Here is a 56,964-nt window from a genome sequence, read left to right on the forward strand (position 1 = left end):
CGTTTTTCCGACACCAGGGCGGCCATGTAGCATCCAGGATGCCGTCATTTTCCCCGTCTGTTGCGCCTCCCAGGCGGCGCGCAAAACGTCCAATGCAGCGCCTGCCGACACCCGGGTTGCGTTGATCGCCATGCCTTATGCCTCCACCTTTTGCGCGTCCATCCAGGCCGCGAGGCGCGCATGGGCAGACACGCCCTCGGCGTCGAGGCGCACATCCCGTAGCACGTCATCGATGCGAAGGTTAGCACGGTGCAGGTCACGCTCGGACAGGGTATCATCGAAAAGGTCTTGCAAGATCTCACGATCTTCACGCGCCAGCGGCACGACATGGGGCGAAGGCTCTGCCGACTGCACCGAAACGAAGGTTAACGGCGCCACCCGCGCGAGTTCAGATTGCTCAGCCACAAGGCGCAGCTCGCCAGCCTCAATGCCCCGCCGCGCCGCGATCCGACGCAACAACGCCTTGGCCCGAAACGAAAAAGCGTCGTGGATGCGTTCGGCCTCTGCCTGAGACATCAGCCGTTCCCGGGCTGGTTTTGACAGGCGCAGTACCTTCAATTCGACGATTCCGATTACCAGGATCATCGCCAAGGGTGCTTGCGTCACGGGCAGTGCCAAGTCCCTCGAAAACAAGATCAACGCGAGAAACGGCAATAGGGCGGAGAGGTAGCGCAGCAGCTGCATTTCAAAGATCAAACGGACCCAAGTGGAAAGGCTGGCGCGTTTCGGCAAGATCTGCACGCGTCCGATGATCTTTTTGGGGAGAGATCGCGTTTCAAGCGCTGACGGATTCAGGACGCTGTCTGGGCTGAGTAGGATCATCAAGGCTTTCCACGCGGCGATGCCAGAGAGCATAGCGCTCTTTCAAACGTTTCCAAACTCCGTACGGCGCCCTTGGGACGCTGTGCAATTAGTGCATTGACGGTCGTTTCTGGCTGGACTTGTTCATTCGACGCACATTTAGCGGCGGCTTCGGAGCCTACACATGGGTGAAGTGGTACCGCATGAAGAGTTTCGTCTCATTCGGTGAGGAAGAGTACGAAAAGTGACATTCTGCACCAAAAATTTGGAAGCAGGTATGAAATTTCATTGCAATAACGATACTGCGTGCATGTCGCTGAATGCGGTCGGCGAATAGATACTCACAGACTTATCCACAGACATTGAGTTCGATGCCCTGCGCAAGCCCTTGCCACCACTTTGCCAGACCGACAGTCTTGTCCCGAACGGGAACACAACATGCCAAACACCTTCGTCATTCGGAATGCGATGCTACTGCGGGAGGGCCAACTGGCCCGCTCGGACCTGGCGATTAATGATGGGAAGCTGGTCGCAATCGGCCCGAACCTCCTGGGCCAAGGCAAGAGCATCGACGCGGAAGGCTTGATCGCAACGCCCGGCGGCGTTGATCCCCACGCTCACATTGAGCAGCGGTCCGGCATGGGGTTGATGAACGCGGACACTTTCGAAACCGCAACCCGCTCGGCGGCTTTAGGTGGAACGACCAGCGTCGTTTCCTTTGCGGCACAGTCGAAAGGTCAACGATTACAGGAAGTTGTTGATGACTACGCCACCCGCGCGCAGCGCGGGGCGATGATCGATTATGCCTTCCACATAAGCCTGTCGGACCCCAGCGTTGCGCATTTTGAGGACGATCTGCGCGCCTTGATTCAGGCGGGGCATCGGTCTGTGAAGGTCTTTACCACGTATGACATTGCGCTGTCAGATGAGCAGATTGAGCGGATCCTGCAAATTGCCGGACCCGCGGGCGCATTGACCTGTGTTCATGCCGAAGACGATGCAACTTTAAGATCCGCTCGTAATTCATTGCTTTCACATGGTAAAACTCAACCACGGTATCATGCCTTGGCCCGTCCGGAGGCCGCTGAACAGCGCGCTGTGGCGCGCATTTGCGCAACGTCCGAGCGTTTGACTGCGCCGGTCATGATCTTCCACGTCTCTTGCTTGGCTGCTGCACAAGAGGTTGCTGCCGCTCGCCGCCGAGGGGCGCCTGTTTTTGCAGAGACCTGCCCTCACTATCTGTTCATGACTGCTGAGATTCTGGACAAACCGGGCGTCGAAGGTGCCAAATGGATGTGCTCGCCGCCCCAACGCACAGAGCGGGATCAGGACGCGCTGTGGGCCGCGTCTCAGGACGGGACGCTGGATCTCGTCTCGTCGGATCACGCCCCCTATCGATTTGATAGTACGGGAAAATTAAGGGCTGGCCCAAACCCGCCGTTCCCCGATATCGCCAACGGCTTGCCGGGCTTGGAGACACGTATGCCACTGATGTTCGACGCGATCATAAGCCGCAACACCCTTCCAACCAACACCTTCGAAACACTCACCGCGACGGCGGCCGCCGACATCTACGGGTTACCAAACAAGGGCCGCCTCACTCCCGGAGCGGACGCCGATATCGTGTTGTGGGATCCTGACCGGACCCATACCTACGCGGCCAATGACTTGCACGATAACGTCGGCTACAATCCGTATGAAGGTCATCGTGTAACCGGTTGGCCTGTTGACGTTTTCTTGCGCGGTGAGCGGATCGTGACGGACGGAAAACTCACCACTGAACCCGGCAAAGGCTGCTGGATTGATCGGAGCCCCTGAATGCCTCAACGTCCCGAAACGCCCAATGAACTGGCGATCACGTTCCTCTACTACAAGGATTTGGCCCGGGCAGAGGCCTTTTACCGCGATGTGATGGGGTTTCCGTTGGTCATTGATCAACAAGGCCTCGCCAAGATCATGCGGGTCTGTCCCGGCGCACATATTGGCCTCGTGGATGAAGCCCATGGTATGCACAAATGGGCGGAAACCCGACCCGTGCAATTCTGCGTTCGCGTCCCGGATGTGGACGCGTGGTATCAGTATATCCAAGCGCAAGGCGTTGAAAATCTGAGCGACATGTTTGTGAACGACGCGATCGGCATCCGCGCTTTCGTGTTTGATGATCCTGAGGGCTATCAGGTCGAAATTCAGACCGCCACCCGGCCCGGCGCGTGAGCTAAGATGGACGACAAGCCCTGCCTCTATGTGATTAATCCAAACGCGTCTGAGGCCGTAACCCTCGGAATACAAAGCGCAATTGCGCCTTTGGACGGGATGGGTTGCCGGATCAATTGCATCACAAATTCGGATGGGCCATCGGGCATCGAGAGCCAGATACAAGCCGATATGACGATCCCACAGACCTTGGCTTTGGCCGCGAAAGATGAGGGTCAAGCCGATGGCTTCGTGATCGCCTGTTTCGGCGATCCAGGCCTGCATGCGTTGCGGGATCAGACTGCCAAGCCGGTCCTTGGCATCCAGGAAAGCGCCGTGATGACGGCGCTGACTTTGGGGCAACGCTTTGGGATCATTGCGATTCTTCCAGGTTCGATCCCACGGCACATGCGCAGTATCGCCGCTATGGGCGTGCAAAGCCGCCTTGCCGGCGACCGTGCGTTGAACCTTGGCGTGGCCGATCTTGAGGACACGGACACGACGCTTGAGCGGATGACTCAGATCGGACGTCAATTGATCGAGCAAGATGGCGCAGATGTCTTGATTATGGGATGCGCTGGCATGGCGCAGTTTCGCGGCCCACTTGAGGAAGCGCTCGGCGTGCCCGTGGTGGAGCCGTGCCAGGCGGCTGTTGCCTTGGCCATTCCCCGTATCCTTCTGAAACAATACCATAAAGTCGGAGGCTGACATGATTGATGAGACCACCGCTGGTGTTTTCACCATCGCAGCAACGCCGTTCTTACCCGACGGCGCGCTGGACCTCCACAGCATCGACACGATGGTCGAGTTCTACGCCAGAACCGGCGCCACGGGCCTGACGATCCTCGGCATCATGGGAGAGGCCGGAAAGCTTTCCGCCGCCGAGGCCGAGACCGTCATTCGCCGCGTCGCGGCGCAGACCAGCCTGCCCGTGATCGTCGGCGTCTCGGCGCCCGGTCTCTCCACGATCCAGGCCCTGAGCGCGACCGCGATGGAGAACGGCGCCGCTGGTGTGATGGTGGCGCCCCCCAGCAAGCTGCGGACCGACGACCAGATTGTGTCGTATTTCCAGCTGGTTACAGAGACGCTTGGCGCCACGCCCTGGGTTCTGCAAGACTTCCCCCTCGATACCGGCGTGCAGATCACGCCAAAGGTTCTTCGGACGATCTTCGACACCTGTCCGACCTGCAAAATGCTCAAGCATGAGGATTGGCCGGGATTGGAGAAGATCAGCGCCCTGCGCGGCCAAGAGGCCGAGGGTGCCCGCAAGATGTCGATCCTCTGCGGCAACGGCGGGCAGTTCCTGCTGGAGGAAATGCAACGCGGGGCGGATGGCGCGATGACGGGGTTTGCCTACCCCGAGATGATGCGCGACATCATTGCCCTCACACATACCGACATCGACCTTGCCCGAGACATCTTTGACGCCTACCTGCCGCTGATCCGGTATGAATGCCAGCCCGGCATGGGCCTTGCAGTGCGCAAGTACATCCTCGCCAAGCGTGGCGCGATCTCGCACGCGACCGTCCGGAAGCCGGGCCTGATCCTGAGCCAGACGACGATCAACGAGATCGAGGCGCTAATCGCCCGCCAGGAAGCGCGTCTTTCCGCCCTGTGACGCCGCGACAGGCCGAACGCCCCTTCCGGCCCGCCCCAATTCGGCCTAAACCGATTCGAAATCGCCCGTGAGGAGCGCAAAGATGTCCACGCCCCGGTTCGCGATCGCGATCCCCATGCTGAATGAGGCCGAAACGGTGCCGCATTTGCTTGGCGGCTGCGTGGCGGCCGCCGAGCCGTTTGGCACGTTTGAGATCTGCGTGACAGACGATGGCTCGACCGACGGGACAGGCGACGCGTTGCGCGCCTTTGGCGCCGCGCACCCCCAGGCGAATTTGACGATTTTGACCCATCCGCGCCCCGCTGGCCAATCTGCGGCGGTTCATGCTGCCGTGCGCGCCGCCCGCGCGCCGATTATCGCGACCTTGGATGGCGACGGGCAGAACCCGCCGGAAGAGCTTCCCAAATTGCTCAATGCTCTACTTGAGGGGTCAGAGACACTGGGCCTTGTGGCGGGACAACGGGTGAAGCGCGACGATCCACTACACAAGCGCCTTGCGTCGCGGGCCGCCAATACGATCCGGGGTGTTCTGCTGAAAGACGGCACCCGCGATACCGGATGCGGGCTGAAGGCCTACCGCCGTGACGCCTACCTCGCCCTGCCCTATTTTGATCACATGCATCGCTATTTACCTGCGCTTTTTCAACGGGATGGCTGGGAGATCGCCCATGTCGACGTGGCCCATAGGCCGCGTGTCGCGGGGGCGTCCAAATACACCAACCTGGGGCGTGCGATTGTCGGGCTGTCGGATCTTATTGGTGTCGCCTGGCTGATCAGGCGCCGGCGCAAAGTGTTGCCCACAGACACCGACATCTCCCGCCCGGAGGCGCGTTAACCATGGAAAGCTGGCTCTTCGATTTCCTCAACATCGACCATTGGTTCGAATTCTGGTGGGTCGCCCTTGGCTTCATTGCACAGGGCATTTTCGCCTCACGCTTCATCGTTCAATGGATCGCGTCGGAAAGGGCCGGGCGATCCTATGTGCCGGTTGCCTTCTGGTATCTGTCGATCAGCGGCGGCCTCTTGATGCTGGCCTATGCGATCTACCGCCAAGACCCGGTTTTCATTCTCGGCCAATCAACGGGTGTCATCGTCTATGCCCGCAATCTCATGCTGATCCATCGCTCTAAACGCGCGGATGCTGACGCGGTCCACGATCAGACATGAGCGTCCTGACGGCCCGCGCTGCGCCCTTTCTGGTGCTGCTTCTGGCGTTGGTGAGCTTCGGTGTAGGCCTTGCGGAACTGCCGGTTCAGGACCGGGATGAAGCGCGATTTGCCCAGGCTGCCCGGCAAATGGCCGCGACAGGCGATCTGATCGATATTCGCCTTCAAGAAGCACCCCGCCACAACAAGCCCGCGTTGATTTACTGGGCGCAAACGGCCGCGATCTGGATCACGGGCGTCTCGGGTGAAACGCCAATCTGGGTCCACCGTCTGCCGTCGTATCTGGCGGGCGCGCTATCGGCCCTCGCGTTGATTTGGGCTGGCACCCCCTTTGTTGGGCGCCGTGCGGCGGTGATTGCGGGCATAATCTGCGCCACGATCTATATGCTCCACGCCGAGGCGCGCACGGCGAAGACGGACGCCGCCCTGCTCTTATCCGTGATCCTTGCCATGGGTGCCCTTGGCCGAGCTTGGTTGGGCGAGATCAGGCCTTGGTTAACACCGTTAACCTTCTGGACGGCGCTGGCGGCGGGGTTCCTTCTGAAGGGGCCCATGGTCATGCTCCCCGTGCTGGGTGTCATCGCCTGGATCAGCGTCCAGTTTCGCGATGTCAAATGGCTGTCACGGCTGCGTCCTATGCCCGGCGGGTTGTTGTTCGTGGCGCTCACGGCGCCCTGGTTTATCGCCATCACCCTCGTGACAGACGGTGCATTCTGGAGCGCGTCCCTCGGCAACGATCTGAGTGACAAGATCACCGCCGAGGGGGAGCATTCCGCCACCCCGCCCGGCTTTTACCTGATCGCGATCTGGTTCACGTTCTTCCCATGGAGTCTATTGATCCCAATGGCTTGCGTGACCGCGTGGCGTTGCCGAAAGGACCCCAAGACGGCTTTCCTTCTCGGCTGGTTGATCCCCGGATGGATCGTGTTCGAGGCGGTGCCCGTGAAGCTGATCCACTACACACTCCCGCTTTACCCCCCGCTGATGCTTCTCTGCGGAGTGGCTTTAGTCCGGATGTCGGCAACTGAAATAGCGTTCCGGCGTTGGCTCGGCGCGCTTGGCAGCCTTGGCTGGGGCATGGCCCTCGCGTTCTTCGCCGTGATCGCCGTTGTCGCCCCCGTGGCCTATGGCCCGGCGGAGAACATCCACCTCCCCTCGCTTCTCGGCGCGCTCACCTTCACTTTGGCCGGGATCGCGGGCGTGATCTTCCTTTGGCGAAATTCCGTCGTCCCCGCGGTCACCGCGCTGGCAATCTGCGGCGTTGTCTTGGGGTGGACGTTAACGGCGTTAAGCCTTCCCGCAGCGCGTGACTTCTGGATCGCAGATCAACTGGCCACAGCTACCGCGCAGTACACCTGCCTCTCCGGGCCCGTGGCGCTTGCCGGATATGCCGAACCGTCCGCCGTGTTCCGCCTGGGGACCGGCACGATTCTTACCGATGCCGAGGGTGCGCTGGCCTATCTGGCGGAGAGGCAAGACCGCGCCGCGTGGATCGATCCTTCACTACTCGCGGAAACTGAACCCGAGGCCACGCAGGCACCACAGATCGACGGCATTTCCATCGGCAATTTCCGTCCTGTGAACCTTCGCCTCTACATCTCTCCAGGCGTACCGGCGCCAAGCGTCCCCTGCCCGCAGTGAAGGCTTATCACAGCTGCTCGCGTCGCGGACCGACCCATCCCGTGTCGCAAACGCTCTGGACAGGGCTGTCCAATCCCCCCTAGGCTGGCTCTAAACCCACGAAAGGCCGGAGGATACCGCCCCCATGAAAACACATTACAGAGCCGTCGTGATCGGCGGCGGCGTCGTTGGATCCTCCGTCCTTTACCACCTGGCAAAATTTGGCTGGAAAGACGTCTGCATGCTGGAACGCAGCGTGTTGACGGCTGGCTCCAGCTGGCACGCGGCGGGCGGCATTCACGCGCTCAACGCCGATCCAAACATGGCGGCGTTGCAGGCCTATACCATTGATCTTCTGTCAGAAATCGAGGCGGAGTCCGGCCAGAACATCGGGTTGCACATGACCGGCGGTCTGACCCTCGCCGGCACGCCCGAGCGGTGGGAATGGCTTCAGTCGGCTTACCGCACGTTCCAGGCTATCGGCATCACCGATTGCCATTTGATGACTCCCAAGGAGGCGCAAGAGGCCTGCCCGATCATGTCGACCGACGGCGTCATCGGCGCCCTTTGGGCGGACCGCGAAGGCTACGTCGACACCACCGGCACCGTCCACGCGTACGCCACTGCCGCCAAGATGCGCGGCGCGGAATACTATGAGCACACCAAGGTCGAAGAACTGATCCAGACGAAAGACGGCTGGCAAGTCGTGACCGACAAGGGCACGATCACCTGCGAACACGTGGTTAACGCGGGCGGCCTTTGGGCGAAGCAATTGGGCCGGATGGCAGGGATCGAGCTGCCTGTCTCGCCGCTCAAACATCACTACTTGATCTCCGACACGATCCCAGAACTCGAAGCACTGGACTTCGAGGTGCCGATGACCGTGGACCTCGAAGGTTTCACCTATATGCGGCAGGATCAGAAAGGTCTGCTCCTGGGCATTTATGAGATTAACCATGAGCATTGGGCCATGGACGGCGCGCCCTGGGATTACGGGATGGAGCTGTTCCAAGAGCAGACCGACCGGATCGAGAATGAGCTGATCCTAGGGTTTGAGCGCTATCCCGCTTTGCAAACGACGGGCGTGAAAACCTGGGTGAACGGCGCGTTCACCTTCTCTCCCGACGGCAACCCGTTGGTCGGGCCAGTTAACGGCGTTAACGGGTATTGGTGCGCCTGTGCGGTGATGGCCGGTTTCTTGCAGGGTGGCGGCGTTGGCAAGTCGCTTGCCGAGTGGATGATCTATGGCGAGACGGAGGCCGACACCTACTCCATGGACGTCGCACGCTACGGCAAATTCGCGGAAAACCGCGAATACATCCGCCAGACAACAGGGCAGTTTTACTCCCGCCGTTTCGTCATGTCTTACCCCAACGAGCAACTCCCCGCAGGCCGTCCGCTCAAACGCGCGCCCGCCTATGAAGGCATGACAGCCGCGGGCTGCCGTTGGGGGCAATCCTGGGATCTGGAGGTGCCCCTCTACTTCGCGCCGTCGGAGGATTTCGTTGAAAATCTCTCGCTTAAGCGTTCTAACGCCCACGACATCGTCGCCGAGGAATGCCGCATGGTGCGCAACGGCGTGGCACTTCTCGACATTTCGGGCTTTTCGCGGTTTGAGGTTTCGGGCCCAGAAGCCGAGGCTTGGCTCAACAAAATGATGGCGTCGAAACTCCCGAAACCGGGCCGCGCGAGGCTAGCGCCTATGCTGGCCGAAAGCGGCCGTCTGATGGGTGACCTGACTGTGTTCAATTGGGGCGATGGCACCTGGTGGATCATGGGCAGCTACTACCTGCGCGCCTGGCACATGAGATGGTTCACCGACCATATGATTAACGGCGTTAACGTCCGCGATCTTGGCGAGGAGATCTGCGGATTTGCTTTGGCGGGACCGAACTCAAAAGCCGTTATCGACAAGCTGGTCGAAGGGGGTGTGGACCTGCCCTTCATGGGGTGTGACCGAATGGATGTGGGTCTTCTGCAGGCAAATGTCGCGCGGATGAGCGTCACGGGCGAGCGCGGCTATGAGATCAACTGCCGCTATGGCGACCACATCACGCTGCGCGACATGCTGCTAGAGGCCGGGGCGTCGGAAGGCATCAGGGAAGTCGGGTTTAACGCGCTTTTGTCCACCAGATTGGAGAAATCCTTTGGCATCTGGTCCGCCGAATTCACCCAAGGCTACACGCCTGCGCAAACCGGCATGGACCGGTGGATCGATTGGGAAAAGGACTTCATCGGCAAGGCGGGTGCGATCGCAGAACGCGATGGCAACGGGCCGGATCAGATGGTCGTGACGCTGGAAATCGATGGCGATGGCGCGGACCCCATCGGGTACGAGCCTGTCTGGTTGAACGGCGAGATGGTAGGCTTCGTGACCTCGGGCGGATACGGTCACACGGTCCAAAAAAGCCTTGCTATGGCGATGGTTAACTCCGACGCCGCCCATGAAGGCACCGCGCTCAGCGTCCATGTCGTGGGTGTTGAACGGAGCGCGAAAGTGATCCCCGCGTCGCCCTATGATCCCTCCGGCCAAGCGATGCGCGGATGAGCAAACCCACCCGCACCCGAGGCCGCAACCGCGCGGGTCCCCGCCCTTCAGCGCGCGTCACGAACTATAGCCAGTTGCGCAATCCCTTTCCGCCGATGGATGTATTTTCAGCGGACCGGATCGAGGCGATGCATGAAGCGGCGTTGGACATTCTGGAACGCCTCGGGATGAAAGTGCTTTTGCCTGAAGCCCGGGCGATTTTTGCCCAAGCCGGCGCGGTTGTGAAAGACGAGATGGTCCATATCGGGCGCGATTTGGTGGCTGCGGCCATCGCCTCCGCGCCCAAACGGATTGAGGGGCGGGCGGGCGCTGCGCATTGCGATATCGTGCTGGAGCTTGGGTCGCTCGTGTTTCAACCGGGCGCGGGTGCCCCCCATGCCACCGACGAGGTCCGAGGCCGCCGCCCCGGCTGTGCACGGGACTTCAAAGAGTTAATCCAGTTAACCCAGCACTTTGACGTCTTCCAGATGCTCCCCCCACTGGTGGAGCCGCAGGATGTGGCAACCAATGTCCGCCACTATTTCACCCTGGAGACCCAGCTGACCGACAGCGACAAGTTCCCTTTCATCTTCTCACGCGGCACCCCGCAAGTGATGGAAAGTTTCGAGATGCTGCGCGATTTCCGCGGCCTTTCCGACGATGAATTTGCAGACAAACCAAGGTGTTACACGATCATCAACACAAACTCTCCGCGCACCTTGGACATTCCGATGGCCCAAGGCCTGATCGATTTCGCGCGGGCCCGTCAGATCTCTATCATCACGCCGTTTACGCTCATGGGGGCGATGGCTCCGATCACGGTGGCGGGCGCGATCACCCTGTCCCATGCGGAGGCGATGGCGGCGTTAGTATTAACGCAATTAACTAAACCGGGCGCCCCCGTTTGCTACGGAACCTTCACTTCCAACGTCGATATGAAATCCGGGGCGCCCGCGTTCGGCACGCCGTCGCATTTCCAGGCATCCCTGGCCGCAGGACAACTGGCGCGGTTCATTGCCCTGCCCTGGCGGTCGGCGGCAGGCTCCGCCGCCAACCTGAATGACGTGCAGGCTGCCAACGAAAATCAGTTCGGCCTGTGGGGGTGCCTGATGGCGGGCGCGACTGTTATCATCCACTCCGCCGGGTGGTTGGAAGGCGGGCTCAGCGTCAGCTACGAAAAACTGGTTACCGACGCCGAGGTGCTGAACATGGTGGCCGAGCTTTGCGCCGGTGCTCAGGCAGGTGACGCAGAGATCGGCCTGGACGCTATTGCCCAAACCGCGCCAAGCGGCCATTTTTTCGCGAGCGCCCAAACCATGGATCGCTACCAGACCGAGTTTTACGAGCCGATCGTCCACGACTACGCCAACTTTGGCACTTGGACAGAGCGCGGCGCAAAAGACACCTCTACCCGTGCCCGCGACGTCTGGCAGGGGATTATCGCCAATCCAAGCGCCCCCACTATCAACCCCGACCGGCTTCACGCCCTTCAAGCCGATATCGCCCGCCGCACCCAACGCGGCGGCGCTTTCCCCGAAAGCTGACCCGATGCGCACGAGCCCCGTCCTTCACCGTGATGACCCCAACAGAGACCCCCTCGTTGGCCACGTCAAAGTCACGCGAGAGGATTGGCTGAATGCCGCCCGGGACGTGTTGGTCGGTGAAGGTGTGGCCCAGGTGAAAATCGCTGCGCTGGCGACGCGGCTAGGCGTCTCAAGATCCTCATTTTATTGGTATTTCTCCAACCGTGACGAGCTGATGAGTGCGCTTCTGGAGGACTGGCAAACGCGTAACACGCGCTCGATCATCGACCATTGCGCAAGGCCCTCGCAATCCATCGCGCAGGCCCTTTTTAACTTCTTCCGGTGCTTCGTGGACGACCGCCAATTCGACCCCGGCCTCGACTTCGCCATTCGCGAATGGGCCCGCCGCGACGAAAGCGTGCGCGATGCCATTGATGCGGCCGACGCCGCCCGTCTTGACGCGATCCGAGCCATGTATGACCGCCATGGCTACCCCGCAGACGAGGCCGATGCCCGCGCCCGCATCCTCTATTTCATGCAGTTGGGATATCACGCTTTGGACCTGCGTGAAGACATCGACACCCGCATGTCCCGCGTCGCCGCCTACATCCACGGCTTCACCGGAGAGGTCGCACATCCCGCTGATGTCAAAGAGTTTATCGCATACGTTAACGGCCTTAACCCATGAAACGGCACTCGGCCCTCGCCCTCGCGCAGCAAGCGCTGCGCAACCACAAAGGATGGCCCCGAACCTGGGCCAAGGGCAGGTTGAAGCCTGAATATGATGCAGTGGTCATCGGCGGCGGCGGCCACGGTCTTGCCACGGCCTACTACCTTGCCAAGACCCACGGTATCACCCGCGTGGCGGTGCTGGAGAAGGGCTGGATCGGTGGCGGCAACACCGGTCGCAACACGACTGTGATCCGTTCCAATTACTTCTATCCCGAAAGTGTCGCGCTCTATGATCTTGCCCTTCGCCTCTATGAGGGGCTGTCGAAAGAGCTAAATTACAACGTCATGCTGAGCCAACGCGGCATGCTGATCGCGGCGCACACGCCGGCCCAGATGGAGATCTGTGCTCGCATCGCCAACGCGATGCAAATCAATGGCGTCGATGGACGCTTGATGGACGCGGACGAGGCCGCCCGGCGCGTGCCCCTCGCGAACCAATCGCCGGAAGCCCGGTACAAACTGATGGGTGGCATCTGGCAGGGCCGCGCAGGCGTTGCGCGCCACGACGCGGTCGCCTGGGGCTACGCGCGGGCTGCCAGCGCGTTGGGTATTGATATCATCGAAGGATGCGAAGTTACTGATATCATTGTGGAAGCGGGTCAAGTCACTGGCCTTGAGACATCCCATGGACGCGTCAAGGCCGGCGCGTTGGGACTTGCCACCGCGGGCGCGACAACCGGGCTAACGGCGCCCCTCGGCATCACGCTGCCAATCCAGACCTACGCGTTGCAGGCCTTCGTGTCCGAGCCTGTCAAACCCGTGCTCGACACCGTGCTTCTTTACCTTGGCACCGGGACCTATCTGAGCCAATCCGACAAGGGCGAGTTGGTCATCGGCGGTGGCCTCGACCGCGTGCCGACCCATGGGCAAACCGGCAATCTGCCGGTGCAGGAGAGCATCCTCTCGGGCCTTCTGGAGATGTTTCCCGCTTTCGGTCAGTTGAAGCTGCTGCGCCAATGGGCGGGTGTGGTGGATGTGGTGCCCGACAGCTCTCCGATCCTCGGGCCTACGGGACCTAAGGGTTTGTTTTTAAACTGCGGTTGGGGTACGGGCGGCTTCAAGGCGATCCCTGCGGGAGGAACTTTGCTGGCCCATATGCTGGCGACAGGTGGGCATCACGAGATTTCCCGGCCGTTCGACCTCAGCCGCTTTTCCACTGGTCGTTTGATTGACGAGGCCGCAGGCAGCGGCATCGCCCATTAGGAGGCAGCATGCAAATCTTCCCCTGCCCCTTCTGCGGACCCCGCGCCGAGACCGAGTTCCACTTCGCCACTGTGGCTGGCAGGGTGCGTCCCGAATGGGCGCCGGACACGGGTGAATGGGCCCGTTACCTCTACGGCGAAGAGGCACCGAAAGGCGTCACGCAAGAGGTTTGGCTGCACACAACCTGTGGGGAATACGTCTTGCTTACCCGCGATTCGGTAACGCGGGAAATCTCCGGATCGGAGGCATTGCGATGACCGGTTGGCGGCATCCCTCCCTCGGCTCTGAAATCGACCGAACGAAGCCCCTGCGCGCCAAGGTGGATTGGCAAACCATAAAGGGATTTCAAGGAGATACCCTCGCCTCCGCTCTCCTTGCGTCCGGCCCCCGGACCATTGCGCGCAGCTTCAAATACCACCGCCCCCGTGGGCTGGTGGGTTTCGGTGCGGAAGAGCCAAACGCACTTTTCGATGTCATCGAAAACGGCATCACAATGCCCAATTCCCGGGCCACTCTTGTGCCGCTCAGCGATGGCCTGCGCGCCCATGCCGTCAACGCGCACCCTACAGCGCTAAAGGACCGGGCCAGATGGCTGGATCTTCTGCACCGCGCGATCCCTGCCGGGTTTTATTACAAGACATTCATTGCAGGCGGCTGGCCCCTTTACGAGACGCAAATTCGCAAGATGGCGGGCCTTGGGCGCCTTGATCCGGGCACCACTCCTGCTGCTGAGACGCCCTCGCGCCACGCGCGGTGTGATACCTTGGTGATCGGCGGCGGCGTGGCAGGTATGCTTGCGGCGAGGAAGGCGCTCAAGGCCGGAGGCGCGGTTTGGCTGATTGAGCAATCGCCCCATTTGGGCGGCGCATTACGTTGGCGCGGCGGTGACATCGATGGCCAACCCTGGCGCGAGTTCGTAGCCGACACCTGGAAATCGATCCTTGCTTCTGGTGGGAAGATCCTCACAAAAACAAACGCTTGGGGTGCTTTTGATCACGGCCTCATCGCGGCCTTTCAAGAAGGCGCGCCCGGCGTTCGTTGGCAAATCCGCCCCCGCCACACGGTCCTTGCTACGGGCGCCATCGAGCGCCCCCTTTGGCCCGCGGGCAATGACATCCCCGGCGTCATGTCCGCAGAGGCCGCGCACCATTACCTCTCCCTTTATGGTGCCGTCGCGGGGCGCCGCATTCTGCTTGCGACGGGCTCGGATGCCAGCTATGCAACAGCGGCGGCCTTGGCCGAGGCCGGCGCGTCCGTCACGCTCGCAGATTGCCGAAAGGACACGCCCCTCGCACCCGAAGGCGTTCGGCTCCTGACAAACCAGCAACTACAATCGGTTCAAGGTCGAACCGAAGTCTTTGGTGCCACGTTCAATGATACCTTTCTGACCGCCGACACCGTGCTGATGTCCGGAGGCTGGACCCCCTCTGTCCAACTCCACTGCCAGTCTGGCGGCAAGTTGGACTGGGACGCTGCAAAAGATGCCCTCGTGCCGCGTCCGGGCAGCGGGCACATGCAGGTTGTGGGTGCCGCGAACGGCACGTTCGGTCTTGCAGCGACTTTGAGGGAGGCTGGCCTTCCCGCTGCCGACAGCACAGATTGGCACTGGAAACCGGCGCGTCCAAACTCGCAAACCAAGGGGCGTGTTTGGATAGATTTCCAGAACGACGTAACTCTTAAGGACGTTAACCTTGCCGCGCGGGAGGGCTTTACCTCGGTCGAACATCTCAAACGCTACACCACCCTTGGAATGGCGACGGATCAAGGACGCACTTCGAATTTCGCGGGCCTGGCCGCCATGGCCGAGGCCACGGGGCGCAGCATACCCGAGACTGGCACGACCACCTTCCGTCCCCCGGTCCAACCCCTGCCGTTCACCGCGATTGCCGGGCGCAGGCGTGGGGATTTGTTCAACCCCCTCAAGCGCTTGGGGCTGGAAGATCTGCACCGTACCCAAGGCGCAGAGTTCCGCGAGTATGGCGGCTGGCTACGCCCGTCCGCCTACGGGGCCGATGAAGAAGCGGCCACACAGCGGGAGGCTAAGGCCGCGCGGGACACCGTCGGGATCTACGACGCCTCCCCCCTCGGCAAGCTCGACGTCATCGGCCCCCGCGCTGCTGACCTCCTCGATTTCGCCTTCTACACTCGGCTCTCAACACTCAAGCCTGGCCGCGCGCGCTACGCGCTGATGTTACGCGAAAATGGGATCGTCTTTGACGATGGCGTCGTGTTGCGCGTGGCAGAAGACCACTTCGTCGTCTCCGCGTCCTCGTCCCACGCCGAAGCCGTGCGCCACGTGTTGGAAGATCCACGCCAGGATCGTTTCGAGCCGGCGCAAGTTGCGATCCACGATATCACCCAAGCCTGGACGACGCTTACCGTCACGGGCCCGCGCGCCAAGGCACTGATGGATATGGCAGGTCTTCCGTCCGACTGTGCCGCCATGGGCCTGACGCGTTCTACCTGGCGTCAAAGGCCGGTGCGGGTCGCACGGATCAGCTTCACCGGCGACACCTCGTACGAGGTTTCAGTCCCGACGTCAGACGGCCCGGCCCTTCACGCCGCGATGGAGGCCGCGCGTGCCCAAGTTGGCGGGGCCTGGATAGGCCTCGAGGCGGTGATGATCCTTCGGGCCGAAAAGGGCTACATCGTGATCGGCAAGGATACGGACGGCGCCACCATGCCGCACGATCTGGGCTGGGGCGGACCACGGGACAGGCGTGAGGACGAATACCTTGGTAAACACGCGCTCTTTTCCGAGGCCGCTAAGGCCCCGGATCGGCGCGTGTTGGTCGGGCTGGAAAGCGCTGAGCTACTGCCCGTGGGCGCGCATTTGGTGCCCATTGACGCCCCCCGCCGCTCGCTTGGGTTCGTCACGTCAAGCTACAAGAGCCCCACGTTGGACCGCCCCATTGCCTTGGCCCTGCTAGAAGCGGGACATGGACCCGATGCGGGCGTGTTCCACAACGGCGACGTGACCCGCGCCCGTATCGCGCCGCCCTGTGCCTTCGATCCCAAAGGGAAAAGATTATGATGCGGGAACGCCAATGGAACGACCGCCCCCTCGCGGAGGGGGCCACCGTGGAGGTCGCAGGTCTTGTCATCCAAAGGGCAAGCACAGAGCCCCTTTGCCTGATTTCTGGGAACCTTATCAAAGCGATGGCAGACCTGGCACCGGGTGCGAAGACGGTCGGCCTCCATGCACTTCGCGGTGCAAATGATGGGGTACGCATTGCCCGTGATCGGGCAATGCTGGTGGGTGTCGAGGGCGAAGAAGGCTGGCACGAAGGCTACGCGTGCAGCCCTGCGACAGGGCTATACGCACGATTTGACCTCTCCGGACCCGCCCTGCAGGACGCTTTGGCCGAGGGGACCAGCGCCGATTTGGATGCGGGATCACCTTCTGCTGCGGTACTTTTTGCCGGGCAGACCTGCTTGTTGACGCGCAGCACCATTGGTGCCGAGCTGTGGGTCGAGGCCGCCTTTGCCACCTTCATGACAAGCTGGTTAACGCGTCGTCAGTAAGGCGTCTCCACCGGCTCGAACCGGTCCAACGGCTGTGCCGCGATCTTGTGGAGCACGTCGATCACGCCGTCCACGTAGTGCGCGGCGGTAGCGCGGCCCTTCTCGGCGGTGGCAAGGTGCGCCTCTCCGGCGACGCCCGCCGGGTTCACGTCAGACGCGATCCATCCGTGAGCGATCGGCCCGACGGGCGGGATCTCCCCCTGTTGATGGGTCCAACGGAAATCCTGCGCCTTGGTCATATCGACGGTGTCAGGCCGAAAATGCAGCATAAGGGACGTCTCATTATCGCCGCCGTGGATGCCTTGGGCGGCTTCCTGGGTCGAGAAAACGCCCTCCGGCGTGCCGCCAGCACCCCAGCCCATGCGCACGCAATACATGCCGGCGCGCACGCGCAACTCACGCGAGACGATTGAAATCAAATCCATATTTCCGCCGTGGGAGTTCACGATCAACATCTTGCGCACCCCGGCGCGGGCCACTGACAGACCGATCTCGACCCAGGCTTTCATCGCTGTCTCGGCCGAAAGCGTCAGGGTGCCGGGCGCCCAGAGATGTTCATTGGATTTTCCTACGGCTTGCAGCGGCAACACGCGGATATCGAGCGCGTCCGGACAGCGCGCGACCAACTCATCACAAAGGCCCTGGTTGATCATCGCGTCGACACCGACGGGCAAATGCGGCCCATGTTGTTCCACGGCCGCGACGGGCAGGATTGCGATCGTGCGGTCGGGGTCGATCTGAAAGTCAGGGGCCGGATAGTCGATCCAATAGCGGCTCATTCTGCGGGCGCTCCTTCCGGGTTTGGCAACGGACCGATGAGTTTGTCGGTCTTTGCCGCGACCGTGGAAAGGTGCTTGGCAAGCGCCTCTGGCGTCGCGCTGTCCATCAAGTATGTCGCCGCGAAGACCTTCTTGGCACGCGGCTTCAACAGGAAGCCGACGCCTCGCAAAAGCGTGCGACGACCCGGGGCACCCACCATCCGGGTCAACCACCAAGAGGCACCACAGGTTGTGAAAACGCCCATCTTTTCAATATGATGAAGGCCCGGACGGATGGTTTCGCCTTCCGCCTTCGGCATCATGAACGCCACATCGGGCAACAACACACGGTCCAGCCAGCCCTTCAACATCGCAGGCAAGCCGTACCACCACGTGGGGTAGATGAAGATCAGCGTGTTGCACCATTCGAGGTCTGCGACATGACCTTCGACCGGCGCGCGGTTGGCCGGAGCATCGAGGTAGTCAGTCCACTCAGGCGAGGTTAAAACGGGCTGGAAACCTTCGGCGTAGAGGTCACGCAAACGGATCTCTGCGCCAGACGCGGAAAGACGCTCCAGCACCGTATCGCGCACGGCTGAGGCGAAAGAGCCCTCTTTCGGATGACAATAAACAACCAGCGCGCGCATTCAAAACGACTCCATTTCTGATGCCACGCGCGCAAGAAACGCGTCACACGCGGCGGGGGTAACGTTGTTCATATCGTATTGGGCAATGTAGCGGATTTTTTCGGGTCTCAGGGTCCCGAAAGCAACCCGTTTGATCAGTTTTTTCGGAGGGTCCCCAGCCAGAAACGCCCGCCACGGCGTGCTGCCATAGGTGGTGACAGCCGCAAGTTTGCGGATGTTCGTAAGGCAGGGCGTCAGCTTGCCTTCCCGGAGGTCGAATGAGACGCCGGGCAACATGACCCGGTCAAACCATCCCTTCAGGATCGCCGGGTAGCCGAAATTCCAAACCGGGAAGCAAAGGACCAACGCGTCGGCGGCACGAAGGCGATCAACGTAGCCTTGTACAGGCGCAGTATTGGACGCGGTATCGTGGTAGCCGCGCCGTTCCTCGGCGCTGAGCACCGGGTTGAATTGCTCGGCGTAGAGGTCGCAATCGTCAACCTCCCACCCTTTTTGGTTAAGGGCGTTAACCACTTCGCTATGGGCCGCCCCACCAAGGCTTTCGGCGACCGGGTGCGCATAAAGGACCAGCGCCTTGGCCATTTACTCTGCCGCCGGTTTGGCTTGCAGACCGGGCCAAGCGTACATCTGATCAAAGCTGTAATCAGGCTCTTCCCACGAGATCATTTTGCCGGGGTTGAGCAGCCCTTTCGGGTCTGCCTCACGCTTGAAATCAAGCTGGCGAGTATCGACCGCCTGGCGCCCACCCTCTTCCAGCGTATAGCGGTGCGGGTTGAAATTCATCGCACCGTTGGCCTCGTGAAGGGCGATAATCTCGTCGAGCCGTTCCTCAGACTCGAACTTCACCAATGTCAGCCCCGCCATCGAGACGCGGCCGTTTTGGCGCATGACTTCAATGTGTTGCAGGCATTCAGGGCTCAGCTCATCGCGCATGGTTTTGGCCAGGGAGACGGGGTCATCGGTGCCGTAGGCGATCTGGAGATAGGTGATCTTCGGGTCCACTTTCAGGGCGCGCAAGGTGGTGTGGTTCCAGCCATACTCAAACACGTGGCCCGGATCTTTCGACCAGGTGCTAGCGTCACTGCGGTAGATGGGCCGCGCAGGATAGGCGGCGGTAAATGTCTCCCACGCCGGCATGGAATGGGGTGCAACCATCAGGGCGACAAGGGCGTCGCCCTGTTCAACGTGGGGGGCAACGCGCTGGAAGTATTCCTTGGCGATAGGGGCCTCAAACACGGTGGCGAGTTTGATGAGAAGGCCGTCGCATGACGCAAGGTCGTAGGAATACTGCAGTGCTTCATCAAAGCTGTCGAAGGCCACGAAAATGCCGGTCCAATCGTAGGCGGGGGCCAGCGGAATCTCGATTTCGGTGATGATACCGTTGGTGCCGTAGGCATGGGACACGCGGTGCAGATCGTCGCCGGTAATCTCGAGGACGCGGGGCGTTTCCTCCATCGTGACGACGCGCAGACGGATGATATTGCCCGGGTCCCGCAAAGCGCCCCACCGGACCGAGCCGACACCACCCGAGCCCCCGGCGATGAAGCCGCCGATGGTGGCCGTCGCCCAAGTGCTTGAGAACATGCGGATTTCCTGGTTCGAATCCGCAATGCACGCGGCATCAAGATCTTTCAGTAGGCACCCGGGCTCAACCACCACACGGCCTGGGGCGATTTTCTTAACGGCGTTCATCTTTTGAAGATGAAGCACGCATCCACCCGCAAGCGGCATCGCCTGACCGTAATTGCCCGTGCCCGTGCCGCGCGTGGTGACGGGCACGTCGTGGGCATAGCAAACGCGCAGGATCTCGATGACCTCAGCCTCATTCACCGGCGTCGCGACGAAGTCGGCAACAACATGGTCCAAGCGGTCTTTGAGGACGGGAGAATACCAAAAGAAATCGCGGGACTTGGATTTGACGGACGCGGGGTTGAGATCGACGTCGATTCCGCTCGATTGCAAAGCCGCGATGGCTGCTTGGATATTCATATTGCAGGTCCTCCTTGCCCAACCGCGCCGCCTGTTGCGGGTGCCATCAGGTCGTCGAGTTCGGAATAGTCGGGCAGCGTGCGGTCGATTTGGACGCCACCTCGGATGACAATGCGGTCCGCCTGCGGGCGGGCAAAAAGCTCTGTCCATTCGCGGGCACGGCAAATCACTAGATCGGCTGGCGCGCCGGATGCGAGTGACGGCGCGGTGAAGTCGCAGGCGAGGGCTGGATTGCGCAGGAACGCATGGGTCCAATCGTCGTCAGAGTGATCCAGATGACCGATGCGCGTCGCCTCGCGCATCACCTCGATCATGTCCATATCGCCGTAAGCATAGAACGGATCGCGCGTGTTATCGGAGGCAAAGCTGACGTTGATGCCGCGCGCCTTCATCTCGTGCACCAGCGTGATGCCCCGGCCGCGCGGAGTCCGCGCGCTGTGACGGTCCTGCAGGTAAAGGTTGCACATCGGCAAGCTGACGACGTCGATCCCCGCTTTGGCAACGAGGTCAAGGGTTTCCAAAGCGCTGGCCTCCGCCATCACCGACAACGAACACAGGTGCCCGACGGTGATTTTTCCTTTGAAGCCAGTCTCTAACGCGATTTCTGCGATATCCTTAAGCGTATTAACACTTGGGTCCATCGTCTCATCGACGTGGAAGTCGAGGTCCATGTCGCGGGCGGCGGCGGCCTCAAAATAGGTCATCAGCCAGCTGCGGAGGTCTGCTTCTGGATAGGTCACCGCGCCGAGGGTCCCGCCGTGGGACGCCACAAGGTCACCACAGGCGGCCACCGCCGCCGGGTCCGCTGCCATGTCGATGCCCGTTAGAACGGCGGCCTGAAGCTCGACCCGATCCGCCCATTCGTCGCGGATCTCGGCGAAAACATCCCAGCTGACGCGGGCCTCATCGGTATCCCCGAAGTAATCCAGATGCGTCCGGATCGCGCGGGTGCCGTGGGCGTAGGCGCATTTAAGGCTGAAATTCATCCGAGGCGGCAGATCAACGGTGTCCCAGCGCCCGAACTTGTCGGCGCGCACGGTTTCTAGCGCGCCCATGAAGGTGCCGTCGGGGTTGGGGGACCGGGGCCAGATGTGGCCCTTGTCCAGATGGGTATGCATGTCGATGAAACACGGGAACACCATGGCGCCGCCCATATCGACTGGTGTGCCACCCCCCGCCGCAATCTTCCCATCGGCGATGCTGATCGCCGTGCGCACGAGCCCAGTTTGCCCGATTAGACAGCCCGGAACGGTCATATTTTCAAGGCGGATCGCACCTTCGGGAAGCGTCTTGAAGTCCATGCTCATTCCCGTTTCAACGCCGACTCGTGCCACTTGCGCAGCGCCAGATGGGCGGTCAGCGAGGTCGCCGCATAGATCACCACGCCGGTGACCGCGATCAGGATGAGAGCGGCGAACATACGGGGGATGTTGAGGCGATATCCCGCCTCCAGGATGCGGAAGGCGAGGCCCGAGGCGAGGCCGCCGGAACCCGCGACATACTCGGCGACAACGGCGCCGATCAGCGCCAGACCTCCCGCGATCTTCAAACCACCCAGGAAGTACGGAAGGGCCGAGGGCAGTTGCAAATGGATCAGGCGCTGCCACCGGCTGGCGCGGTAAATACTGAACAAATCCCTCAGGTTATGGTCAGCGGACTTGAGGCCAAGGGTTGTATTGGCGAGGACCGGGAAGAAGGCGACGATCCACGCGCAGAGCAGAAGGCCGACCAGACGGCTTTCGATATAGATGAAGATCAGCGGCGCAATCGAGACGATGGGCGTGACCTGCAAGATCACCGCGAAGGGCGAAAACGACATCTCTGCGAACTTCGATTGGGCGAACAGGATCGCCAGGCCCACCCCGCCGATGATGGCGATGATCAGCGCCAGAAGCGTGATGCGCAGGGTCACCAGAAGCGCGGGGAACAGGATGGCGCGATCGGTCCAAAGGGTCTCTAGCACCAAGCCGGGTCCGGGCAGCACGTAGTGAGGTATTTCATTAACCACGACGACGCGGTGCCACGCATAGATCGCAATGGCCATCACGACGACGGGGATCACCCAGCGGGCAATCGCCTCTGTCTTCTTGCGGCGCACGATCCGTTCTTCTTCCGCATCGAAAAGCGGGCCCCGATCCTGGCTGTGGTCTTGCTCGGCAATGGCCATCAGTGCGCCTCCTCCGGGGACATGGTGGATTGCAGGGTGTCGGACGTGTCGCGTGCGATGCGGGCGTAGTCAGACGAAGTGCGCCAATCAATGCCGCGCGGATACCCTTCGGGCACTGCAATTTCCGAGATCACGCGCCCGGGGCGCGCGGCCATGACCAGGATGCGGTCAGACAGGAAGACGCTTTCAAACACCGAATGGGTGACGAAAATCACCGTGGCGTTGGTCTTGGCCTTCAGGGCCAAAAGGTCATCGTTCAACTTCTGGCGGGTAATCTCATCGAGCGCCGCGAAGGGCTCATCCATCAAGATGAGGCGCGGGTTGGTGACCAGCGCGCGGGCGATGGAGACACGCATTTTCATGCCGCCCGAAAGCTCGCGCGGGTAGCGGTCCTCAAACCCGGACAGGCCGACAAGCGCCAGCGCTTCGTGGATCTGATCGCGACACGCGGCCAGTGATTTGCCGCGCAGCCGGAACGGGAGCCAGACGTTTTTCTCGACCGTGGCCCAGGGCATCAGGGTCGGTTCCTGGAACACGACACCCAGATCATCGACGCTCGCGTCACCTTCCCACGAGATCCGCCCCAGGGTAGGCCGCATCAGGCCCGCGATCAAACGCAATGCCGTGGATTTTCCACAGCCCGACGGCCCGAGAAGCGAGATGAAATCGCCCTGCCGGACGTCCATCGACATGCGGCGTAGCGCGACGACGTTGCCAGTGAACGTCTTGTCGACCTCTTGCATGCGCAGAATCGTAGGGCGGGTTGTGGTCGTTGTCGGAAGGTCTTCGGGCACGGATCAGGTCAAGCTATGCTAAGCGAAAAAGCCCCGCGCGATGAATGCCGCGCGGGGAAATAGGTGGCGGTGCCTTAGGGGCGCAGATCCAGACCCAAACCCTGGTTCACGAACTCGGTCGTGTAAGCGGTAGAGATATCAAGCCCGTCCGGCACGACGCCTGCCTCAACCATGGCGGCGTAGAACTCTTCCATCCGCGCGTCCGTCATGGCGCCGATGCCCAGTTCCAGCGTGTCGCCACTGTCCACAATGCCGTTTTCCGTCATCGCGGCGACGGCGTAGTCGATGGCCTCTTGGGTCATGTCGGGGTTGTCGGCCATGATCAGCTCATTGGCCGCCGTTCGGTCGCCGTACATGTAGTTGTACCACCCCAGGATGGAGCCGTTGACGAAGCATTCCACCACCTCGGGGCGTTCCTCGATGGTGGAGGCGACCGTTTGGATCGTTGTCGAGTAAGCCCCGAAACCGGCGTCGGCAATCAGGTAGACATCCGGCGCCCATCCCGTCTCGCGCTCGACCGCGAAGGGCTCGGAGGACAGGTATCCCTGCTGAGCGGCGTCTTCGTTCACCAGGAACGGGGCCGAGTTGAAGGTATAGGTCTGGCGTTGGTCATCGGTGAAGCCATAGGCCGAGCGCATCCATTCATAGTAGGGCGCACCGTCCTGGACGATCATCGTCAGCTCGGTCATCTCTTCAAAGGACGACACGCGGCCCGGGTGGGTCAGCAAGACCTGCGGATCCTTTTGGAACGAAGCCATGACATTCACCAGTGGCAGGTCCTCGGCCACCCCGAATAACGCGTCGAGCGTGCCGCCCATGTAGAAATCGATCCGGCCCGCCAACAAAAGTGCGGTGTTGTTCACCTGCGGACCGCCCGGCACGATGGTGACGTCCAGGCCGCATTCAGCGTAGGTGCCGTCGGCCACCGCCTGATAAAAACCGCCGTGCTCCGCCTGCGCGACCCAGTTGGTGCCGAACGAAACGGCGGTCAGGTGCCCATCGGCCAAAGCCGGCGTCGTGGCAAGAACGGTGGCCGCCAAAAGACTGGCGGTTTTAGTGAAATGAATGGTCATGGAATCCCCCTGTTTCGGCTCCGCCTCAGTTGGACAATCGAGGCGGATCAGCGGCAAGGTATGGGCCTGTCAGAGCCCCTATTCCGGGGTATCTGCACATTTCTTGGGCGCTGATCGAGCACTATGCTGAAAATGATAGCATGCCCCAGCGTCAATCCAAGCGGGAATTGCCTCTTTCGGGTTTGGCGTCTTTTACTACGGCCAACACTGCGAAGGATCGCCCGATGCGCATGCTCTCCCCGCCCACAATTGCCGCCCCATTTGCGCGCTATGCCCATGGGGTGGAAGTGCCCGCGGGCCATCGCCTTGTGGCAACCTCCGGGCAATTGCCGCTGGCCGCAGACGGCAGCGTGCCCGAGGGGGCCGAGGCGCAGGGGCATCTGTGTTTCGCCAATTGCGCGGCGATCCTGGCAGAGGCCGGCATGGGGCCAGAGGACGTGATCCGCATCAACGCCTTTGTCACAGACCGCGCGCATATGGCGGGCTACATGGCCGCGCGCGATGCCTGGCTGGCCGGGATGGAAAGACTGCCCGCATCCACCTTGGTGATCGTCTCGGGCTTCACCCGACCGGAGTTCTTCGTGGAAGTCGAAGTGACCGCGGCTAAAGCGTGACGCGCTGACCCGTCCGAATGCTCTCGTCCGCTGCAAGGCAGATCGCGAGCGAGCGCACGGCGCCTTCCAGATGGCGGCTTAGGTCCAGATCCTCGGCAATGGCGCGGCGCACGAAGGCCTGTTCCGCATCGCAGAGCGCCTGGTGGCCCGGTTCCGCGTCCAGCGCGATCATCCGGTCGCCCTCGGGTCGGTGCACCAAAAGCCCACCCACCTTGGTATGCCCGTCGATATCCGCGCTATCGGCCTTGTCGGCATCTGTAATCGAGACGGAACCATTAGGGCTGATCACGTCCTTCACGAAAAACGCCGCCTCGGACATCATCGGGCCCCACCCCGCCTCGTACCACCCGACGGAGCCGTCGTCAAAAAACACCTGGAATTGCCCGTAGTTATACATGTCCGGCGCGATCTCATCGCTCAGGCGCAGGCCCATGCCGTGGACCGCCGTGGGCTTGGCGTCGGTGATCTGGCACCAGACATCCACGTAATGCACCCCGCAATCGACGATGGGGGAGGTCGTCTCCATCAGCGCCTTGTGGGTCTGCCACTCCGCCCCCGTGGATTGCTGGTTCAGGTTCATGCGGAACACGTAGGGGCCACCCAATGCGCGGGCCTCTTCGATCAGGCGCATCCAGCTTGGGTGATGGCGCAGAATGTAGCCGACGACGACTTTATTCCCCGTCTCCTCCGCCACCGCCTGCACCCGTTTTGCGTCCGCGACCGTCGTGGCCAACGGCTTTTCGACAAACACATGGGCACCCGCCCGCATCGCACGGATCGCCAGATCTGCGTGGCTGTCAGAATACGTCGCGATCACGACAAGGTCCGGGCCAAGCGCCAGGCCTTCCGAGATACTTTCGATCATCGGATAGGCCCGCAAGGCATCCGGCAGATCGCGCGGCGAGCGGTTGACCAGCCCGATGACCTCCACCCCCGGCACCGCGTGGTGGGCCAGCGCGTGGCTTTGGCCCATATTGCCGAGCCCAATAATCAGTACGCGCATCAGGCCCCCCTAGCTTTCCAACCGGCGGGCCTCGCCGATATCAACCTCGCGCCCCGTCATCCGGGACCGCACGGCGGCAAAGGCCATGGCGAGGCTGCGCAGGTTTTCCGCCGCGCCGTTCGATGGCTCGCGGTCTTCTTCGATGGCACAGAGCAGCTCTCCCATCGTGCCCTTGAAGCCGTCGTTGAACCATTGGCCTTTCAGCTGCGGCCTCGCGATACCCTCGGGCGTGGTGAGCGTGACCTTCTGCTGGCTCAGATCCGGGCCGTCCGACACCATGGACCCCGCCGTGCCGCCCACGAAGGTGGTGTCGCGCGGGCCGTGGGGCACGCCGCCGTCAAACACGAGCGAGGCCTGCCCACCGTCCATCCGCACCATCGCCTGGGCCAGAAGCGGCACCTTGTTGGCTTGGCCCGTGGCGCGGGCCGCACTGGCGAAAACGGACGTCGCACGGTCGCCCACGATGGAGTTCACGAAGTCGAACCAATGGACCCCGAAATCGTAAAGGATCAGATCCTCGATCTCGTCAAACGGGGTGCCGGCTGTCCAGCCGTGGGTCCAGTGGATCGCCAGATGCACCGACAGCACATCCCCGATGTGCCCCGCGCGCGCGGCCTCGCGCATGAAGGCAAAATATGGCGCCCACCGCGCGTTCTGGTTCACGGCCAGCTTCACGCCCCTGTCCTGGGCCAGCTTCACCAGATCCATGCCGATATCCAGATCGATCACGAAGGGCTTCTGGCTGAGGACGTGCTTGCCCTTGTTCAGCGCGGCCCGGATCATATCGGCGCGGTGCTCGGGGTGCAGCGTGATGTCGACCACATCGATGTCCGGGTCATCAATGACGTCCTGCCAACTGTCAGAGACGCGCGCGGCGGGGGAGAACTCCGCCGCCTTGGCGCGCGCCTTTTCCTCCGTCCGGTTCCAAAGGGCTGCAACCTCCCACCCCGCATCGCGGTAGGCATCAAGGTGGGAGCCCGAGATCCCGCCTGTCCCGATCATCCCGATCAGGGGGCGGTAGGTCTTGGGCATCGGCGGCTGATAGGCGATGTCCGGCGGCTCGATTTCAGGCAGGTCGGCGGCCTTCAGGGCATAGGTGTCGCTATCGCCTGGGTCCTCCGAGCTCATGGCAGGATCTCCAAGGTTCGTTTGGCGGCGGCAGAGGCGGCGGCGGTGTCCACAATGCGTTGCGCCGTCAGGCATAGGGCCGGGTCAAAGGGGCCGTCGGGCTTTTCGCCTTTGGCAATGAGATCAAGGATATAGGCGATGGCATCCGCGCGCCCTTCGGGCAGCGGATCGACGGGGATGTCATGCTTCTCGGGTCGCGCACGGCTTTGGACCGTGACGGCAGAAGCATAGTCCGGGCTGCTGATTGTCCCGTCACTTCCGACGAAAACGAAGCCACAGGTCGGCTGCGGGTTCACGGTCCAGGGGTCGGTGAACGTGCCCCATCGCGTCTCCATTTTGGACAACCCGCGCGCATAGCGGACGACGGCGATGGCGTGCTGGTCAACCTCGATCCCCGGCGTGTCATCGACGGTGCAGGTGACCTCCAACGGGGCCTCGCCGCCCATGTACCAGGTCCCAAGCGTCGCGCCATACCCCATGTAATCCAGCAGGCTGCCACCGCCGGAACGGGCCTTGTACCACCAGCTGTCGGGCTTTTGCGCCTCCACCTCCTCCTGCGAGACCTCGACCTTGTCGGCGAGGTGATAGAGCGGCCCGCGATTGCCGTCATAGAAGTGAACTTCCCGCAGCTCACCGATCATCCCCTCATCGATCAGGCGCTTGGCGGTAAGGTGCGACTCGACCCAGGCCAGGGGCCAATTGATCGACATGATCTTGCCGGTGCCTGCCATCGCTTTCATCATGCGCCGCGCGTTGTCAGCACTATCGGCGAAGGGCTTCTCCACATGGATATGGAGGCTGTGGGGCGCGAGGCGTTCGGTCATCTCGGCATGGTCCGCGGTTGCGCAACACAGGATCGCAACGTCATACGGGCCTGCGGCCATACAGGCGTCGAAATCCGTGAACAGGGCCGCGTCGGGGACGTTGAACATGTCAGCAGCGGCGGCCATCTTGCGCCGGTCCGGATCGTAGAGCGCGCTGATTTCAGCATCAGGATGGGCGTCCACCATCCGCAACAGATCACCCATATGCATATGGTCGAAACTGATGCCGACAACCTTGTAAGTCATGGTTAACGCGCTCCTGTAATGCGCACGTATAGTGCGGTGACAAGTAGGATGATCAGGCCGAACAGCGCGATGCGGGCGCCTTCCGGCATTTGCAACAGGGTCAGCATGGTGTCGATCACGCGCAGGATCAAGGCGCCCACGATGGCGCCCGCAAAGCTGCCGCGTCCGCCGAATATGGAGGTGCCGCCGATGACCGCCGCAGCGACAGAGGGCAGGAGAAGCGGATTGGCCAGCGACAGCGAAGGTGTCCGGATCATGCCGAGGTACAGCAGCCCCGCCAGCGCCGCGATCAGCCCGGATAGCGCATAAAGCGCAAGGAAGACCTGCCAGGACCGCACCCCGCTGAGTTTCGTGGTCGCCTCGTTGGAGCCAAGCGCAAAGAGAAGCCGCCCAAAGCCCGTGTATCGCATCAGATAAAGGATCGCGGCGGCGAAAGGGATGAAGACGAAAAGACCGTTCGGCATTCCAAACGTACGCCCCGTGCCGAGCCATTCCAGCGTTTCCGGGATCAGTGTGCCGGTCGAGATGACGAAGCGTTGGTAGACCTGCAGGCACCCCGTCGCGATCAGCCCGGTGCCGAGCGTCATGATCAAAGGATGCACGCGGACAACACCAACCCCGAAACCATTGACGAGGCCCGCGATGACGCCAGTCGACAACGCGACAAGGACGGCAGGCGTTGGGCCGATGAGCGGTGCAAGGGTGGCGCAGACAAAGGCCGACACCGTGGCTAGGATCCCCGCGCTCATGTCGATCCCGGCAGTTAACATCGTTAACACTTGGCAGGCCGCGAGCATGGCGAGCGGAATGGCAAACTTGATCAGATTGCCGACCCAGAAGGTCGAAATGATCCCATCGCGCCCGGCCCGGAAGGGGGTGACGATGCCTGGGCGCATGATTTCGAGAACCGCGATCAATAGAAACAGGAACACGATCAGCGGAATGACGGGGTTGTCTGCAAGGAAACGCCCGAAGCGTTTGAGGCCGCTCTGCGTGGCCGCTTCGGCATGGATGCTTGGTTGATCGCTCATCGATGCGCCCCCCTGTAGGTCAGCACGGCGCCGAGCATGACGACGGCAACCATGATGACGCCTTCAACAATCGTGGTCACATTGGGATCGACGGCCGCGAGGGTCAGGATCGTGCGGATGATGCGCAGGATGAAGACGGCGATGATCGGCCCGAGTAGCCCTCCGCGCCCGCCCCCCAAAACAACGCCGCCCAGAACGACGGCTGCAACAGACGCGAGCAGGTAGGGGCCTGGCACCGGCTCTCCGATACCGGTTAACATGATTAACGAAAGACCGCCCAAGGCCGAGAGGATGCCTGCCAAACCGTAGGCGATGATCTTGGTCCAACCGACATTGATGCCGGAGCGAAACGCCGCCAGTTCATCCGAGCCCACGGCATAGATCGACAGCCCCAGCTTGGCGCGGCGGATCGGAAGCCAGACCAACGCGATTGTAACGCCCATGAAAATCAAGGCGTTGGGCACGCCGGGGATCCAAGCGCCGGTGATGAGTCCGCGCAGTTCAGGCGCGACGGTGCCGCCCGGCGACGTCAGGATCAAAAGCGCCACGCCCTCCCACACGAACAGCATGGCGAGGGTCACAACGATGTCCGGCACTTTCGTTAACACGATTAACGCCCCGTTCAGCGCCCCCATGACCAGACCGACGCAAAGGGTGATCAACACCGCTGGAACCGGCCCCATGCTTTGCATCAGAACCGCCGCCGTCACGCCGCAAACGGCCATCATTGAGGCAATCGAAAGGTCGATCCCCCCGACGATCACAACGATCGCCATGGCTGCGGTTGCAAAGGCAAAGGGCAAGGCCGCCCGGGCGAGGCTTTCGACACCGCTGGCCCCGAAGCTTGGCTGGATCACCTTCGTGATCACCAGCAAGAGGCAGAGCAAGGCGACTAAACCCAGAGTCCAGGCGTTCTTGCGCAAAAGGCGGCTCACGAGGCGACGTCCGTGTCCGAAAGCCCGTAGGCCGCGCGCATCAGCACCGCTTCGGTGGCGTCCGGCGCGTCGATCATATCCACCACGCGGCCGTTGAAGATGACGATGGCCCGGTCACAGGCGAGCGGGATTTCCTCTAGCTCGGACGTGTAGAAAAGCACCGCTGCGCCCTGCTCGGCAAGCTCGCGCACCAGCGGGTAGATCTGCCGCTTGGTGCGCACGTCAATGCCGCGCGTGGGGTCGAAAAGCAGCAGGGTTTGCACGCCGTGGGCTAGCCAGCGCCCGATGGTCACCTTCTGCTGATTGCCGCCCGACAAGCGCTGCACCTCGCCTTGGGCGCGGGTGTCGATCTGCAATTTTTCTATCGCATGATCAACGCGCTGGCGCTCATGCTTGGCCTTCAGCGGCCCCCAATCCCGCAGCCTTGCAGAAAACGGCAGGGCGATGTTTTCCCGTACCGACCGCTCGCGCAATAGAGCCTCGGCCCGGTCACCGGGCACATAGGTCAGCCCCGCCGCGATGGCGTCGGCGGGGTGCGAGAAACTCATCGCCGTTCCGTCAACTTCGAGCCTACCGCCGGTGGCCTTTCGGTGCCCCGAAAGGACATCAAAAACCTCGTCCTGGCCCTGCCCTTCCAACGCGACAACGCCCAGAACCTCACCGGGATACAGCTCGAAAGAGATGTCCTTGACCGTGGGCGCAACCGCGATTTGGGATGCACGCAACCGGGGCACGCCCGCGTTCTGACGCGCCGCGCCCGTGTCACGTTTTTCAAGGCTCAATTTCGCCCCAAGCATCAGTTCAACGCAGCGGTCTTCCACACCCGGCTCAATCTTCAGATCCCCAACTGTCCGCCCGTCGCGCAGGACCGTTGCGCTGTCGCACAGCTCGGCGATTTCGGTGAACCGATGCGAGATGTAGATGACGCCGCAGCCCTCATCGGCCCGCGCGCGCACCACGCGCAGCACGTTTTCCACAAGGTCCGTGGGCAAAGCGGCGGTCATTTCATCCAACAGCAGAACATCCGGGTTGCTGGCCAGCGCCCGTGCCAGATCCAGGATACGCAGGGTTGGCAGCGGCAGGTCCGACACCATGTCGTCCAGGCGCAACCCCTTGATCCCCAACTCGCCCACCCAATGCAGGACCGCGTCACTCGGCGTATCGCCGAGGCGCAGGTTGTCCGCAACATCAAGGTCCGGGATCAGCGATGGCTCTTGGTAGACCGGCACCAGACCCGAGCGGCGCGCCTGCGCCGGAGAGCCCACGCGCGCCGGACGTCCCTGGATCAACACCCGCCCGGTATCCGGCCGCAACGCGCCGGTGAGGATCTTCACGAAGGTCGATTTGCCCGCGCCATTGGCACCCATGAGCGCCACGACTTCGCCGGCGTTAACGCGCAAGCTGGCATCGGTCAGCGCCCGGACCGCGCCAAAACTCTTGGCGACGCCAGTGGCAACCAGCAGTGCCGTCTCATCTGAGCTGCCCATGAAGCCTCTGAATTATTTGCGTTTATATCCGCGCACCACATTCTGACGTGCGGTGCGCAGAGTGTCAGGGCGTTCTGACAACGATTTGCCAGAACGCCATTTTTCTTCCGATCAGCCTTCGCAGGCGATGATGTCGGCCATCGAGTAATCGGTCCATCCGGGAATCGACACCGACACCGGCCATTCCGGATCAAGATCGGGGTTCAGGGCACCGGCGATGATTTCCTGCCCCTCGGCGGTGGAGTTTTCCCACAACACCGGGTCGACCAGCACCGTCGTCTCTTCCGGCGCGTTGCCGTTCAGGATGTCCACGGCCAGGGCGATGCCCGCGCCGCCGACCGAACCGGGGTTGGTCACGGCCGCGCCCGAAAGGCCCTCAACCTCGGCCAGGTATTGCACGAAGCCCGCGTTATCCGCGCCGACGATCGGCACAAGCGGCGCGCCGGATTCGACGAAAGCATCGACGATCACGTTGTCGATGCCAGAGGTCCAGACGCCATCAAAGGGGATGCCCGTGGCCAGGAAATCAAACATCTGCTGTTTGCCTTGGTCCTGCTGCCAGCCGGTGAAGACCTCGTGGACGACGCTGACTTCGGGGAATTCCGCCAGGGCCCGCTGGAAGCCATTGTCGCGATCCGTGTCAGCCGAGACACCGGCGATCCCGCGCATGTAGACGACCTCACCCGACCCGCCGATCTGCTCAAACAGCCACCGCGCGCCGAGATAGGCATATTCCTCCTGGTTGTTGGACAGGATGTAGGCGCCTTCTGCGGTCACGCCCGCGTCCACGGCGACAACGACGATGCCCGCCGCGATGGCCGCATCAAGCGCCGAGTTCAGCGCGTCGGGGTTGGCGGGGTTCAGAACAATCGCGTCCACGCCGGCCTCAATCAGGTTGTTGAGGTCTTCCAGCTGACCCGCCGCGTCGGTGTTGCGGTGCGCGACGATCAGGCCGTCCACGTCGCCCTCGGCTGCCGCCTGCGCGCGCATGGCGCAGATCATCTGCTCGCGCCAACCGTTGCCTTGCACCGTGTTGGACACTCCGATGGTGTAGGCGGCGTGCCCGTCCGCATAGGCTGCGGGCGCCATCATCGCCAAGGCGGCGGCTGTTGTCAGAAGTCTTTTCATAGTCTCTTCTCCCTTATTAAACCTATATTTCCTAGCATCTTACGCCGCTTACTTAATGTACGGCGCCAGTACATCTCGGGCGAGGAGGAAGCCGCGTTTGACCCTATCCTCAGTCCCTTCGAAGTCTCGATCTTCGTGTTCGATGATGACCGGTCCATCGTAGCCGGTCCGGTAGAGGCCCGAGAAAAAATCGCTCCAATCGACATCGCCGAGCCCACAAAGGCGGGGGATTTGCCACCCCATGCCGGTGGACATCGTCCCGTTTTCATAGAGCCCGTCGCGGTCAACCATCACGTCTTTCGCGTGCACATGGGCCATCTGCCCCCCGAATTCCTTGACGAAACGGGTCTGGTCGATGAACTGCCAGATCAGGTGCGAGGGGTCGAAGTTCATACCGACCGCGTCCCCCCATTGCTCGAAAATCCGACGCCAGATCTTGGGGCTATAGGCAATGTTGTGCCCCCCGGGCCATTCGTCATAGCTGAAGATCATCGGACAATTCTCAAAACACAGGCGCACACCCGTGGCTTGGGCATGGGCGACGATGGGATTGAAGATCTCAATCGCGCGGGCCCAGTTTTCATCGACGTTGAGGCGCCGGTCGCCGCCGACGAAAGTGTTAACCACCGGCACTCCCATGGTGCCCGCCGCCGTAATCACCTTCATCAGGTGCCCGATGACCTCAGCGCGGTGATCGGCGTCGGCATGCAGCGGATTGGGATAATACCCAAGGCCCGAGATACTAATCCCCTGCTCCGCCAATCCTGATTTGATTTCCGAGGCTTGCCCTGTGGAAAGTCCATCCACATTGATATGCGACGTCCCCGCATAGCGCCGCTTTTCGCCGCCCGAGGCGGGCCAGCAGGCGACTTCCATGGCCGAAAACCCGTTGCCGCCCGCCCAAGACGCCACGTCCATCAGGTCCATATCCTCGAACGGCGCGGTTAATATCCCAAGTTGCATGTTATCCCCCAACCTCATCCAGACGCACCCACCGCTCTTCCCGCGCGGACATCACCACTGCGTCGCAAAATCGCATCTCGTAGTGGCCATCCTCAAACGTGGCCCAGGTGCTGGTATCCTGCCGTGCGCCAACTTCAACGTCGGCATACACTGCCCTGAAAAAATTGAAAAAACTGTCCGCAAAGCCTTCAACATGGCCGGGCGGTAGGGTGGTGGCGGCGACGCCGGTTTCATTCATCAATGTGAAATCTCGCATCAAGGTTTCATTGGCGCGATCACGGTGGCCGATGAACAGATGATCCGGCATTTCGCTGTCCCACGCGGCAGACGCCACCGACCCCGCCACATCCCATTGCAGTGAGTTCTTGCGCCCCATGTTGATCTGCGACGTGGACATCAAGCCGCGCGCGCCACCCGGATATCGGATCACGATCATCGCGGCGTCGTCAGTGTCAATTTCGACGGGCTCCGTCGCGCCCGCCGCCGTGCTGAAGGTCTCGACCGGACCCGTGGGCTTGGCGCGCTCGGGGATGAATGTGGCCAGTTCGGCCATCACGGCCTCGGCCTTCAGGCCAGTCACGAAACTGGTGAGGTCGACCCAATGGGTCCCGATATCGCCCACCGAACGCAGCGCGCCCCCCTCTTCCGCGACCAAGCGCCAGTTCCAATCCGTGGGTTTTGCCAGCCAGTCCTGATGATAATGCCCTGAGATGAAACGGATATCCCCCAGATCCCCTGCCGCTACCATCCCGTGCGCCTGCTGGTTCAGCGGGTAGAACCGGATGTTGTAGCAGACCGCCGCGATCTTGCCCGATGCGCGCGCGACTTCCACCATCTCGGCGCTTTGCTCGGACGTCATGGCCAACGGCTTTTCGCAGATCACGTGCTTTCCCGCCCGCAGAATCGCCAGAACCTGAGCATAATGGGCGTGATTGGGGGAGGTTACGTGGACAACGTCCACCGAGCCATCAGCCAAAAGGTCGTCGAGGTCGGCATAGGCCTTCAGCACGCCCATCTCGGCCGCACGTTCTGCGCCCCGGGATGCCGAGGAACCGAGGACACCGCGCACCTGGACCCCGAGGCGCCGCAACGCCTGGGTGTGGACCGTGCCGATGAAACCCGTCCCGACAACCGCCGCGCCGATGCTCGCAAAATCCGTCATAAGCCCCTCTCAAACAACAGAATATCCTCCGTCCACTGGGATCGTTGTCCCGGTGATGAAGCGCGCGGCATCGCTGGCCAGAAACAACGCCACACCGGCGATGTCATCGGGCTCTCCCCACCGTCCCATGGGGGTGCGCGCCTCGATGGCGGCGGTGAAGGCGGCGTCTTCGCGGGCACGGGCTGATTGTTCGGTCACGATGAAGCCCGGCGCGATGGCGTTGACGCGGATCTTGTCGTCTGCCCAGGCAATCGCGAGCGATTTGGTCAGTTGCTCCACTCCCGCCTTCGACGCGCCATAGGCCGGGTTCCGGGGCGAGCCAAAGCGCGCATACATCGAGGCCACGTTGATCACGCAGCCGCCTTTCAGCGCGCCCTGCAACGCCTCGGCGCAGCGCAGGGATCCCACGAGGTTGACGTCGAGGACATGGGCGAAAAAGCCGGGATCCATCTCCTCCCCGCGCCGCGTGATGGCGGCGCAATTCACCAGGATATCAAGCTGTTGCACGCGCGCCGCGAAGGCGCGGACAGCATCGGTGTCCGTTACATCAAGCTGAGTGTAGCCGAAACCTTCATCGGGCTCTGGCGCCTCCTCGATGCCGGTGATCTGAACCTCAGCGCCCGCATCCCGAAACGCGCGCGCGATCGCCGTGCCGATGCCGCCACGGCTCGCACCGACAACCAGCACCAATGCGTCCTTGAACGCGCCTTCCGTCATGTGTTGGTCTGGCTGGTCAAAGCCGCCCCCCTCCCCTCGATTTCTGCCCGGCGCTTTTTTCGCTTTGTGGGTTATGAAATCGATTACATACTCGAAGCAGGGACGGATTCGAGTCAAGTCGTATTTCCATTTCTTTGAGGGGGCCATGGCCCAGAAAAGCGCAACCATTCAAGACGTAGCATCCGTGGCCAAGGTCTCGACCGCGACGGTCAGCCGGGCACTGTCCAATCCCGGCCTGTTATCGGACGCGACGCGAGAGGCGGTGTTAGAGGCCGTGCGCACGACGGGCTACCGGGTCAATCACGCCGCCCGAAATCTGCGGATGCAACGTGCGGGGGCCGTGTTGATCCTGGTGCCAAACCTCGGAAAACCGTTTTATTCCGAGATCTTGCAAGGCATATCGGACGGTTTCGCGGGCAGTGACTATGCGGTTCTGATTGCCGACACCGAAAGCCGCCCCCTGCACGAGGCCGAGCTTGCGGGCAACTTCACCAGCGGGCGGATCGACGGGGTGGTGTCGCTTGACGGTGGGATCAGCGCCGCCACGCTGGATGCCTGCCGGGCGGCGGATGTGGACGGGCGCATCGTCTTCGCCTGCGAATGGGTGGACGGCTACGCCTTCCCGTCAATCCAGTCCGACAACGCCGAGGGCGCGCGGCTGGCGATTAGGCACCTGGCGGATCTGGGGCATCGCAAGATCGCCCATATCACCGGGCCACAGGGCAACGTGCTGACCGGCGTCCGGCGGCGCGGCATGATGGAGGAGCGCACGCGCCTGGGTCTTCCCGCGCAGGACGCTTGGATCATCCGGGGCGACTTTTCGCTGCAATCCGGGCATGAGGCGGCGGCGAAGATCCTGGCAATGGAAGATCGTCCCACAGCCGTCTTCTGCGCAGCCGATATGGTGGCTTTCGGGCTGATGGCGGGCTTGCAGGCGGGCGGCCTAAAGGTGCCCGAGGATATCTCGATTGTGGGCTTTGATGACATTGATATGTCAGAGTTTTATGTGCCTGCCCTCACGACGATCCGGCAGGACCGTGTGCGCCTGGGACGGACCGCGGCCGCGCGATTGCTGGAACGGATCAAGGCCCCGCACGGCCCGCCGGTGGCGGAAGATCTGTTGCCGGTGGAACTTGTGGTGCGCGCCTCGACTGCCCCTCCGCGCTAAGGCGGCGCGCCTGCGATCCATTGCTCCAGATCCAGGCTGACGCCCGTCATCGGGATCGAGGCATCCGACAGCATCCAGACCGCCTGCGCGGCACATTCCTGCGCTGTTACAAGTCGCCCCAAAGGCTGCGCCGCGGCCTGCTGCCCCAACCAATCTGCCCCCTTGGAAGCGTGCAGCGCGCGCTCTGTCTCCGTCGCGACCCAGCCGAGGTTAATGCCGTTAACCCTTATGCGATCGGCCATATGGGCCTCGGCCGCGTTCTTGGTCAGAACCTGAAGGCCGCCCTTGCTGGCCGCATAGATCGCGAGGTCCGCCGCGCCGCAATGGGCGTTCATCGATTGGATGTTCACGATGCCCCCCGGCGCAGCGCGCGCCTGAAGATGGGCGATCATCGCGGACATCAGGAAAAACGGCGCGCGCAGGTTCACGGCCATCACCGCATCAAACCGAGCCAGATCGGCGTCGACAAATGACGCCCGTGTCGTCACCCCCGAGGCATTGACCAAGCCGTCGACATGGCCAAACCGTTCCAGAGCCGCAACAAAGGCCTGCTCCGGCCCGCCGGGTTCAGACAGATCCGCAGTGATCCCGCCCGGGACCCCATCGCGATCCACCGCGATCACCTGGGCGCCCGCCGCGTCACAGGCCACGCTAATCGCTGCGCCGATGCCCCTTGCGGCGCCCGTTACCAGAACGACCTTGCCGTCCAGATCACTCATATCTGCACTTCGATCCGGCCCGCCTCAACCCGCGCGGGATAGGTCGCCAAGGCCTCGCACGCAGGCGTGCGCAGGGCCGCGCCGGTCTTATAGTTGAAGCGCCCATTGTGCTTGGGGCACTCGATTTCATCCTCTAGCACAAGCCCGTCGGCCAGATGCACCTGCTCGTGGGTGCAGAGGCCGTCGGTACAGAACGGGGCACCATCCTCGTCGCGGTAAACGGCGAAGGTGCGGCCCGCGTGATCGAAGCGGATCACGTCCTCTTCCTCCACGTCATCCAGCGCACAGACATCGATCCAATCACTCATTCAGCTGACCTCCGGCAAAGCGTCGTTTCCATGAAACTCCACCCGGTAGGGTTTTGCCCCGGGCGGCAAGTCACGGCGTGCGTAGTAAGTGGGATCCTCGCGCTGCCGACGCAAAGCGTCCAGCATTTCGGCGTAGCCGTGGCGGATCGAGGGGTTGGCGGGCGGCAGGTCATCTTTGATTAGTTCGTGCAACGCAGGCAGCGCATGGTACGGGACCATCGGGAACATATGGTGTTCGACGTGGTAATTCATGTTCCAATAAAGCCAACGGCTGACCGGGTTCATGTGAACGGTACGAGAGTTCAGGCGGTGGTCCAGCACATCCTCCGCCAGGCCCCCATGCTGCAATAGCCCCACCATGACCATGTGCCATGTCCCGTAGATCCGGGGGCCCCCGATCAGAACCAACGGCAGCAGCGACCAGGCGAGAAGTGCCCACACCGCAGCCGCAAGATGAACCGCAACGAAGATCCGCGCCCAGAACGCGACCTTGGGCACCTCGGATGCGGGAATGTAATCGGCCTCATCGGGCGTCAGCCGCCCCTGCGCTTGCCGCAACAGGATCGCGAAGTGCTGGAACACGTCAGGCAGGCCGATGAAGGCGAGCGCCTTGCGGGCCATGTCGGGCGGGCGCATCAACGCAATCTCTGGGTCGCGGCCAACGATGATGGTGTCTGTATGGTGGCGCGCATGGCTCCACCGCCAGGCGATCGGGTTGCGCATCACCATGAAGCTGGCGATGTGATAGACCCAATCGTTCTTCCACTGCGTCTTGAACGCCGTGCCGTGGCCGCATTCGTGCCAGCGACTGTCACAGGCCGAGCCGTAGAGCACGCCGTAGACCGCGAAAAACGGCAGGCACCACCAGGTGCCCCAGGTCAACACGCCGCCAAGCCCGCTCAGCACCATCAGCCCCAGCCAGATCACCGTGTCCCGGGTGGCGACCGTATCGTTGCGGCGCATCAGCCCCTTCATGACCTTGCGGGGCACGTCGGTGTGGTACCACTCAGCTGACGCGAGGCCCAATTCGACCGCCCGCGCGCCCTCGGCCCCGGTCAATGCATAATCGCGTGCGCGCGTGTTCGCCATCTCCGCAGGCCCTCCTCCACGCGTGCAACCTATGAGGTGATTTGAGGCAGGTCAATAAAGTTCTGATTGAAATTGAGGGGGCTGCTTTTCTTGGGAAACTCTTGCAAAACACCTGTATACATGCATATTTTTATGGGTTTTCGAACGATAGCTTGCATTGTGGAATACATCATTTTACATCAACCCCATGAGACCTACCCTTTCCGACCTTGCCGAAGCTGCAGGCGTATCCACCGCGACCGTGGACCGAGTTCTGAACGATCGCTCCGGCGTTTCGGCCCGCACCCGGCAGTTGGTCCACTCCACGGCGCGCATTATCGGGTACCTGCCCGACGTTGCGCCCGAGGTCCCGCTGACCAAGCTTGTGGCCTTCCTGCCCCAGGGCACCAATGAGTTCATTGACGGCTTGCGCGGCCACATGATCGCCGAGGCGGCAGCGATGCCCGGCGTAGAGCTTGAGTTGCCAAAGATCACCCAGATGGACGCCCGCGCCATGGCCCAAGCCCTCAGTGAGGTGGGCGATGTTCAAGGCGTGGCGCTGGTGGCGCTGAGCCACCCGCGGGTCCACGATGCGCTATCGCGCGTCGCGGCGCGCAACATTCCTGTTGTCACCCTCCTTTCCGACCTACCGGACACCCTGCGCCGGGCCTATGTGGGCATCGACAATCTGCGCGCCGGGCGTCTGGCGGGGGAGGTGATCACGCGATTCCTCGGGCCCAACCCGACGGGCAAGGTCGCCCATTTCGCGGGCTCCCTCACCTATCGCGGGCACCAGGAAAGAGACGTCGGCCTGCGCCAGTATCTGGCGGAAGAGGCGCCGGGCCTCGACCTGTTGGAGCTGCGCGAAAGCGGCGACGACGGCGACCGCGCCCACGCCCAGGCCACCGCCAAACTGGCGCAACACCCCGAGATCTGTGCGATCTACAACGCCGGGGGCGGCACCGGCGGCATCGCGCGGGCCCTGCATGACAGCGGTCGGGCGCAGAGCGTGATCTTCGTGGCCCACGACGTCACGGACACCAACAAGGGATTCCTGCTGGACGGAACGCTTGACGCCATCATCGACCAGGACGCCAAGCGCGAAGCGCAGGAAACGCTGGCAGCCCTCGTTGCTGCCGCGCAGGGCCACCCCCACACCCCATCGCAACTGCGGCTTCACCTCGTGTTGAAGGAAAACATCCCATCCGACGGGCGCCCTCCGCCCTTTGACTAAGCCCAACAATCAATTGCAGGCGCCGCTGCTGGCCGGGAAGACACCGCCAAGCGCGCTGCGACAGGAAAAAAGGAGTAAACCAATGTATCACGCGCGCATCGAACGCAGCGTTGCCCATGCCAAAGACGTCGCAGAGCGGCTGTCCATCGATCTGTTCGATGACCGCTACCGCGGGCACTTCCGGCAGATCGTCGATAATTGCGCCACCTGCGCCTATCAAACGCAATGCCATCTGAAAATCGTAGACGGAACGCCGTTAGAGGGCGTTCCAACCCATTGTCGTAACAAGGAATTCTTCGCTCCAGGGGAGTGAGCGACGTCAGGTACGCAACCCGCTGGCGGCAAGTGCCGCCCGCGTGGCGGCCTTTTCAGCCTCGGTCAGGTCCAGCATCGGCGCCCGCACGGGCCCGCCGACCTGCCCCAAAAGCTCCTGCCAGTACTTCCCATGGGCCTGAGGTTTATCCGCCGGTTTCGTCCGTTTGAACGCCTCGCGCACCGGGTCCAGGCTGTCGCGGACCTTCCGCGCCTCGGCAAAATCCCCCTCAAACGCCAACCTCGTGTACTCGTTCATCCGCTGATCCGCCGCGGTCTGGATTTGGTAGGGCGGCGACGAACAGAGGTAGAGCTTCCACCCCAGCTCTTCGATATTGTCCAACCAAGCAGCCTCATCGGCGGTGGAGACATGGATCTTGTCGCCCGCCAGCTGTGTTAGCTCCACATAAAGCGGACGCGGGACCGAATACTTGATCGCCACGATGTTCGGCAATTCGGCGATGCGCGTGCAAAGCTGGGGCGACATCACATACCCGCTGTCGGGATGGCTCCACATCGCGATGCCGATGTCCACACGCTCGCAAATCGCCTTGTAGTAATTGTACAGGATCTCATCCGGCTGGCTGACGAAATGCAGCACCGGCGCGTGGACGACAACGTAGTCGGCACCGCAGTTCTGGGCGTGCAGCGCCAGTTCCACCACCGTCTCGAAGTTCTGGTCCGAGGCCGAGAAGATTGTCCCCGCCCGGCCCCCGCATTCATCCACCGCGATCTCGATATTCCGCTTCCGCTCGTCCAGCGTCATCGAGAAGAACTCGCCCTGCTTGCCCGCAATAAAGAGGCCCGCGATGGAAAGATCGTCGATCCAATGGCGGATGTTGGCGCGAAAGCCTTCCTCGTTGAAAGACATGTCGTCCCGCCACGGGTTGAGGCAGGCGGCCCAGATCCCGCCGAAGTGTTCACGGGCATGGTCCTTGGCATCCAAGCGGCTGTATTTCATCGGCTTTCCTTCTCTGCGGCGGCTATCGCCGACCAAATCTTGCAGGGCGTCAACGGCATATCCAGCGGCGCCACGCCCAGGGGTGACAGGGCGTCCATGACCGCGTTCAGGATCGCCACGGGCGCCCCGATGGTGCCCGCTTCGCCGACGCCTTTCACACCCAGCGCGTTCATCGGGGTGGGATGCTGCGTCGAATGGATCGAGAGCGCGGGCATATCGGCGGCGCGCGGCAGGGCGTAATCCATGAAACTGCCGGTCAGAAGCTGGCCGTCGGCATCATACGCGACGCTTTCCATCATCGCCTCGCCCAGGCCTTGGGCAAAACCGCCACGAATCTGACCTTCCACAAAGGCCGGGTTCACCACCCGCCCCGCATCGTCCAGACACGTGGCTTTGGTGATTTCAACGGCGCCCGTGTCCCGGTCCACATCGAGTGCAATGATCGTCACACCGTAGCCCCAGGCCTGCCCCTCATTCTCATAGCGGACGTCTTCCACCATCGGCAGCGCCTCGCCGCGCAATTGGCGGGCGCGCAGGCGTTCACAGGCCACAAAAACCGCGCTGCCGCCAATCGCAGTCCCGCGCGAGGCCACGGCCCCGATCCCCGCCGGGCAGGTCGCCGTGTCGCCCTGCCGGACGATCACATGGGTGGGCGAGACCTGTAAAACATCAGCCGCGATCTGCGCATAGGCCGTCTCTCGCCCCTGGCCCTGGCTGGATGAGCCGCTGGCCACGTCCACGCCCGCCTCGGTCCAGGTGACGCGCGCCGTCTCGAAGCCCTCGCCGGACGGCTCCAGGTAAAAGGCGACACCGATGCCAGAAAGCCCGCCTGCGGCCCGTTTGCGGGTCCGCTCCGCGACCATCGCCGGGTAGTCGGCGGCGGCAGCGGCATCGGTCAAGGCCAGCGGATAATTCCCAGTATCCAGAAGGTTACCCGTGGCCGTGCGCACCGGGTGGGTCCCCGTCCCGTGGAGGTTGCGCGCGCGGATATTGAGCGGGTCAAGGCCCGTCGCCCGCGCAGCCTCATCCACCAAACGCTCCATAAAGCAGGCCGCTTCGGGCCGCCCTGCCCCGCGGTAAATGCCCATCGGCGCCCGGGCGTCCGTGACAGCCGATGTTCTGATGTCCACGGTCGGGATGTCATAGCCGCCGGGCAGGATGCGCGCGGCGTTCCAGGCCGGCACAAGGCCCGAGTTCGGCACCCAGGCCCCCAGCGGCGCGTTGACCCGCGCCTCCAGCGCCAGGAACGTGCCGTCCGCTGCCACCGCCAACTTGCCGCGCGTCTGCAGCCCGCGACCATGGGTGGCCGACAGAAAATCCTCTCCGCGCGTGGCCGACCACCGGACCGAGCGGCGATGGCGCAGCGCCGCCCAGACCGCGAAAACCTCTTCGGGATAGAGCGAGCCTTTCAGCCCAAAAGCGCCGCCGACATCCGGCGCGATCACCCGCAACAGATCCGGCACAACGCCCAGGATCTGCGCCAGTTCTGACCGCGCGCGGTGGGGTGTTTGCGTGGAAAGCCAGATGGTTACTCCCTCAGGGGCCCAGTCAACCGCAATCGCGCGGGGCTCCAGTGATGCAGGCGCGAGGCGCGGATGCTGGACGCGCACCTCGACCACATGGGCGGCCTGGGCAAAGGCCAGCGCCGGATCGCCCGTGCGCCACTTCTTGGCCGCGACAGGGTCTTGGGCGGTGGCCTCTCCCTCGTCGATATCCGCCCAAAGGGCTTCGACGCCATCCTGGGCCGCGTGGGGCGTTTCGGCCAGGACTGCGGCAATCGGCTGCCCCAGGCCGCGCACCTCGGATCCGGCAAGAATGGGGTAATCCGGGGTTCGGCGCATCGGCAACACGGGTTTCACCGACAGCGCCCCCAAATGCCGCACGTCGTCCCCGGTATGGACGGCGCATACGCCGGGTACATCCAGCGCCTCGTCGAGGGCGATGGGCGCGAGGGTTCCTTGCGGCACGGGACTGCGCAAAAACGCCAGGTGCAGCGCGCCCGGCAGCGCCACATCGCTGACGTATCGCCCGGCCCCCCGCAGCCGGTCAGCCGCGCGGCGGTCCACGGGGGAGGAGCCGATCACATGGGAAGTCCGATCCAACATCGCGTTGAATTGAACCACGATCCCCGCGCGATTGGAAACCGAATGTCAGGCCCCCGGGGGTTTTCCCGTCAGTCGATCAGCGCCGTGGAGAGCGCGGGGAAATAGCTCAACAGGATCAACACGCCCGTGACCGCCAGAAGGAACGGCCAGAGCGCTTTGAGGATGCGGCCTGTTGGCGTCTCGGACATCGCCGAGGCGATGTAGAGGCCCACGCCCACGGGCGGTGTCAGTAGGCCGAGGACCAGGTTCAGCGAGATCACCACACCGAACTGATAGGGCGAGATCCCATAGCTTTCGATCGCGATAGGAAGCAGGATCGGCGTCACCAGAATGATCGCGGCGATGCCGTCGATGAGCATGCCGACGAACAACAGGACGATGTTGACGATCAGCAGGAACACGAAGGGGTTTTGGGTGATCGTGGTGATGAACTCCGCCAGGCGCTGCGGCAATGCCTCGTAGATGATGACCCAGCCGAAGACGTTGGCAGCGGCGATCATGAAGATGATCAGCGAGGCGTTGAGCGCGGTTCGCTTGAACATCTCGAACAGTTTTGAGGGGTTGAGTTCGCGGTAAAGCAGCCATCCCAAGAGGAAAGCGACCACGCTGGCGACCGCTGCGGATTCCGTGGGTGTCGCGATGCCGCCGATGATGCCGCCGATGATCGCGGCCGGGATCAGCATCGCGGGCAGCGCGTAAAACACCGCCTGCCAGGCCTCGCGCGCGGCCATCCACTCGCCTTTGGGGAACTGCTGGCGCAGCCCGATCAGGGCGATGACGAGCGCGAAGCAGACCGACAGGATCAGGCCCGGGATGATGCCCGCCAGGAACATGTTGCCGATGGGGATCTGCGCGAGGACACCGTAGATGACGAACAGCATCGAGGGTGGGATGACGGGCGCCAGAAGACCGCCGGCGGCGGTGGTGGCGGCGGCAAATCCTCGGTCATAGCCCTCCTTCTCCATCGCAGGCACCATGGCGCGCGACATCACGGCGATCTGCGCGGCGGCGGAGCCGACGATGGCGGCCATGAACATGTTGGCCAGCAGGTTGATGTAGGCGAGCCCGCCCCGGAAGCCGCCCACGAAGACCCGCGCGGCGTTGATCAGGCGGCGGGTCATGCCGCCCTCGTTCATCAACTCTCCGGTCAGCATGAAGAGCGGGATCGCCAGCAGGCCGTAGGACTCGATGCCCGAGAACATCCGCTGCGCGAAGCTTTCGTAGAGGATCGTGTTGTCGCTTTCCCAGATGTACCAGATCGCGGTCAGGGACAGGACGATGGCGACGGGGACGGCGAGCAGGAGTTTGACGAAGAAGAGGACCGGGGTCATGTGGCGACCTCGGCCTTCGTGGCCTCGGGCGGGGTGAAGTCCAGCAGATGGGCCGTGGCATGGAGGAAGACGCCGCAGGAAAAGAGCGGCATGACGAGCCAGATGATCCACTTCTGAATGCCGATGGTCGAGGTCGGCTCGGCGTAGATGAAGTTGAAGGTGGCGCCCTGGAAGGCCATCGTGTCGAAGCCGGTGCCAATGATTGTCAGCGGCAGATACCAGCGCCAGCAGAAGTAGAGCATCGCGCAGGCGAAGATGAAGACGGCGAGGTCCACCAGCTTGGCGGCGACCCGTTTGGCGCCCCTTGGCAGAGGGTCCGTGAGGATCGTGATCGCGACCTGTTGGCGGGACTGGATCGCGGCTGACGCGCCCAGAAACGTCATCCAGACCATCGTATAAATCGCCGCCTCATCGACCCAGAACAGCGCGTTATTGAGCGAGCGGGTCACGACGTTCAGCAGGATCAAGAGGGTCACACCGACGGCCAGGAGGGCCGCGAGCGAAAGCTCGATACGGGCCCAGGCGACGGAGAGGCGGGTTAGCATAAAGGAGGGCGTCCTTTGAGGATGCGCACGCCTGCTCAAGCTTGAGCAGACGCGCAAGTAACTGTTATTCCAAGGAATTCAATTCTTGTAGAAGAATTTTACTCCGTCGCGGCAGCCGCTTCGCGCAAGGATGCCAGCGCGTCGCCCGCCCGGTCCGTCCAGGCGGCTTCCCAAGTCGCGATGGCATCGCCAAAGAACTCTGGCCCTGCGACCTGGTAGTCGATGCCGGTGGCCTCGATCTCTTCCAGCCAGGGGCCGTCACGCTCCACATAGACATCGAGCGTGCTGTCCACGGCGGCGGCCATCAACTCGGAGATCATTGCCTGATCCTCGGCCGAGAGGCCCGCCCAGACGCGGCCCGACACGAGGCCCACCATGGGGAACATCATGTGGTTGGTCTGGATCATCGTGTCGGCATGTTCGTGGTAGTTCAGCAGCACGATCAGCTCGGCGTCCATGTCGATGCCATCCACCTGGCCGTTGGCCAGCGCGTCGAAGACCGCCGGAAGCGGCATGGGCGTGGGGGCGACGCCGAAGGCGTTGTAGAAGTCCAGGATGGGCTCAAACGGGGTGATGCGGATCTTCTGGCCTGCGAGGTCAGCGGCGGAGGCCGCGCCGCCGTTGGTCAGGATCTGGCGCATACCGGCGGAGCCGTAACCGACGCCCACGACGCCGACTGTGGCAGGCAATTGATCGAGCAGCGCCGTGGCCGCGTCCGAGCGCAGGATCGCCGCCGCATGGGCCATGTCGTTGGCCAGATAGGGGGCATAAAACGCGCCGAACTCGGGCGCGCGGTTGGAGACCTCGGCCACCGTCATGAAGGCCATGTCGAGCGCGCCGGTCTGCAATTGCTGCAGCATCTCGGCCTCATTGCCGAGCTGGCGGGCGGGGAAAACGGTGACACTGTGCTCGCCGCCCGAGGCCTCGGCCAGGGCTTCGCCGAACTCGCCCGCAGCCAGCGTCCAGACGTGGGGCGGCGGGGTGATCAGGCCCAGGCGGAATTCCTCGGACACGGCCTGGGTGGCGGCAGTTCCGGTCACGGCGAGGGCGGCGGATGCCATCAAGGCGTTGAATACTTTCATGTTTCTCTCCCTATCGGCCCGTGGCTTCTGGATCTTGGCCCGGGCATCGTTGCATTTGATTTTCAGTGAGGGTGCCGCATTTCCCGGCACCACGCAAGATATTTTAAGCCTAAAGTAATTTGGCGCGCTAGAGCTTCACCCACCCCTCGGGCGGCTCTTTGCCCGGATGAACCGTGCCGCAGGAGCCGCAGGTGCGTGCGGCCTCATCGCTGTAGAAGGCGTCATAGACCGGGGGCAGATCATCGACGATGGAGGTCAACATCAGCTCGGCCCGGTGCACGAGATTGCCGCAGTTGAAACAGTACCATTCGATGGCGTCGGCGGCACCTTCGGGGCGCTTGGGCTCGATCACCAGGCCGACGCTGCCTTCCTGGGGGCGCTGGGGGGAATGGCGGACGTGGGGCGGCAGCAGAAAGACCTCGCCCTCGCGGATCGGGACATCGTAGAACTCTTCCCCGTCATAAAGCTTCAGGAGCATGTCGCCTTCGAGCTGGTAGAAAAACTCCTCCACCGGGTCGTCGTGATAATCGGTGCGCTTGTTCGGACCGCCGACGACGGTGACCATCAGGTCCGCGTCCTCATAGACCATCTTGTTGCCGACGGGCGGCTTGAGAAGGTGACGATGTTCGTCAATCCAGGCCTTGAAGTTGAACGCTGAAAGTCGTGCCATGGGGTCCCCTTTCGATTTTCAACAGTTTGCCAAGGTTTGGCGGGGTTTCAAGCTTTCCCTCAGAGCGTTGCGAAGTATTCGGCCTGTTCCCAGTCCGAGATATGGGCCAGGTAGCGGTCCCATTCGGCCCGTTTGAGGGTGGCCAGCCAGTCGGCGGTGGCGGGGGTGAGCGCGGCGCGCAGGGGCTGGGAGGCGGCGAAGGCATCGAGCGCCGCGCCGAGGGTGGACGGCAGGGCCTGGGCGGTTTTGGCATAGGGCGTCGTCATCGGCGGCGGCGGGCTGGCCTGGGTCTTGAGGCCGTCGAGGCCGGACAGCAGTTGTGCTGCGAGGGCGAAGTAGGGGTTGGCGGCGCTGTCGGGCAGGCGGTTTTCCAGGCGGCTGGCGGGGTCATTCGGGGCCATGATCGCGCGGACCATCGCGCCGCGATTGTCATGGGCCCAGCCGATCTGATTGGGGGCCAGTTGGTGCGGGACGAAGCGTTTGTAGCTGTTGACGGTGGGGTTGGTCAGCAGGCAGCAGGCGGGGGCGTGGGTTAGCAGGCCTGCGGTCCAGGCGGCGGCGGTTTCGGAGAGGTTTTGGTCTCTCGGCGTGAAGAGGTTAACGCCGTTAACGTCCTTAAGGCTTTGGTGGATGTGCCAGCCGTTGGCCGCCGCATTGGGCAGCGCGGGTTTTGGCATGAAGGACGCCAGCAGGCTGTGGCGCGCGCAGAGTTCCTTGGCCAGCGTGCGGAAGGTCACGGCCAGTTCCGCCGTGGCGCTGGGGCTGGCGGGGGCGAAGGTGAATTCGAACTGCGAGGGGCCCATTTCAACCTCGACGGAGCGGACATCCATGCCCATTTCCTCCGCCGCGCGGCGAAGGCGGTCGAGCATTGGCTCGACCTCGGCGTAGCGGGTCTCGGTGAGGTATTGGTAGCCTTGGGTGGTGTTTTCGACCGTGGGCGGCGTGCCGGGCATGGTGGCGTTTTGGGGGGCAAGCGCGGGGTCGGTGACGCGGAAGATCTGAAATTCGATCTCCAGGCCGACGGTGGCGGCCAGCCCCTCCTCGGCTAAAGCCTCCTCGCAGCTGTGCAGAAGCGTGCGGGAGGCGAAGGGGATGGGGGTGGCGTCTGTGGTGGTGACGTCGCAATGGATCAGGGCGGAGTGCGGCGCGTAGGGGAGGCGTTTGAAGCTGGTAGGATCGGGGCGCAGCAGGACGTCGGCGGCGCCCTGCATGGGCGCGCCGTCGTCTTCCCAGACGGGGAAGACGGTGCGGTGGGAAATGTCCTTGAGCAGCAGCGTGGAGGGAACGCGGATGCCGTTTTCCAGGGCGCTGGGGAGCGCGGCGGCGGTGATGGTTTTGCCGCGCAGGATGCCATGAGCATCGGTGAAGACGACGCGGATCGTCTCGATCCCGTCGGCGTCGACCTGGGCCAGAATATCCTTGGGGGTCAAACGCTTGCGTCCCACGGGCAGGTGTCGCGGCGGGCGCTATCGGCGGCTTGGCTGGCGGCTTGCCAGTCGTCATCGGGGGCGATGGCGTCGTTGGAGAGCGGGCCTTTGATGGCCTTCGTGCCGCCGTTTTGCATTTTCAGCGTGTCGGCCTCTCCGGCCTCCACGGCCTTGATCGCGGCGCGCAGCATGCGGCGGTAGGTGATGATGCCGACGTCGGTTTTGCCCAGGTGCTCAAACCGTCGATCCTGGATGCGGCCCATCGACTCCACGGCCCATTGGTCGTGGACGTTGATGTCGAGGCCCATGCCCGTGTAGGTCAGCTTGCCCTGTTCCTCCGCGTCATAGCCGTAGTTGTTGCGCGCGTTCTTGAGCGGCGCGTAGTCCGGCAGGCGATGTTCCTCCAGCCGCTGGTCGCGCATCTTGGATTTGTCCACGGGCGCGCCGAAGGAGGTGAACATGGAGTACCAATAGCAGGTCTCGTCATCGACGGGGACGTGCCATTGGGTGATCGTCATCTCGCGGCTCATCGGGATGCAGATGGCTTGCGGGAAGATCTGGTTGGTGACGCGCACATGGGTGCGGCCGTCGTCGAGGTGGCGCAGCGCGGTGAGTTTCAGGCCGTAGTCGGTCTCGTCCACGGTGATGTCGGGGCGCGGGTAGTCGCGCAGGAGTTTGGTCATGGGTATCTCCGCGCCATCCACGCCGTCGCGGAACTGCTTGCCGTAGCTGTCGGCGGGGTCTTCGTCTTGCAGGAAGCGGTGCAGGAAGCTCGCGTGGGCCGGGTCGATGCCGACCTCCATGGCTTGCAGCCAGTTGCATTCCCACAGGCCTTTGAACGCAAACACATGGGTCTCGGGCGCGCGGAAACAGTCGAAATCGGCCATGGGGGGCGGGTCGCCCGGCCCCATGTAGGCCCAGATGATCCCGTTCATCTCGCGCACCGGGTAGCTCACAGCGCGGATCTGTTCGTGCATTTTGGAGCCCTCTGGCTCGCCGGGTTGTTCCACACATTGGCCGGTGCAATCGAAATGCCAGCCGTGGAACGGGCAGCGCAGGCCGTTGTCCTCCAACCGCCCATAGGCGAGGTCCGCACCGCGGTGGGGGCAGTGCCGCCCGATCAGGCCCAGCGTGCCGCCCTCGTCGCGGAACAGCACCAGCTCTTCGCCCAGAAGCGTTACCGGGACCACGGGCCGTGCGCCCATCAACTCATCGCTGAGCGCCGCCGGTTGCCAGTAGCGCCGCAAGACCGCGCCCGCGGGGGCACCGGGACCGACCCGCGTGATCTGGTCGTTCATCTCCTGGCTCATCATCGGCGCTGGCCCTCCCCTTTTGCCGCGCCAGCTTCCCACGCTTGTGGCCCATGTCAATCACCTAGCCACCGGCCTTTTTCGCCCGCATCGTCGATGATTGCTTGCAATTTGAGACCCGTGGTCTCAAAACTGACAGTGTGGTGGCGTTATGAGCCCTGCGGACTGGCCATAGGGTCCGCGCCCGTGACGCGTAAACCACCGATACGACTTCTGGGGAGGGGGACGACATCATGTATATTCGGCGGCCCCATTTCGGACCTGGCCTTAACGCGCTCCTCTCCGCGCCCCGGCCCGCCTTTGGGACGCGGCTGTGCTAGAGGCCCTGTCCCCCAAGTCGATCGCGCCCCAGGCCCGCATTCTGTTCCCCGGGATCGCCGTCGCCGTTCTGGTGGCCGTCACAGCCAAGTTCCTGTCCGAGCACTACGCCACGCCCGCCATGTTGATGGCGCTTCTGCTGGGGATCGCCATGGGCTTCATGTCCGAGGACGGCAAGACCGTTTCGGGCATCAACTTCTCGTCCCGCACCATTCTGCGCATCGGGGTCGCGTTTTTGGGCGCCAGGATCAGCTTTGATCTGTTGTTGGGCCTGGGCCCTGCGATGATCGCCCTGGTCATAAGCGGGCTTGTCGCCACCATTGGCTTTGGCCTTGTGGTGGGGCGGTTCTTCGGGTCGCGGTGGCGGTTTTCTTTCCTGACCTCGGGCTCTGTCGCGATCTGCGGCGCATCGGCTGCCATGGCCATTGCCGCGATCTTGCCCAAGGACGAACGCTCGGAAGAGCGGCTGATTTTCACCGTCGTGGGCGTCACTGTCCTGTCGACCATCGCGATGATCGCCTACCCGATCCTGGTCGACTACCTGCAACTGACCTCGGAGCAGGCGGGCATTTTCCTGGGCGGGACGATCCATGACGTGGCGCAAGTGGTCGGCGCGGGGTTCACGATTTCCGATGAGACGGGCGACACGTCGACCCTGGTGAAACTGATCCGCGTCGCCATGCTGGCTCCGGTGATCTTCGTAGCCTCGATCATCATCCGCGCGTCCCACGGCGCCGATGACACCCAGGCCCGCCCGCCGCTGCTGCCTTTCTTCGTGATCGGCTTTCTTGCCATCGCCACAGTGAACTCCCTCGGGTTCGTGCCCGCCCTTGTGGCCGATCTGCTGGGAGAGACCTCTCGCTGGTTCCTGCTGATCGCCATCGCCGCGGTGGGCATGAAAACCAACCTGCGCCAAGTCCTGTCCGTCGGCCCTGCGGCCATTGGACTGATTGTGGCTGAAACCCTTTTCATCGCTGTCTTCATTCTTGCAGGATTGTATCTGCTGACCTGAGACCTCCGACAGCTGTTCCCGAAAGCACCCCCCGACCGAAAGACGCCAGATGACCCTCCAGCAACCCAAGATCGACCTAAGCCCCAAAGTCTCGGACGAGATCCGCAAGACGACCTGTTACATGTGCGCCTGCCGCTGCGGGATCAACGTGCATATGAAGGAAGGTAAAGTCGCCTATATCGAGGGCAACCGGGACCATCCGGTGAACCAGGGCGTGCTCTGTGCCAAGGGCAGCGCGGGGATCATGCAGGTCAATGCGCCGTCGCGCCTGAAAGCGCCGATGAAGCGGGTGGGTCCGCGCGGGTCCGGTGAGTTTGAGGAGATTTCGTGGGACGAGGCCTACGGCATCGCCGAGGGCTGGCTGCGCCCGATCCGGGAGGAGGACCCGTCGAAGCTGGCGTTCTTCACGGGCCGTGATCAGTCGCAGTCGTTTACCAGTTTCTGGGCGCAGAATTTCGGCACGCCCAATTATGCGGCCCACGGGGGCTTCTGTTCGGTCAACATGGCGGCGGCGGGCATCTACACCATGGGCGGCGCGTTCTGGGAGTTCGGCCAGCCCGATTGGGACCACACCAAGCTGTTCATGCTGTTCGGCGTGGCCGAGGATCACGACAGCAACCCGATCAAGATGGGTCTGGGCAAGATCAAGGCGCGCGGGGCGAAGGTGATTGGCGTTAACCCCATTCGGAGCGGGTATAATGCCGTGGCGGACGAATGGGTTGGCATCACGCCGGGCACCGACGGCTTGTTCATTCTGGCGATGGTGCATTGCCTGATGAAGGCGGGAAAGATCGACTTGGATTACCTGGCGCGGTGGACGAATGCGCCGGTGTTGGTGGATTCTGAGACCGGGCTTTTGTTGCGCGATAAGGACGGAAAGGAGCAGGTGATTGACCGGGCGACGGGCAAGCTGACGGCCTTTGACAAGCCCGGCGTGCAGCCTGATTTGTCAGCGACGCATGAGGGGCACAAGCCCGTCCTGCATCTGATGGCCGAGCGCTATATGTCCGACGAATACGCGCCCGAGGCCGTGGCCGAGCGTTGCGGGATTTCGGCGGATCGCATTCGGGCGATTGCGGCAGAGCTTGCGCGGGTGGCGTTTGAGGAGAGCTTTGAGCTGCCGATTGAGTGGACGGATTTCCGGGGTGAAAAGCACACGTCGATGACGGCGCGGCCGGTGGCGATGCATTCGATGCGCGGGATCAGTGCCCATGCCAATGGCTTCCAGACCTGCCGCGCGCTGCATGTCTTGCAGATCATGCTCGGCACCGTGGAGGCGCCCGGCGGCTTCCGCTTCAAGCCGCCCTACCCCAAGCCGTCGAAGATCCACCCCAAGCCCCACTGCAAGGTGACGCCCGGCGCGCCGCTGGACGGACCGCATTTGGGGTTCGTGCATGGGCCAGAGGACTTGGCGCTGAAAGAGGACGGCACGCCTGCGCGCATCGACAAGGCCTTCACCTGGGAAAACCCGATGAGCGCCCATGGCCTCATGCATATGGTGATCTCCAACGCCCACGCGGGCGACCCGTACAAGATCGACACGCTGTTCATGTATATGGCGAATATGTCGTGGAACTCGTCGATGAACACCGGCGGCGTGATGGAGATGCTGACGGACAAAGGCGAGGACGGCGAATACGTCATCCCGCACATCATCTATTCCGATGCTTACAGCTCCGAAATGGTCGCCTACGCCGACCTGATCCTGCCCGACACGACGTATCTGGAGCGGCACGATTGCATCTCGCTCCTGGATCGCCCGATCTGCGAAGCCGACGGCCTCGCAGACGCGATCCGCTGGCCGGTGATCGAGCCGGATCGCAACGTGAAGGGCTTCCAATCGGCGCTGTGTGACCTGGGCGCGCGCCTGGGCCTGCCCGGGTTCACGAACGAGGACGGCTCCCAGAAATACGCCGACTACGGCGACTATATCGTCAACCACATCCGCAAACCGGGCATCGGCCCGCTCGCCGGATGGCGCGGCGAGAACGGCGATAAGTCGGGCCGCGGCGACGTGAACCCCGACCAGCTGAACCAATATATCGAGAACGGCGGCTTCTTCGTGTCCCACGTCCCCGACGGCGCACAATACATGAAGCCCTGGAACAATGCCTACCAGGATTGGGCGGTGGAAATGGGCCTCTACGACGCGCCCCAGCCCTACCTCTTCACCCTCTACGTCGAGCCGATGCAAAAGTTCCGCCGCGCCGCCGAAGGCCATGGCGACATCCAGCCGCCCGAGCACCTGCGCGAGCGCGTCCAAGAGAATATGGACCCGCTCCCCTTCTGGTCCGACCCCGCCCCGGCCAACCACGGCGACGACTACCCGATCACCGCGCTGACCCAACGGCCCATGGCCATGTACCACTCCTGGGGCACCCAAAACGCCTGGCTGCGCCAGCTCCACGGCCATAACCCGCTCTACCTCCCCACAAACCTCATGAAGGCCAACGACCTGAAAGACGGCGACTGGGCCAAAGTCACCTCCCCCCACGGCACCATCACCGTCCCGGTGATGGAGATGGCCGCGCTCAACGAGAATACCGTCTGGACCTGGAACGCCATCGGCAAACGCAAGGGCGCCTGGGCGCTCGACAAGGACGCGCCCGAGGCCACCAAAGGGTTCCTCCTGAACCACCTGATCCACGAGCTCCTGCCCGCCAAAGGCGATGGCCTCCGCTGGACCAACTCGGACCCGATTACCGGCCAGGCCGCATGGTTCGACCTCAAGGTCCGCATCGAAAAGGCCCCCGCCCAGACGGAAAGCCAACCCGCGATGCCACCGATCAAATCTCCGGTCGGCCAAGGCCCCAAGGACCTCGCGTGGAAGGTGGGCAAATGATGACAGCGCCCCAAACCAAAGCGCCCACGCCCCTCCTTCCCCGTTCCAGAAATATCCTGGGGGGTCCGGGGGGCAGAGCCCCCCGGCCGGTCGCTCGCGAAGCGAGCGAAACACCCCGAGCAGCAAGGCAATACCCATGACCCAGCTTCCCACCAGCACCGCCAAAAAACTCGGCCTCGTGATCGACCTTGATACCTGCGTCGGCTGCCACGCCTGTGTGATCTCCTGCAAAGGCTGGAACACCGAAAACTACGGCGCTCCGCTTAGCGACCAGGACGCCTACGGCGCCAACCCCACGGGCACCTTCCTGAACCGCGTGCACTCCTACCAGGTGCAGCCGCTCGCGACCTCGGCCAAGCCACACCCGGCGGCCCAGACCATCCACTTCCCGAAATCCTGCCTCCATTGCGAGGATGCGCCCTGCGTCACCGTTTGCCCCACCGGCGCCTCCTACAAGCGCGAGGAAGACGGCATCGTTCTGGTGAACGAGACCGACTGCATCGGCTGTGGCCTCTGCGCCTGGGCCTGCCCCTACGGCGCGCGCGAGCTGGATCAGGACGAAGGCGTGATGAAGAAATGCACGCTCTGCGTCGACCGGATCTACAACGAGAACCTCGAAGAGGTGGACCGCGTGCCGTCTTGCGTGCGCACCTGCCCCGCGGGCGCGCGCCACTTCGGGGATCTGGGCGATCCCGACAGTGATGTCTCACAACTCGTCAAAGAGCGCGGCGGCATGGACCTGATGCCCGAGCAAGGCACAAAGCCGGTCAACCAATACCTGCCCCCGCGCCTCAAGGACGATCTGCCTGAGTTTGACGTCTTGGCCCCCTACCTGGAGCCGGTGGCCGAAAACCCCGGCGGCTTTATCAGTTGGTTGGACAAGGCGCTTGATGCCATGCCCGGCAGCAAGGGAGCGAACTGATGCATCCAGCCCCGTCCGTCATCATCTTCACCACCCTCTCGGGCCTCGGCTTCGGCCTTCTGGTCTTCCTGGGTCTCGGCATGCCTGCGGTCACGGGCTTCATGGCGTTCCTCTTCTTTGCCATCGCCTATGTGCTGGCCGTGGGTGGGCTTTTGGCCTCCACCTTCCACTTGGGCCACCCGGAGCGGGCATGGAAGGCGTTCTCGCAATGGCGCTCCAGCTGGCTGTCGCGTGAGGGGATCTGCGCGGTCGCGGCCCTGCTGGTCATGGCGGTCTACGGCGCGGGCCTCGTCTTCGCGGACACATCGCTCACGGTGATAGGCTGGCTCGGCGCGCTTTTGTCGCTCGCCACGGTCTTCACCACCTCGATGATCTACGCACAGATGAAAACCGTGCCGCGCTGGCACATGCCCTGGACGCCGGCGAAGTTCCTCACCCTGTCCCTGGCAGGCGGCGCGCTTCTGGCCGGGCAAGTGAGCTTGGCCATCGTACTTCTACTGCTGGCGGGCGCCATCACCATTGCCACCTGGATCATCGGCGACGGCGCCTTCGCGAAATCCGGCACCGATATGGAGACGGCCACGGGCCTCGGTTCCATCGGGAAAGTCACCGCGTTCGAGCCGCCGCACACCGGCACCAACTATCTGATGCGCGAGTTCATCCACGTCGTCGGCCGCAAACACGCCCTGAAACTGCGCGTGATCGCCGCCGTGCTGGCCTTCGGCCTGCCGATCCTGCTCCTCCTCCTGCCCTTCGGGCATGTCCTGGCAGCACTCGCCGTGATCAGCCACATCGCAGGCGTCGCGGTGGCACGCTGGCTGTTTTTTGCAGAGGCCGAGCACGTGGTGGGGCTCTATTACGGGAAGCGGTGACACGACCGCCGTGACAGCCCTGTCGACCGTTGACCTAGGCGATGTGTCCGACGCGGCCCTGGACGCGCTCGCCTCTCTGACGGTGTCCGCGCAACAGGACATCCATGGCGGCTCCTTTACCGAGTCGCTGGAGGCCTGGCACAAGGGGCCGCGCGATTGCGTGCTAGGCCTTGCCATCCTTCATGCTGAAACGCCCGTGGGCCTCTGCCTGTTCAAACGCCCGCCCGCGTCCCCGGATTGGGCGCGGACGGCCTCTGCCACCTGCCACGGCCTGAAGATCGCGACGCCCTGGCAAGGCCGGGGCTGGGGACATGCCGCCTTCGCACTGTGTGTGCGGCACATGGGGCGGGTCTGGCCCGACGTGGATCGTTTGATGCTGGCCGTTGACGCGGATAATCACGCGGCTCTCAAGGTCTATCGTGGATTTGGCATGACCGAGCCCGGGCCAATCGAACAGGGGCGCGTGGGGCCAGAGCACCGGCTCGAAATACGGATGAGCGACATCGCACTCTAGGGGATTGCCACGGCCCGCCGCCAATTCTGCGAAGCTATTTCTTGGCTGGTCGCTTGTTAGTTACAAAAGTAACCGTTATGACCCTTTCAACGCGAATGGGAGACGCTGCCATGAATGTCCAAACGACCCCCCGCCCGATGACCCAGGCCCCCAGCCACCCGGGCCCGCACGAGGGCTACATGCCCGGCTTCGGCAATGATTTCGAGACGGAGGCGCTGCCTGGCGCCCTGCCCCAGGGCATGAACTCGCCCCAGAAGGTGAACTACGGGCTTTACGGAGAGCAACTCTCCGGCACTGCCTTCACCGATGTGCGGCCCGAGCGGACCTGGTGTTACCGCATTCGGCCCTCCGTCAAGCACTCGCATCGGTATGAGAAGATCGACCTGCCGCAGTGGAAATCGGCACCTTGTGTTGATCCGGATGTGATCTCGCTTGGGCAATATCGGTGGGACCCGGTGCCGCATCAGAACGCGCCGCTGACCTGGCTGACGGGCATGCGCACGATGACGACGGCAGGGGACGTGAACACCCAAGTGGGCATGGCGACCCATGTCTATCTGGTGACGCAGTCGATGGTGGATGACTACTTCTTTTCCGCCGATTCCGAGATGTTGGTGGTGCCCCAGGAAGGCCGCCTGCGCTTCGCCACGGAACTGGGGATCATCGACGT

Annotated in this window: 55 protein-coding genes (2 of these 55 only partly in view); 24 read left to right on the forward strand and 31 right to left on the reverse strand. The window is 62.8% G+C overall.

What is annotated here, in order from left to right:
* Both AC6I9R_RS15870 and AC6I9R_RS15875 read right to left on the reverse strand, forming a co-directional pair.
* Positions 1–132: the start of an AAA family ATPase gene (locus AC6I9R_RS15870; protein ID WP_461426540.1), read on the reverse strand. It extends 963 nt beyond the left edge of the window; the window shows 132 of its 1,095 coding nt (coding positions 1–132); the start codon lies at positions 130–132; the stop codon falls past the left edge of the window.
* Between the two features lie 3 nt (positions 133–135).
* Positions 136–855, reverse strand: coding sequence for a hypothetical protein (locus AC6I9R_RS15875; protein ID WP_461426541.1), 720 nt, complete (start codon positions 853–855; stop codon positions 136–138).
* A gap of 384 nt (positions 856–1,239) precedes the next feature.
* On the opposite strand from AC6I9R_RS15875, the gene hydA reads away from it, so the two are divergent.
* The 14 genes from hydA (at position 1,240) to AC6I9R_RS15945 (ending at position 16,908) form a co-directional block, all read left to right on the forward strand.
* Positions 1,240–2,619, forward strand: a complete 1,380-nt coding sequence (gene hydA, locus AC6I9R_RS15880; protein ID WP_461426542.1) for a dihydropyrimidinase — start codon at positions 1,240–1,242, stop codon at positions 2,617–2,619.
* Positions 2,620–3,015 carry a VOC family protein gene (locus tag AC6I9R_RS15885; RefSeq protein ID WP_461426543.1) on the forward strand — a complete coding sequence of 132 codons (396 nt, stop codon included), beginning with the start codon at positions 2,620–2,622 and terminating at the stop codon, positions 3,013–3,015.
* A gap of 6 nt (positions 3,016–3,021) precedes the next feature.
* On the forward strand, positions 3,022–3,702 hold the full coding sequence (locus tag AC6I9R_RS15890; RefSeq protein WP_461426544.1) for an aspartate/glutamate racemase family protein: 681 nt from the start codon (positions 3,022–3,024) through the stop codon (positions 3,700–3,702).
* Between the two features lies 1 nt (position 3,703).
* On the forward strand, positions 3,704–4,612 hold the full coding sequence (locus AC6I9R_RS15895; protein WP_461426545.1) for a dihydrodipicolinate synthase family protein: 909 nt from the start codon (positions 3,704–3,706) through the stop codon (positions 4,610–4,612).
* An 82-nt stretch (positions 4,613–4,694) separates the two neighbouring features.
* Positions 4,695–5,447, forward strand: coding sequence for a glycosyltransferase family 2 protein (locus tag AC6I9R_RS15900; RefSeq protein ID WP_461426546.1), 753 nt, complete (start codon positions 4,695–4,697; stop codon positions 5,445–5,447).
* Between the two features lie 2 nt (positions 5,448–5,449).
* The gene (locus AC6I9R_RS15905) at positions 5,450–5,779 is read left to right on the forward strand and encodes a lipid-A-disaccharide synthase N-terminal domain-containing protein (protein WP_461426547.1); all 330 of its coding nucleotides are present in this window, start codon (positions 5,450–5,452) and stop codon (positions 5,777–5,779) included.
* Positions 5,776–7,419 (forward strand): ArnT family glycosyltransferase, encoded by a 1,644-nt coding sequence (locus tag AC6I9R_RS15910; protein ID WP_461426548.1) that lies wholly within the window; start codon positions 5,776–5,778, stop codon positions 7,417–7,419. Before AC6I9R_RS15905 ends, AC6I9R_RS15910 begins: the two co-directional genes overlap by 4 nt.
* A 124-nt stretch (positions 7,420–7,543) precedes the next feature.
* A complete protein-coding gene (locus AC6I9R_RS15915) occupies positions 7,544–9,946 on the forward strand; it encodes a GcvT family protein (protein WP_461426549.1) in 2,403 nt (800 codons plus the stop codon).
* Positions 9,943–11,469: a trimethylamine methyltransferase family protein gene (locus tag AC6I9R_RS15920; RefSeq protein ID WP_461426550.1), complete on the forward strand. Its 1,527-nt coding sequence runs from the start codon at positions 9,943–9,945 to the stop codon at positions 11,467–11,469. The genes AC6I9R_RS15915 and AC6I9R_RS15920 overlap by 4 nt, the downstream gene beginning before the upstream one ends.
* 4 nt (positions 11,470–11,473) lie before the next feature.
* The gene (locus AC6I9R_RS15925) at positions 11,474–12,136 is read left to right on the forward strand and encodes a TetR/AcrR family transcriptional regulator (protein WP_461426551.1); all 663 of its coding nucleotides are present in this window, start codon (positions 11,474–11,476) and stop codon (positions 12,134–12,136) included.
* Positions 12,133–13,383 (forward strand): sarcosine oxidase subunit beta family protein, encoded by a 1,251-nt coding sequence (locus AC6I9R_RS15930; RefSeq protein ID WP_461426552.1) that lies wholly within the window; start codon positions 12,133–12,135, stop codon positions 13,381–13,383. Before AC6I9R_RS15925 ends, AC6I9R_RS15930 begins: the two co-directional genes overlap by 4 nt.
* Positions 13,384–13,391: 8 nt before the next feature.
* A complete protein-coding gene (locus tag AC6I9R_RS15935; RefSeq protein ID WP_461426553.1) occupies positions 13,392–13,640 on the forward strand; it encodes a sarcosine oxidase subunit delta in 249 nt (82 codons plus the stop codon).
* Positions 13,637–16,417, forward strand: a complete 2,781-nt coding sequence (locus AC6I9R_RS15940) for a 2Fe-2S iron-sulfur cluster-binding protein (protein WP_461426554.1) — start codon at positions 13,637–13,639, stop codon at positions 16,415–16,417. The genes AC6I9R_RS15935 and AC6I9R_RS15940 overlap by 4 nt, the downstream gene beginning before the upstream one ends.
* The gene (locus tag AC6I9R_RS15945; RefSeq protein ID WP_461426555.1) at positions 16,414–16,908 is read left to right on the forward strand and encodes a hypothetical protein; all 495 of its coding nucleotides are present in this window, start codon (positions 16,414–16,416) and stop codon (positions 16,906–16,908) included. Before AC6I9R_RS15940 ends, AC6I9R_RS15945 begins: the two co-directional genes overlap by 4 nt.
* On the opposite strand, the gene AC6I9R_RS15950 is transcribed toward AC6I9R_RS15945, so the two are convergent.
* From AC6I9R_RS15950 to AC6I9R_RS15985, 8 genes are all read right to left on the reverse strand, one after another.
* Positions 16,902–17,687 carry a creatininase family protein gene (locus tag AC6I9R_RS15950; RefSeq protein ID WP_461426556.1) on the reverse strand — a complete coding sequence of 262 codons (786 nt, stop codon included), beginning with the start codon at positions 17,685–17,687 and terminating at the stop codon, positions 16,902–16,904. The two genes, AC6I9R_RS15945 and AC6I9R_RS15950, sit on opposite strands and share 7 nt — an antisense overlap.
* Positions 17,684–18,313: an NAD(P)H-dependent oxidoreductase gene (locus tag AC6I9R_RS15955; protein WP_461426557.1), complete on the reverse strand. Its 630-nt coding sequence runs from the start codon at positions 18,311–18,313 to the stop codon at positions 17,684–17,686. Before AC6I9R_RS15955 ends, AC6I9R_RS15950 begins: the two co-directional genes overlap by 4 nt.
* A complete protein-coding gene (locus AC6I9R_RS15960; RefSeq protein WP_461426558.1) occupies positions 18,314–18,895 on the reverse strand; it encodes an NAD(P)H-dependent oxidoreductase in 582 nt (193 codons plus the stop codon). It lies immediately after the preceding gene.
* Positions 18,896–20,302, reverse strand: coding sequence for an FAD-binding oxidoreductase (locus tag AC6I9R_RS15965; RefSeq protein ID WP_461426559.1), 1,407 nt, complete (start codon positions 20,300–20,302; stop codon positions 18,896–18,898). It lies immediately after the preceding gene.
* A complete protein-coding gene (locus AC6I9R_RS15970; RefSeq protein WP_461426560.1) occupies positions 20,299–21,603 on the reverse strand; it encodes a cytosine deaminase in 1,305 nt (434 codons plus the stop codon). Before AC6I9R_RS15970 ends, AC6I9R_RS15965 begins: the two co-directional genes overlap by 4 nt.
* Positions 21,604–21,605: 2 nt before the next feature.
* A complete protein-coding gene (locus AC6I9R_RS15975; protein ID WP_461426561.1) occupies positions 21,606–22,469 on the reverse strand; it encodes an ABC transporter permease in 864 nt (287 codons plus the stop codon).
* Positions 22,469–23,212 (reverse strand): ABC transporter ATP-binding protein, encoded by a 744-nt coding sequence (locus AC6I9R_RS15980; RefSeq protein WP_461426632.1) that lies wholly within the window; start codon positions 23,210–23,212, stop codon positions 22,469–22,471. Before AC6I9R_RS15980 ends, AC6I9R_RS15975 begins: the two co-directional genes overlap by 1 nt.
* 125 nt (positions 23,213–23,337) lie before the next feature.
* Positions 23,338–24,336, reverse strand: a complete 999-nt coding sequence (locus AC6I9R_RS15985; RefSeq protein WP_461426562.1) for an ABC transporter substrate-binding protein — start codon at positions 24,334–24,336, stop codon at positions 23,338–23,340.
* Positions 24,337–24,560: 224 nt separating this feature from the next.
* Here AC6I9R_RS15985 and AC6I9R_RS15990 point away from each other — a divergent pair, with 224 nt between their 5' ends.
* On the forward strand, positions 24,561–24,950 hold the full coding sequence (locus tag AC6I9R_RS15990; RefSeq protein ID WP_461426563.1) for a RidA family protein: 390 nt from the start codon (positions 24,561–24,563) through the stop codon (positions 24,948–24,950).
* Here AC6I9R_RS15990 and AC6I9R_RS15995 read toward each other — a convergent pair.
* The 10 genes from AC6I9R_RS15995 to AC6I9R_RS16040 all read right to left on the reverse strand — a co-directional run bounded on the left by AC6I9R_RS15995 (position 24,940) and on the right by AC6I9R_RS16040 (position 35,574).
* Positions 24,940–25,953 carry a Gfo/Idh/MocA family protein gene (locus AC6I9R_RS15995; RefSeq protein WP_461426564.1) on the reverse strand — a complete coding sequence of 338 codons (1,014 nt, stop codon included), beginning with the start codon at positions 25,951–25,953 and terminating at the stop codon, positions 24,940–24,942. The genes AC6I9R_RS15990 and AC6I9R_RS15995 overlap by 11 nt on opposite strands.
* Before the next feature lie 9 nt (positions 25,954–25,962).
* Positions 25,963–27,081 (reverse strand): Gfo/Idh/MocA family protein, encoded by a 1,119-nt coding sequence (locus tag AC6I9R_RS16000; protein WP_461426565.1) that lies wholly within the window; start codon positions 27,079–27,081, stop codon positions 25,963–25,965.
* Positions 27,078–28,151, reverse strand: coding sequence for a Gfo/Idh/MocA family protein (locus AC6I9R_RS16005; RefSeq protein WP_461426566.1), 1,074 nt, complete (start codon positions 28,149–28,151; stop codon positions 27,078–27,080). The genes AC6I9R_RS16000 and AC6I9R_RS16005 overlap by 4 nt, the downstream gene beginning before the upstream one ends.
* A 2-nt stretch (positions 28,152–28,153) precedes the next feature.
* Positions 28,154–29,182 (reverse strand): ABC transporter permease, encoded by a 1,029-nt coding sequence (locus tag AC6I9R_RS16010; RefSeq protein ID WP_461426567.1) that lies wholly within the window; start codon positions 29,180–29,182, stop codon positions 28,154–28,156.
* The gene (locus tag AC6I9R_RS16015; protein WP_461426568.1) at positions 29,179–30,117 is read right to left on the reverse strand and encodes an ABC transporter permease; all 939 of its coding nucleotides are present in this window, start codon (positions 30,115–30,117) and stop codon (positions 29,179–29,181) included. Before AC6I9R_RS16015 ends, AC6I9R_RS16010 begins: the two co-directional genes overlap by 4 nt.
* A complete protein-coding gene (locus AC6I9R_RS16020) occupies positions 30,114–31,604 on the reverse strand; it encodes a sugar ABC transporter ATP-binding protein (RefSeq protein WP_461426569.1) in 1,491 nt (496 codons plus the stop codon). The genes AC6I9R_RS16015 and AC6I9R_RS16020 overlap by 4 nt, the downstream gene beginning before the upstream one ends.
* A gap of 111 nt (positions 31,605–31,715) precedes the next feature.
* Positions 31,716–32,732, reverse strand: coding sequence for an ABC transporter substrate-binding protein (locus AC6I9R_RS16025; protein ID WP_461426570.1), 1,017 nt, complete (start codon positions 32,730–32,732; stop codon positions 31,716–31,718).
* Between the two features lie 48 nt (positions 32,733–32,780).
* Positions 32,781–33,695, reverse strand: coding sequence for a sugar phosphate isomerase/epimerase family protein (locus tag AC6I9R_RS16030; protein WP_461426571.1), 915 nt, complete (start codon positions 33,693–33,695; stop codon positions 32,781–32,783).
* 1 nt (position 33,696) lies between these two features.
* Positions 33,697–34,857, reverse strand: a complete 1,161-nt coding sequence (locus AC6I9R_RS16035) for a Gfo/Idh/MocA family protein (RefSeq protein WP_461426572.1) — start codon at positions 34,855–34,857, stop codon at positions 33,697–33,699.
* 9 nt (positions 34,858–34,866) lie between these two features.
* Positions 34,867–35,574, reverse strand: a complete 708-nt coding sequence (locus AC6I9R_RS16040; protein WP_461426573.1) for an SDR family NAD(P)-dependent oxidoreductase — start codon at positions 35,572–35,574, stop codon at positions 34,867–34,869.
* Between the two features lie 145 nt (positions 35,575–35,719).
* On the opposite strand from AC6I9R_RS16040, the gene AC6I9R_RS16045 reads away from it, so the two are divergent.
* The gene (locus AC6I9R_RS16045; RefSeq protein WP_461426574.1) at positions 35,720–36,742 is read left to right on the forward strand and encodes a LacI family DNA-binding transcriptional regulator; all 1,023 of its coding nucleotides are present in this window, start codon (positions 35,720–35,722) and stop codon (positions 36,740–36,742) included.
* Here the strand turns inward: AC6I9R_RS16045 and AC6I9R_RS16050 are convergent.
* The 3 genes from AC6I9R_RS16050 to AC6I9R_RS16060 are packed head-to-tail and all read right to left on the reverse strand — an operon-like array spanning position 36,739 to position 38,858.
* Positions 36,739–37,461 (reverse strand): oxidoreductase, encoded by a 723-nt coding sequence (locus AC6I9R_RS16050; RefSeq protein ID WP_461426575.1) that lies wholly within the window; start codon positions 37,459–37,461, stop codon positions 36,739–36,741. The genes AC6I9R_RS16045 and AC6I9R_RS16050 overlap by 4 nt on opposite strands.
* Positions 37,458–37,769, reverse strand: a complete 312-nt coding sequence (locus AC6I9R_RS16055) for a MocE family 2Fe-2S type ferredoxin (protein ID WP_461426576.1) — start codon at positions 37,767–37,769, stop codon at positions 37,458–37,460. The genes AC6I9R_RS16050 and AC6I9R_RS16055 overlap by 4 nt, the downstream gene beginning before the upstream one ends.
* A complete protein-coding gene (locus AC6I9R_RS16060) occupies positions 37,770–38,858 on the reverse strand; it encodes a fatty acid desaturase family protein (protein WP_461426577.1) in 1,089 nt (362 codons plus the stop codon).
* Positions 38,859–39,045: 187 nt separating this feature from the next.
* Between AC6I9R_RS16060 and AC6I9R_RS16065 the strand changes: the two genes are divergently transcribed.
* Positions 39,046–40,071, forward strand: coding sequence for a LacI family DNA-binding transcriptional regulator (locus AC6I9R_RS16065; protein ID WP_461426578.1), 1,026 nt, complete (start codon positions 39,046–39,048; stop codon positions 40,069–40,071).
* The gene (locus AC6I9R_RS16070) at positions 40,064–40,384 is read left to right on the forward strand and encodes a DUF6455 family protein (protein WP_461426579.1); all 321 of its coding nucleotides are present in this window, start codon (positions 40,064–40,066) and stop codon (positions 40,382–40,384) included. The genes AC6I9R_RS16065 and AC6I9R_RS16070 overlap by 8 nt, the downstream gene beginning before the upstream one ends.
* 6 nt (positions 40,385–40,390) lie before the next feature.
* Here AC6I9R_RS16070 and AC6I9R_RS16075 read toward each other — a convergent pair whose 3' ends face one another.
* The 8 genes from AC6I9R_RS16075 to AC6I9R_RS16110 all read right to left on the reverse strand — a co-directional run bounded on the left by AC6I9R_RS16075 (position 40,391) and on the right by AC6I9R_RS16110 (position 49,814).
* Positions 40,391–41,344: a dihydrodipicolinate synthase family protein gene (locus tag AC6I9R_RS16075; RefSeq protein WP_461426580.1), complete on the reverse strand. Its 954-nt coding sequence runs from the start codon at positions 41,342–41,344 to the stop codon at positions 40,391–40,393.
* Positions 41,341–43,449, reverse strand: coding sequence for a xanthine dehydrogenase family protein molybdopterin-binding subunit (locus AC6I9R_RS16080; protein ID WP_497862963.1), 2,109 nt, complete (start codon positions 43,447–43,449; stop codon positions 41,341–41,343). Before AC6I9R_RS16080 ends, AC6I9R_RS16075 begins: the two co-directional genes overlap by 4 nt.
* A 68-nt stretch (positions 43,450–43,517) precedes the next feature.
* Positions 43,518–44,780, reverse strand: a complete 1,263-nt coding sequence (locus AC6I9R_RS16085) for a TRAP transporter large permease (protein WP_461426582.1) — start codon at positions 44,778–44,780, stop codon at positions 43,518–43,520.
* On the reverse strand, positions 44,777–45,325 hold the full coding sequence (locus AC6I9R_RS16090) for a TRAP transporter small permease (RefSeq protein WP_461426583.1): 549 nt from the start codon (positions 45,323–45,325) through the stop codon (positions 44,777–44,779). The genes AC6I9R_RS16085 and AC6I9R_RS16090 overlap by 4 nt, the downstream gene beginning before the upstream one ends.
* A gap of 98 nt (positions 45,326–45,423) precedes the next feature.
* On the reverse strand, positions 45,424–46,407 hold the full coding sequence (locus AC6I9R_RS16095; protein ID WP_461426584.1) for a TRAP transporter substrate-binding protein: 984 nt from the start codon (positions 46,405–46,407) through the stop codon (positions 45,424–45,426).
* A 127-nt stretch (positions 46,408–46,534) separates the two neighbouring features.
* The gene (locus tag AC6I9R_RS16100) at positions 46,535–47,077 is read right to left on the reverse strand and encodes a 3-hydroxyanthranilate 3,4-dioxygenase (RefSeq protein WP_461426585.1); all 543 of its coding nucleotides are present in this window, start codon (positions 47,075–47,077) and stop codon (positions 46,535–46,537) included.
* A 59-nt stretch (positions 47,078–47,136) separates the two neighbouring features.
* Positions 47,137–48,507 (reverse strand): glutamine synthetase family protein, encoded by a 1,371-nt coding sequence (locus AC6I9R_RS16105; RefSeq protein WP_461426586.1) that lies wholly within the window; start codon positions 48,505–48,507, stop codon positions 47,137–47,139.
* Positions 48,504–49,814 carry a Rieske 2Fe-2S domain-containing protein gene (locus tag AC6I9R_RS16110; protein ID WP_497862964.1) on the reverse strand — a complete coding sequence of 437 codons (1,311 nt, stop codon included), beginning with the start codon at positions 49,812–49,814 and terminating at the stop codon, positions 48,504–48,506. Before AC6I9R_RS16110 ends, AC6I9R_RS16105 begins: the two co-directional genes overlap by 4 nt.
* 313 nt (positions 49,815–50,127) lie before the next feature.
* On the opposite strand from AC6I9R_RS16110, the gene AC6I9R_RS16115 reads away from it, so the two are divergent.
* The 6 genes from AC6I9R_RS16115 to hmgA all read left to right on the forward strand — a co-directional run.
* Complete coding sequence (locus tag AC6I9R_RS16115; RefSeq protein WP_461426588.1) at positions 50,128–51,144, forward strand: YeiH family protein; 1,017 nt, start codon at positions 50,128–50,130, stop codon at positions 51,142–51,144.
* Between the two features lie 49 nt (positions 51,145–51,193).
* Positions 51,194–53,986, forward strand: a complete 2,793-nt coding sequence (locus AC6I9R_RS16120) for a molybdopterin oxidoreductase family protein (RefSeq protein WP_461426589.1) — start codon at positions 51,194–51,196, stop codon at positions 53,984–53,986.
* Between the two features lie 136 nt (positions 53,987–54,122).
* Positions 54,123–54,908, forward strand: coding sequence for a 4Fe-4S dicluster domain-containing protein (locus tag AC6I9R_RS16125; protein ID WP_461427461.1), 786 nt, complete (start codon positions 54,123–54,125; stop codon positions 54,906–54,908).
* On the forward strand, positions 54,908–55,780 hold the full coding sequence (locus AC6I9R_RS16130; RefSeq protein ID WP_461427460.1) for a dimethyl sulfoxide reductase anchor subunit family protein: 873 nt from the start codon (positions 54,908–54,910) through the stop codon (positions 55,778–55,780). Before AC6I9R_RS16125 ends, AC6I9R_RS16130 begins: the two co-directional genes overlap by 1 nt.
* A 10-nt stretch (positions 55,781–55,790) precedes the next feature.
* On the forward strand, positions 55,791–56,294 hold the full coding sequence (locus tag AC6I9R_RS16135; protein WP_497862965.1) for a GNAT family N-acetyltransferase: 504 nt from the start codon (positions 55,791–55,793) through the stop codon (positions 56,292–56,294).
* 110 nt (positions 56,295–56,404) lie between these two features.
* Positions 56,405–56,964, forward strand: partial view of a homogentisate 1,2-dioxygenase gene (gene hmgA, locus AC6I9R_RS16140; RefSeq protein ID WP_461427458.1) — the start only. The gene runs 796 nt beyond the window's last position; only the first 560 of its 1,356 coding nucleotides appear in the window; it begins with the start codon at positions 56,405–56,407; the stop codon falls past the right edge of the window.

It is taken from the genome of Gymnodinialimonas sp., from assembly GCF_059726805.1.

Coding starts and splice junctions, on each gene's coding strand:
- AC6I9R_RS15875 (WP_461426541.1), bottom strand. CDS start 855: ATGCTCTCTGGCATCGCCGCGTGGAAAGCCTTGATGATCCTACTCAGC.
- hydA (WP_461426542.1), top strand. CDS start 1,240: ATGCCAAACACCTTCGTCATTCGGAATGCGATGCTACTGCGGGAGGGC.
- AC6I9R_RS15885 (WP_461426543.1), top strand. CDS start 2,620: ATGCCTCAACGTCCCGAAACGCCCAATGAACTGGCGATCACGTTCCTC.
- AC6I9R_RS15890 (WP_461426544.1), top strand. CDS start 3,022: ATGGACGACAAGCCCTGCCTCTATGTGATTAATCCAAACGCGTCTGAG.
- AC6I9R_RS15895 (WP_461426545.1), top strand. CDS start 3,704: ATGATTGATGAGACCACCGCTGGTGTTTTCACCATCGCAGCAACGCCG.
- AC6I9R_RS15900 (WP_461426546.1), top strand. CDS start 4,695: ATGTCCACGCCCCGGTTCGCGATCGCGATCCCCATGCTGAATGAGGCC.
- AC6I9R_RS15905 (WP_461426547.1), top strand. CDS start 5,450: ATGGAAAGCTGGCTCTTCGATTTCCTCAACATCGACCATTGGTTCGAA.
- AC6I9R_RS15910 (WP_461426548.1), top strand. CDS start 5,776: ATGAGCGTCCTGACGGCCCGCGCTGCGCCCTTTCTGGTGCTGCTTCTG.
- AC6I9R_RS15915 (WP_461426549.1), top strand. CDS start 7,544: ATGAAAACACATTACAGAGCCGTCGTGATCGGCGGCGGCGTCGTTGGA.
- AC6I9R_RS15920 (WP_461426550.1), top strand. CDS start 9,943: ATGAGCAAACCCACCCGCACCCGAGGCCGCAACCGCGCGGGTCCCCGC.
- AC6I9R_RS15925 (WP_461426551.1), top strand. CDS start 11,474: ATGCGCACGAGCCCCGTCCTTCACCGTGATGACCCCAACAGAGACCCC.
- AC6I9R_RS15930 (WP_461426552.1), top strand. CDS start 12,133: ATGAAACGGCACTCGGCCCTCGCCCTCGCGCAGCAAGCGCTGCGCAAC.
- AC6I9R_RS15935 (WP_461426553.1), top strand. CDS start 13,392: ATGCAAATCTTCCCCTGCCCCTTCTGCGGACCCCGCGCCGAGACCGAG.
- AC6I9R_RS15940 (WP_461426554.1), top strand. CDS start 13,637: ATGACCGGTTGGCGGCATCCCTCCCTCGGCTCTGAAATCGACCGAACG.
- AC6I9R_RS15945 (WP_461426555.1), top strand. CDS start 16,414: ATGATGCGGGAACGCCAATGGAACGACCGCCCCCTCGCGGAGGGGGCC.
- AC6I9R_RS15950 (WP_461426556.1), bottom strand. CDS start 17,687: ATGAGCCGCTATTGGATCGACTATCCGGCCCCTGACTTTCAGATCGAC.
- AC6I9R_RS15955 (WP_461426557.1), bottom strand. CDS start 18,313: ATGCGCGCGCTGGTTGTTTATTGTCATCCGAAAGAGGGCTCTTTCGCC.
- AC6I9R_RS15960 (WP_461426558.1), bottom strand. CDS start 18,895: ATGGCCAAGGCGCTGGTCCTTTATGCGCACCCGGTCGCCGAAAGCCTT.
- AC6I9R_RS15965 (WP_461426559.1), bottom strand. CDS start 20,302: ATGAATATCCAAGCAGCCATCGCGGCTTTGCAATCGAGCGGAATCGAC.
- AC6I9R_RS15970 (WP_461426560.1), bottom strand. CDS start 21,603: ATGGACTTCAAGACGCTTCCCGAAGGTGCGATCCGCCTTGAAAATATG.
- AC6I9R_RS15975 (WP_461426561.1), bottom strand. CDS start 22,469: ATGGCCATTGCCGAGCAAGACCACAGCCAGGATCGGGGCCCGCTTTTC.
- AC6I9R_RS15980 (WP_461426632.1), bottom strand. CDS start 23,212: ATGCAAGAGGTCGACAAGACGTTCACTGGCAACGTCGTCGCGCTACGC.
- AC6I9R_RS15985 (WP_461426562.1), bottom strand. CDS start 24,336: ATGACCATTCATTTCACTAAAACCGCCAGTCTTTTGGCGGCCACCGTT.
- AC6I9R_RS15990 (WP_461426563.1), top strand. CDS start 24,561: ATGCGCATGCTCTCCCCGCCCACAATTGCCGCCCCATTTGCGCGCTAT.
- AC6I9R_RS15995 (WP_461426564.1), bottom strand. CDS start 25,953: ATGCGCGTACTGATTATTGGGCTCGGCAATATGGGCCAAAGCCACGCG.
- AC6I9R_RS16000 (WP_461426565.1), bottom strand. CDS start 27,081: ATGAGCTCGGAGGACCCAGGCGATAGCGACACCTATGCCCTGAAGGCC.
- AC6I9R_RS16005 (WP_461426566.1), bottom strand. CDS start 28,151: ATGACTTACAAGGTTGTCGGCATCAGTTTCGACCATATGCATATGGGT.
- AC6I9R_RS16010 (WP_461426567.1), bottom strand. CDS start 29,182: ATGAGCGATCAACCAAGCATCCATGCCGAAGCGGCCACGCAGAGCGGC.
- AC6I9R_RS16020 (WP_461426569.1), bottom strand. CDS start 31,604: ATGGGCAGCTCAGATGAGACGGCACTGCTGGTTGCCACTGGCGTCGCC.
- AC6I9R_RS16025 (WP_461426570.1), bottom strand. CDS start 32,732: ATGAAAAGACTTCTGACAACAGCCGCCGCCTTGGCGATGATGGCGCCC.
- AC6I9R_RS16030 (WP_461426571.1), bottom strand. CDS start 33,695: ATGCAACTTGGGATATTAACCGCGCCGTTCGAGGATATGGACCTGATG.
- AC6I9R_RS16035 (WP_461426572.1), bottom strand. CDS start 34,857: ATGACGGATTTTGCGAGCATCGGCGCGGCGGTTGTCGGGACGGGTTTC.
- AC6I9R_RS16040 (WP_461426573.1), bottom strand. CDS start 35,574: ATGACGGAAGGCGCGTTCAAGGACGCATTGGTGCTGGTTGTCGGTGCG.
- AC6I9R_RS16045 (WP_461426574.1), top strand. CDS start 35,720: ATGGCCCAGAAAAGCGCAACCATTCAAGACGTAGCATCCGTGGCCAAG.
- AC6I9R_RS16050 (WP_461426575.1), bottom strand. CDS start 37,461: ATGAGTGATCTGGACGGCAAGGTCGTTCTGGTAACGGGCGCCGCAAGG.
- AC6I9R_RS16055 (WP_461426576.1), bottom strand. CDS start 37,769: ATGAGTGATTGGATCGATGTCTGTGCGCTGGATGACGTGGAGGAAGAG.
- AC6I9R_RS16060 (WP_461426577.1), bottom strand. CDS start 38,858: ATGGCGAACACGCGCGCACGCGATTATGCATTGACCGGGGCCGAGGGC.
- AC6I9R_RS16065 (WP_461426578.1), top strand. CDS start 39,046: ATGAGACCTACCCTTTCCGACCTTGCCGAAGCTGCAGGCGTATCCACC.
- AC6I9R_RS16075 (WP_461426580.1), bottom strand. CDS start 41,344: ATGAAATACAGCCGCTTGGATGCCAAGGACCATGCCCGTGAACACTTC.
- AC6I9R_RS16080 (WP_497862963.1), bottom strand. CDS start 43,449: ATGTTGGATCGGACTTCCCATGTGATCGGCTCCTCCCCCGTGGACCGC.
- AC6I9R_RS16085 (WP_461426582.1), bottom strand. CDS start 44,780: ATGACCCCGGTCCTCTTCTTCGTCAAACTCCTGCTCGCCGTCCCCGTC.
- AC6I9R_RS16090 (WP_461426583.1), bottom strand. CDS start 45,325: ATGCTAACCCGCCTCTCCGTCGCCTGGGCCCGTATCGAGCTTTCGCTC.
- AC6I9R_RS16095 (WP_461426584.1), bottom strand. CDS start 46,407: ATGAAAGTATTCAACGCCTTGATGGCATCCGCCGCCCTCGCCGTGACC.
- AC6I9R_RS16100 (WP_461426585.1), bottom strand. CDS start 47,077: ATGGCACGACTTTCAGCGTTCAACTTCAAGGCCTGGATTGACGAACAT.
- AC6I9R_RS16110 (WP_497862964.1), bottom strand. CDS start 49,814: ATGAGCCAGGAGATGAACGACCAGATCACGCGGGTCGGTCCCGGTGCC.
- AC6I9R_RS16120 (WP_461426589.1), top strand. CDS start 51,194: ATGACCCTCCAGCAACCCAAGATCGACCTAAGCCCCAAAGTCTCGGAC.
- AC6I9R_RS16125 (WP_461427461.1), top strand. CDS start 54,123: ATGACCCAGCTTCCCACCAGCACCGCCAAAAAACTCGGCCTCGTGATC.
- AC6I9R_RS16130 (WP_461427460.1), top strand. CDS start 54,908: ATGCATCCAGCCCCGTCCGTCATCATCTTCACCACCCTCTCGGGCCTC.